Here is a 56,272-nt window from a genome sequence, read left to right as displayed (position 1 = left end):
ACCGGTGATCTGGCCCAGCGCAAGATCCTGCCGGCGCTGTTCCGCAGATTTTGCGCCGGGCAATGGGTGGACGGGGCCCAAATCATAGGTGCTGCGCGCACGGGATATGACAGCAACGGGTTCCGCGATGTGGTGCGCGAATCGCTCAAGACTCACGCGGCGAAGCAATGTCAGGACGTCTCGGCGCTCGAGTCGTTTTTGCGGCGGCTGGACTATGTGGCGCTGGATGGGGTCTCGGATGAAGGGTGGGGGCATTTGGCCCGCCGGCTAAAGCCCGGTCGGGTGCGGGCCTTTTACTTTTCGGTTGGGCCGCGCCTGTTTGGTCCGCTGGCCGAACGGATTGAGGCGCACGGGCTGATCACACCCCTGACGCGGATCGTGGTCGAAAAACCTTTTGGCCATGACCTGGACAGCGCGCAGGCTTTGAACGCTACTCTGGCCGCGCATTTCACCGAGAACCAGATTTACCGGATTGACCATTATCTGGGCAAGGAGACGGTCCAGAACCTTATGGCCGTCCGTTTCGGGAATATGCTGTTCGAACCGCTCTGGAACAGCCAATACGTCGATCACATCCAGATCACGGTGGCCGAATCCGTTGGGATTGATGGGCGGGAAGAGTATTATGACCGCGCAGGCGCCATGCGTGACATGATGCAGAACCACCTGATGCAGCTTTTGTGCCTGATCGCGATGGAGCCTCCAGCGAAGTTCGACCCAGACGCGGTGCGGGACGAAAAGCTGAAGGTCATCCGCGCTCTGGACCCGGTCGAGCCGCATCACATTGTGCGCGGCCAGTTCGAGGGTGAGGGCTCGGGCTATCGCCAGGTCGTGGGCAACGAACGCTCGACCACGGAAAGCTATGTGGCGTTGAAGGCGCATGTTAGCAATTGGCGGTGGGCGGGCACACCTTTCTATCTGCGCACGGGGAAGCGGCTGGTGGCGCGCTCCTCGGTGATCAACGTGATGTTCAAGGACGCGCCGCACTCGATATTCGGTGCTGATGCGGGGCGTCATGCGAATGTGCTGTCGATCCGGTTGCAGCCGAATGAGGGCATCACGCTGAAAGTGACAATCAAGGAGCCGGGCCCGGGCGGCATGCGTCTGGTCGATGTGCCACTAGATATGAGCTTTGCCGAGGCGCTGGGGCCGGAAAATCAGGACCCGCCCGATGCCTATGAGCGGCTGGTTATGGACGTGATCCGGGGTAACCAGACCTTGTTCATGCGTGGGGATGAAGTCGAGGCCGCATGGGCCTGGACCGATCCCATCATCGCCGGATGGCAGGCACGTGGTGATGTGCCGAAACCTTATGATAGTGGCAGCACAGGACCGGGCGACGCCGAGCTGCTGATGAAACGGGACGGTCGCCGCTGGCAAGGAATAAACCCATGAATATACAGGAATACCCCGACAGGGACATGCTGGCCATCGACGTTGCCAATGCGTTGGCCGGAGATCTTGAGGCCGCCTTGCTGCACCACGATATGGTCTCACTTGCGGTTCCCGGCGGCACCACGCCCGGGCCGGTCTTTGACGGGTTATGCGCGGCCGATCTGGATTGGGACCGCGTGCGTGTCCTGCCCACCGATGAACGCTGTGTGCCCGGTGACAGCGACCGTTCAAACGAACGACTTATCCGCGAACGTTTGCTGACCAACCGCGCCTCGGTCGCGCAATACGTGCCGCTGTTCGTGGAAGGAAAAGACCCAGAGGCAGTGCTGCCCGAGATCGAAAGCCTGATCACGCCAGTTCTGCCCCTGTCCGTATTGGTGCTGGGCATGGGTGAGGATATGCACACGGCGTCTTTGTTTCCGGGGATGGCGGGGTTGGCGACTGCCTTGGACAGCCACGCGCCGCCCCTGACCATCGCTCGTACCGAAACGCAGCCCGAGGCGCGTATCTCGCTGACGGCCCCCGTACTGGACGGTGCCTTGTCCAAGCATCTTGTCATTTTCGGCACCGCTAAGCGCGAGGCGTTGAACAAAGCCATGGCGTTGCCACCGGAAGAGGCCCCGATTGCCGCCGTTCTCAGCGGCATGACAGTCCATTGGGCGGAGTGATGCGATGAAACTAGACGACCTCAAGACCCTTGCGACCAGCACAAAAACCATTCTGGATCTGTTCGAACAGAACCCGAACCGGGCGCAGGAGTTCTCGGCCTCGACCGGGGATATGCTGTTTGACTATTCCAAGACCCAGATTGACGGCGATATCCGCGCGGCGCTGATCAAGCTCTGCGACGACGCCGGTCTGGCGGATCGGCGCGAGGCGATGTTCTCAGGCGCCAAGATCAACGAAACCGAAGGGCGCGCGGTGTTGCACACGGCGCTGCGCAACCTTGATGGCGGCCCGGTCGAGGTCGACGGGCTGGACGTGATGCCCGATGTTCTGGACACGCTGCACCAGATGCGGATCTTCGCCGAAGAGGTGCGCGGCGGCACTTACGACGGGGTTGGGGGCAGTTTTACCGATGTGGTGAATATCGGCATTGGCGGGTCCGATCTGGGGCCCGTGATGGCGACGCACGCCCTGTCGCCCTATCATGACGGTCCCCGGCTGCACTATGTGTCCAATGTGGACGGGGCGCATATCGCGGATACTCTGCGCCAGTTGGATCCGACGCGAACGTTGGTGATCGTCGCGTCGAAAACCTTCACCACGATCGAGACGATGACCAACGCCCGCACTGCACGGGCGTGGATGTCCGAAGGTGGCGGCGATCCGGCGCGTCAATTCGCAGCCGTCTCAAGCGCTTTGGACAATACACAGGCTTTTGGCATCCCAGCTGAGCGCGTGTTCGGGTTCGCCGATTGGGTCGGTGGGCGGTATTCGGTCTGGGGTCCCGTGGGTCTGCCAGTGATGATCGCTGTGGGGTCGAACGCGTTTGACGCGTTCCTGCGCGGTGGCCAGTCCATGGACGTGCATTTCCGCGCTGCGGAATGGGCCGAGAACTTGCCGGTGATGCTGGCCCTGGTCGGTATCTGGCATCGGCAGGTTTTGGGCCATGCCAGCCGCGCGGTTCTGCCCTATGACCAGCGATTGCTGCGCCTGCCTGCATATTTCCAACAGCTTGAGATGGAATCGAACGGTAAATCCGTCGCGATGGACGGCACAGCGTTAGAGGTTGCGTCCGGCCCCGTGGTCTGGGGCGAGCCCGGTACCAATGGCCAGCACGCCTTTTACCAGTTGATCCATCAGGGCACAGATGTGATACCGTGCGAATTCATGGTCGCCGCCGAAGGGCACGAGCCCGAGCTGGCCCATCATCACCGTCTGCTATTGGCAAATTGTCTGGCTCAGTCCGAGGCGCTGATGCGCGGTCGGTCTCTGGACGAGGCCCGCGACCGAATGGCCGCCAAAGGTCTGGAAGGGGCTGAACTGGACCGTCAGGCCCGGCACCGCGTCTTTCCGGGCAATCGCCCGTCGACAACACTGATCTATCCGCAGCTTACGCCGTTTGTTCTGGGCCAGATCATTGCGCTCTATGAACATCGCGTCTTTGTTGAGGGCATATTGCTGGGCATCAACTCGTTCGATCAATGGGGGGTCGAGCTGGGGAAAGAGCTTGCGACCTCACTGGGTCCGATCGTGGATGGCGAAGAGGACACCGCAGGCAAAGACGGGTCGACCGCCGCGTTGGTGGCCTATGCGTTGCGTCAGCGGGGTGAGTAAAATCGGCTTGCCGTAGCGGCAGGCTGCATTCTTTTATTGTCAGACAATTAAATGATTGGCAGGATTTGTCCTGACCGTCCCGACGCTAACGTCGGGCCAGAACAAGGGGCCGCCGAACAGAAGCGGCCACCACCAAGGGAGGATGTCCATGCTGGGACAAATGATGACGCAGCCGTTGCTGATCTCGTCGCTGATCAAGCACGCTGATTGCTACCATGGTCAGACCGAGATTGTTTCCGTCGAAACGGACGGAACGGTGACGGAAACCAACTGGTCCGAAGTTTCGACCAATGCACGGAAACTGGCCTCTGCGCTGACGGCATTGGGGCTTGAACCCCAAGCACGGATCGGGACGCTGGCCTGGAACAACCGGCGCCATCTTGAGATCTACTATGGCACCTCAGGCGCCGGGTTCGTGTGCCACACGATCAATCCCCGTCTGTTCCCTGAGCAGCTGACCTATATCATCAACCACGCGCAGGACCGGGTGCTGTTCTTTGATGCAACGTTTATCCCTCTGGTCGCCGCGCTGCATTCGCATCTGACCGAAGTGCAGCATTTCGTGCTGATGGGCCAGCGCAAAGAGGATGCGATCGCGCAGGTGCCGGGTGTTCAGTTCTATGATGAGTTTATCGAGACCGGGGATGCCGGGTTTGATTGGCCCAGCTTTGATGAAAATACCGCGTCCAGCCTGTGTTATACCTCGGGCACGACCGGGAACCCTAAGGGTGTTCTGTATTCTCATCGTTCGACAGTGCTGCATAGCTTTGGCTCGAACACGCGCGATGTTATCGGGTTTTCGGCTATGGATGTCGTGTTGCCGGTGGTGCCGATGTTTCATGTGAACGCCTGGGGTTCGCCCTATGCCTGCGCGATGTCCGGGTCGCGAATGGTTTTGCCGGGGCCAGACTTGCACGGCGAAGCTCTGGTCAAGCTGATCGACACATATGGTGTGACGCTCGCCATGGGTGTGCCAACGATCTGGCAGGGGCTGCTGGCTTACGCGCAGGAATCGGGCAGCAAACTGGAAACTCTGGAACGCACGGTCATTGGCGGGGCCGCGTGCCCACCGTCGATGATCGAGACCTTCCGCGAGGTCTACGGCGTGGACACCATCCACGCCTGGGGCATGAGCGAAATGAGCCCACTTGGTACTGCCAACCATCCGCTGTCGAAACATGCGAAACTGCCGATCGAAGCGCAGCACAAACTGCGCGAAAGCCAGGGGCGCCCTTGCTATGGGGTCGAGTTGAAGATCGTGGACGATGACGGCAATGAATTGCCGCGCGATGGCGTAACGCAGGGCGATCTGATGGTGCGCGGGCCGTGGGTGTTGGACAGCTATTTCCAGATGCAGGATCAGGATCTGTTGCAGGATGGCTGGTTTGCCACGGGCGATGTGGCGACGCTGGATGCGGATGGCTATATGACGATCCGGGACCGGTCCAAAGACATCATCAAATCGGGCGGTGAATGGATCAGCTCGGTCGAGCTGGAAAACATCGCCGTTGCCCATCCCAAGCTGGCAACAGCGGCCGTCATCGGCGTGCCGCATCCGAAATGGGACGAACGCCCCCTATTGGTGGCGGTGAAAGCCGACGGCGCAGAGCCGAGCGAGGAAGAACTGCTGGCCTTTTTCGACGGCAAGATCGCCAAATGGCAAGTGCCGGATAAGGTTGTCTTTGTTGATGCTTTGCCACTGAACGCAACGGGCAAGGTTCTGAAACGCAACCTGCGCGTGGATTTCGAAGACGCACTGAAGGGTTGAGGTCTGCGCTTGGGAAGAATGGCTCCGGCGGTAGGGATCGAACCTACGACCAATTGATTAACAGTCAACTGCTCTACCGCTGAGCTACGCCGGAACGGTTCGCGCCGTATAGCAATCACAATCTCTGTCGTCCAGAGGGGATGGTGAAGTTTTTTCGACGAAAAAATTTGGCCCGCGTGAAGGCAAATGTTTCGCGCCAAATCTGTGTGTTTTGAAGGAGGATTTGGCTCCGGCGGTAGGGATCGAACCTACGACCAATTGATTAACAGTCAACTGCTCTACCGCTGAGCTACGCCGGAACTGAGGGCCGTATAACAACACCGAAATTTGCCGTCCAGAGGGGATCGGCATCAAATGACGAAAAAGTTTACGCCTTATGGTAATCGGGTGAACTCGGCCTCGACGGACAGCACACCTTTGGGCGAAGCCATTGATCTGACGGTTAAATCGACCAGATGAGCAAATACGTTGCGCGTCGCGGCCGGAAGCAGTGCGGCGGGGGTTTCGGTGTAGATCCTCTCTGCCAGCTGGCGGGCTGTGCCGGGTCGATCCTCTAATGCGGACAGAATCTGGGCCTCACGCGCTGTGCGGTGTTGGATCAGCCAGTCCAACCGGGCGGCAGGGTCGGTGATCGGCGCGCCGTGCCCGGCGTGAAACACCGACCAGTCGCCGGCGCGCAGACGGTGACAGGCTTGCATGAAATCCGTCAGGTCGCCATCCGGTGGCGAAACCAGGGAACTCGCCCACCCCATGACATGATCTGCGGTGAAACAGGTCTGCCCCCAACCCAGCGCAATATGATTGCCAAGGTGGCCTGGTGTGTGAATGACCTCTAGCTGCCAGTCATCGCCCGTGATGACCTGCCCATCGGTTAGTTCGATATCAGGGCGGAAGGCCGTGTCGATGCCCTCTCCGCCGCCGGTCAGCCCTTTTTGGGCGAGCTCTTGCATCACAGCGCTGCGCCCGGCCTCGGGGCCGCCAAAGGCCAGAACCGGCGCGCCGGTCCGCAGGGCCAGAGGGGCGGCAAGCGGAGAGTGATCCAGATGCGTATGCGTGACGATGATATGGCTGATGCGCTGGCTGGGGGTCAGGGCGGACAGAATCGCCTCGAGATGCACATCGCTGAGGGGGCCTGGGTCGATAACGGCACAGTCCCGCGTGCCCAGCAGATAGGTGTTCGTGCCTCGATAGGTCATAGGCGACGGATTCGGGGCCAGAATGCGCCTGAGGCCGGACTGCAATTCGAAAGCCTGACCGGCGGGTGGATTGAAATCGTCGGGGGCCTGCATTCTGTGCTCTTTCTCTTGTCCGATCAGCCCGTTAGGTTTAGCGCATGTCGAGTGCCTGGCTCAAATCCTATATGCCGCGCAGCCTGTACGCGCGGGCGGCCATCATCCTGGTGTTGCCGGTTGTAGTTTTGTTGCTGGTGGTCGGTATCGCCTTTCTGCAAAAACACCTTGAGGATGTGACGGCACAGATGACCACCTCCTCGGCGCGCGAAGTCACGCTGATTCTGGAAACGATGGAGGGGGCTGAGACGCAGTTTCAGGCGCTTGCCGCCATACGGCAGGACCTTGTTGCCCTGGATATGAAAGCGCGGTTTCTGGGTATTGATGAACGTCCTGCGGTCGGAATGCGGCGCTGGTATGATTTTATCGCGCCGCAAGTTGCAGCGGAATTACACGCCAAGCTGCCACAACTGACGGCAGTGGCTTTGCCCAGCGGTGACGAGGCGCGCCTGTATCTTCAAACCGATCTGGGCCCGTTCGAACTGGTGCTAGATCGCCGCCGCCTGTCCCCGGCCGCACCACATCAGTTGATCGTGACGATGGTATTTTTCGCAGTCGTCATGACGACGATCTCGTTTCTATACATGCGCAACCAACTTCGGCCCATCACCCGCCTGGCGGATGCGGCCCAAGCATTTGGGCGCGGGCGGGTGGTACCGTATTCGCCAGGTGGCGCGATTGAGGTACGCGCCGCGGGGAGCGCGTTTTTGGACATGCGCGCCCGGATCGAGCGGCAAATCGAACAGCGCACCCTGATGTTGTCCGGTGTAAGCCACGATCTGCGTACACCTCTGACCCGGCTCAAGCTGGGATTGTCGATGCTGCCCGAAGATGAAGCCGCACCTCTGCAAAAGGATGTAGACGAGATGCAGTTGCTGCTGGATGCGTTCCTCGAATTCTCGCGCGGAGCAGCCGAGGGTGCTCCGGAACAGGTTGATCCGCGCCATTTGCTGCAAGTGATTGTTGATGACGCACAGCGCGCGGGTTACGACGCGCGTTTGGTTGCAACCGATGGGGAAGGGCAGGCCATGCTGCGTCCGACCGCGATCCGGCGGGCAGTCGAAAACCTGATTGGCAATGCTGTGCGCTATGGCAACAAGGCCGAATTGAGCCTCTCGTTGACCGCCAAAACTCTGCGAATCCGAGTCGAGGATGATGGTCCCGGCATCGCGCCTGAAGATCGGACCGAAGCGGTGAAGCCGTTTTCGCGGCTTGATCCGGCACGCAACCAGAACAAGGGCAGCGGCGTGGGTCTAGGGCTGGCGATCGTCGCTGATATCGCCCGCGCGCATGGTGGTGTATTGCGGCTGGGAAAGAGTGAAAGGCTTGGCGGGCTGAGCGCGGATATCATCATCGCGCGCTAGAAGTTCCAATAGCGTTTGGCGCGACGGAATCGGGTCATTTGGCCCCAACTAGAGACTGAGAATTCAAGCCATCTTATTCGATTCCAAGAACAAAGTAGCCAAAACCTGTCAAATTGTGTATATATTAACGCAAAATGAACGCGCTATGGGGAATTCCGTTAGAGACGGTGGGACTCTGAGTGTATTAAAGTTCAGTTAATATTTGAGGTTGTGGGTGTCGGGTATCGCTTTTCAAAGCGAGGTGGTTGTTGTGAATTGGTTTTTTGTTGTTGGTATTGGCGCTGTGGTTGGCGCTGTGGCCATGGGCTGGTTTGAACCCTGCGACTCGTTTTACGAAGTCTGTGAGTTTTTACACTATCGCGCTCTGAACTATTGAAACCCAGAGGCAAGGCCTGGTGTTTGTGGTCAGGAAGTATGCATGACCGCTCGGCTTCGTATCCAGTTATGGCAGATTTTGGTAGGCCCGGCAGGACTTGAACCCGCAACCAAAGCGTTATGAGCGCTCTGCTCTAACCAATTGAGCTACAGGCCCGCCTGAGCGCTTTGAGTATCACGGTGAACGCCCGCGTCAAGCCTGACCGTTGCAACATCTTCCACAATCGACTAACCCGCGCGGGAACCATTCATGAGGGGTTGGCCATGACAGCGGGCAAGAACGGAATCACCTATGCGGACGCGGGTGTTGATATTGATGCAGGCAACGCTCTAGTTGACCGGATCAAGCCTGCGGCCAAGCGGACCAACCGTTCCGGTGTGATGAGCGGGTTGGGCGGATTTGGTGCTCTGTTCGATCTCAAGGATGCGGGCTACACCGACCCGATTCTAGTCGGCGCGACCGATGGCGTGGGCACCAAGCTGCGCATCGCCATTGATACCGGCGTGGTTGACGGTGTGGGCATTGATCTGGTGGCCATGTGCGTCAACGACCTGATTTGTCAGGGCGCTGAACCGCTGTTTTTCCTCGACTATTTCGCCACTGGCAAGCTGGACACCGACACGGCCGCTCGGATCATCGAAGGCATTGCTGAAGGTTGCGTGCAGTCTGGCTGCGCCCTGATCGGTGGTGAGACGGCAGAAATGCCCGGCATGTACCCTGATGGCGATTTCGATCTGGCCGGATTCTCGGTCGGCGCGATGGAGCGTGGCGCGCATCTGCCCGCAGGTGTGCAGCAGGGGGATGTGCTGCTGGGGCTGGCCTCGAACGGGGTGCATTCCAACGGCTACTCTTTGGTGCGCAAACTGGTCGAGATTTCTGGGCTGGGATGGGACGCCGAGTCGCCGTTTAGCGACGGTACGCTGGGCGAGGCACTGCTGACGCCCACGCGTCTTTATGTCAAACAGGCGCTGCAAGCGATCCGGGCAGGGGGCGTTCACGCGCTGGCCCATATTACCGGTGGAGGCCTGACCGAAAACCTGCCGCGTGTCCTGCCCGAGGGGTTAGGCGCGCAGATCGACTTGAACGCTTGGGATTTGCCGCCCGTCTTCCGTTGGATGGCCGAGACCGGCGGGATTGCCGAAGCCGAGATGCTCAAAACCTTTAACTGTGGCATTGGCATGATCGTCGTCTGTGCCGAAGACCGCGCCGATGATCTGGCTGCTCTGCTGGTCGAAGCCGGCGAAACTGTCTCGCGTATTGGCACTGTCACTGACGCGCCCGGCGTGGCTTACTCTGGCAAACTGCTGTGAGTCACAAGCGCGTCGCCATCCTGATCTCGGGCGGGGGGTCCAACATGGTGTCGCTGGTTGATTCCATGGCCGGAGATCATCCCGCGCGACCCTGCCTGGTTCTGGCCAACGATCCGGAAGCGGGCGGTTTGAAAAAGGCCGCCGAGCGGGGCATTCCAACTGCGGCAATAGATCATCGCCCGTTCAAAGGTGACCGCGCTGCGTTCGAGGCGGATCTGCTGAAACCGCTCGAAGCCGTACAACCCGATATTATCTGTTTGGCGGGATTCATGCGTGTTCTGACCGGTGATTTCGTATCGCGGTTTCAGGGCCGGATGCTGAACATCCACCCTTCACTGTTGCCGAAATACAAGGGTCTAAACACTCATGCCCGCGCGATCGAGGCAGGCGATGCCGAACACGGATGCTCGGTGCATGAGGTGACGGCGGCACTGGATGACGGCCCGATCCTGGGTCAGGCCCGTGTGCAGATTGACGCTAACGATACGCCCGAAGCTTTGGCCGCGCGTGTGCTGGTTTGCGAACACAAGCTCTATCCCGCTGTGCTTCGACGTTATGCGAGCGGTGATCGGACACCCGTGTTGCTGCCGTGATCTATGCAGGGTGATTTACACGCCCGTGTTATTCGGCCTATGGTCTGCACAAGCGCTCGGATCGGTATGAAAGCGACGGGCAGTCACCAAGAAGAACAAGAGCAAGAACACGACCGCGCATGAAGACCCTGACAACGACGCAAGAGCTGGCCGATTTCTGCGAGGCCGCCGCAAGCCATGACTATGTGACAATAGACACCGAATTCCTGCGCGAGCGCACGTACTATTCGAAACTCTGTCTGGTTCAACTTGCCGTCCCATCCTCGGGTGAAGACAGCGCGGTGCTGGTCGACCCTCTGGCCGATGGTCTGTCGTTGGAACCACTATATGACCTGTTCAGAAACGAGGATGTGGTCAAGGTCTTTCACGCCGCCCGTCAGGATCTTGAGATTTTCTGGGTCGAAGCAAGTGTCTTTCCGACGCCGTTGTTTGACACACAGGTTGCCGCGATGGTCTGCGGGTTCGGTGAGCAGGTCGGGTATGAAACCTTGGTGCGCAAGATCTGTAAGCAGGGGCTGGACAAAACCTCGCGCTTTACCGACTGGTCGCGTCGTCCGCTGTCTGATGCGCAAAAGACCTATGCTTTGGCTGATGTGACTCACCTGCGGCAAATCTACGAATATCTCGCCAAAGAGCTTAAAAAGACCCAGCGCAGCCATTGGGTGGCCGAGGAACTGCGCAATCTAACCCATTCGGATACCTATGACATTCGACCGGAAGACGCGTGGAAGCGGGTCAAGACCCGCACGAACTCGGCCAAGTTTCTGGCAGTCGTCCGGGAACTGGCGCATTTCCGCGAGGCCTATGCGCAGCAAAACAATGTCCCGCGCAGCCGGGTGTTCAAGGATGACGCGCTGATCGAGCTGGCCTCGACCAAGCCCAAGTCGCCTTCTGATCTGGGCGGATCGCGCCTGCTGCTGCGCGAAGCGCGCAAGGGCGCGATTGCCGAAGGTATTCTGGCGGCTGTCAAAAAGGGTGTGAACTGCCCCCCCGAACAGATGCCGCGCGTGGATAACAGCCGCGACAAACTAAAGGTTAATCCAGCCCTCGCCGATCTGCTGCGCGTGTTGCTAAAATCCAAGACTGAAAGCTCGGGCGTGGCGGCCAAGCTGATCGCAACCAGCTCAGAACTGGATCAGATAGCCTCGGGCGAGCGGGATTTGCCAGCGATGTCGGGTTGGCGTTTCGAAGTGTTCGGCGAAGATGCCCTGAAGCTGTGCGAGGGTGAGATTGCCCTGGCTGCACAAGGCCAGACTGTCAAAGTCGTGGCTTTGTAAGAGGCTTATCGACGCCGCGATTCCAGCGCGTTTTGCTGACCTATGACCCGCACCAGCCGGATATTAGCCAGATCATCCTGTGTCACGTTGGTGGCGTCCGTCACTTTGCGCGAACGATCTGTCCCCTGATTGGTCGCATAGCTTGGGTAGCTGACGCGGAACGTGTACTCCAAAACGCCGTTCTTCGCGTTTTCTTCGCTCTCAACAGGGACAAGCTGGGCTCCAAACGCGCCTTGCCGCGCGGCCGTGCCGGATACGAAGATGATCGCGCCGCCGGGTGTGGGATCAATGCGCAACTGGTCAATGCGCGCGATGGGTACACTGTTGTCCTCGGGTTCCGGGCGTCCAAACAGCCTTACGCGCTCGCGCTGTTGGGGCACCAGCGCATTTGGGTCGTAGGCCGCTGTTTCGGTCGGTGCAGGCGTCGATGTGCTGGACCCAAACCAGTTGCTTGGATTCGCGCGCGAGTCGCGCCACCCGCTGCAAGCCGACAAGGTAAGTGTAGCGACCAGAAGAACAGACAGTGTTTTTTGCATGGATCCAAAGCTCTGAGCGGTATTTCCCGCACTGGCCTAACGCAAATTCCTTGCTTTGAAAACCCAAACCGGGTCTGGACAGGCCGGGGTCGGCGGCATAGGTCACGAATGTGAATGCAATGAAAGGACCGTCGCACTATGGCAACGCCTGCCTTTGAAGAAATCGTCGAGGATTTCGAGTTTCTGGAGGACTGGGAAGACCGGTACCGCCATGTGATTGAGCAGGGCAAGGCAATGGAGCCGCTGGAAGATGCCCTGAAAGTGCCTGCCACAAAGGTGCATGGCTGCGCCAGCCAAGTCTGGCTGCACCCAGTGATCGAAGGTGGCGTTTTTCACTTCGATGGGGATAGCGATGCACTGATCGTGCGGGGCCTGATTGCGGTGTTGCGGTCTTTGTACAACGGTCTGCCCGTCGCTGATGTGCCCAAAGTAGACGCAGGCGGAGAGCTGGCGCGACTGGGCTTGAACGATCACCTGTCAGCACAACGTTCCAACGGTTTGCGTGCTATGATCGAGCGCATCCGCGAGGTGGCGCAGGAAAACGCCTGACAGGCCTCAGCCGCGCTTGGCCCAATCCGCCAATGTCGTCTCCAGATCTCCATAGCCGGTAAAGCGCCGCTCGAACGTCAGCCCCATGCGGTCGGCGCAGTCCTTGGCGCGCGCGGTCAGGGCTGGGTCGTCGGTCTGGGCCTGATAGACCAGCTTGGTGTAATTGCCGAAATACATATCCCGCAGCTCGGGGTGGCGATCCAGACCCAGCGGTTTCCAGACAAAGGCATCGAATTGCCGGGCCAGGAAATCGGTCAGGTAAAAGGCGGTCGTTTCATCCTCGCCCCGTGCATCAAAGATATCATTGCCTTCGAAAAAAGAATAGCAATGCGGGCCTTTGATCATTTCGACGCCTAACTCGGCGCAGGCTTTCTGCAGCAGACCACCGGTGCCGCAATCGGCATAGACCACATAGACCGCGTCATATTGATCGCGGTGCTTGGCCACCGCTTCTTGCACGGCCTGTGTGATCCGTTCGGGGTGGACGTGCAGGATGGCGGGCAGGCAGGTCAGGGCCATGTGATCCCAGCCGTTGCGCTTCTTGAGGTCCAGAATCTCGCGGGCCAGTGCGCCGCAAGCCAGCAACAGGATGCGCCCCTGTTCCGGGTGGCTTTGATAGCCTTCCGTGGTCAGGCTGCTGTCATCGGGAACCCGTTCCTGTGTCATGTCACCCCCCATGGGCCTTGGGTGTTGAATAAAAAAAGCCGCCCGGTTGCCGGACGGCCTTGAATTCGGAGTGTAGGTCCGATCAACCCGCCAGCTGGTTATGCTTGCGCGAGACGAAGTCCTTTGCCATTTCCACGGCGACGGCTGCGTCACGGCAATAGCCGTCGGCGCCGATCGCTTTGCCGAACTCTTCGTTCAGGGGCGCGCCGCCGACCAGAACGATGTATTCTTCGCGCAGGCCTTGCTCGACCATCGTGTCGATCACAACCTTCATGTAGGGCATGGTCGTGGTCAGCAGGGCCGACATGCCCAGAATATCGGGCTTTTCGGTTTCCAGTGCTTCCAGATAGTTCTCGACCGGGTTGTTGATGCCGATATCGACCACCTCGAAGCCGGCGCCTTCCATCATCATGGACACCAGGTTCTTGCCGATGTCGTGGATGTCGCCCTTCACGGTTCCGATCACCATTTTGCCGACGCGGGGTGCGCCGGTTTCGGCCAGCAGCGGCTTCAGGATGGCCATGCCGCCCTTCATCGCATTTGCGGCCAGCAGAACTTCGGGAACAAACAGGATGCCGTCGCGGAAGTCGTGGCCCACGATGGTCATACCGCCAACCAGCGCCTTGGTCAGGATGTCGTAAGGGGTCCATCCGCGCTCCAGCAGGATGTTCACACCTTCTTCAATCTCTTCTTTCAGACCGTCGTACAGGTCGTCGAACATCTGTTCGACAAGTTCGTCGTCGTTCAGTTCGGACAGGACGATGTCTTCTTCATCGGACATGGGGCGTTTCCCTAGGGCTGTGCGGGCATAGCGCCCGTTGGTGGCATTTTTTCCGTTTTGGCCAAAACGTCGCATCCAGACTGTGACGATTGCGACCTTGGCGGTTCCGAGACCGACCTATACGGCAAAATCTCAATCAACTCGACGTCATTTCCCGCAAGATCATCCTGAATTGGTTTCAGGTTTCAGTCAAATCGTGGGCGGTGCAAAGGTTTGAAAACTCTTGCGGGATGGTAACCAGGCCTTGCGATTCCGGCGGTTCGAGCCTAATTTGAGAATGAGAACAAAAGGGAAACAAAATATGTCGCGACCGCATGTCCGAGCCCGCGGTGTCGCAACCAACGCAGCAGGCCGGTTCGAACAATTCGAGACCGAGACCTGCACGGATGGGTGGGAGCTTGAGGAAGATCTGCCGCCTCTGCGCACCGAAGTGCGAACAGAAGTCGCGCGCAGTCTGATCACCTATAACCTGTCGCCCGATCTGCCGTTTGATCGCTCGATCAACCCGTATCGGGGGTGTGAGCACGGCTGCGTCTACTGCTTTGCCCGCCCGTCTCATGCCTATCTCGGGCTGTCTCCGGGGTTGGATTTTGAAACCCGCCTGATCGCGCGGCCTAATGCGGCTGCTGTCTTGCGTAAAGAGCTTTCATCGCCGCGTTACAAGGTGGCAACCATTGCGCTGGGGACAAATACGGACCCGTATCAACCGATTGAGCGGGATTTGAGGATCACGCGGGAATGTCTGTCCGTATTGCGGGACTTCCGGCATCCTATTGGGATCGTTACCAAAGGCGCCCTGATCGAACGCGATCTGGATATCCTGGCAGAGATGGCGCAGGACGGATTGGTGCGGGTTGGAATTTCGCTGACCACTCTGGACGCCGATCTGTCCCGCCGGATGGAGCCACGCGCGCCGTCACCGAACCGCCGTCTGGTGGCCATTCGCCGGTTGACTGGGGCAGGGGTGCCAGTGCGGGTCATGACCTCACCCCTGGTTCCGGGCCTGACCGACCATGAATTGGAGGCGCTGCTGGAGGCTGGCCGGGACGCAGGTGCGGATGCGGCAAGCTGGATCATGCTGCGTCTTCCGCGGGAGGTGTCCACCTTGTGGCAAGAGTGGTTGCACGACCACGAACCCGCACGCGCGGAAAAGGTCATGTCCAAACTGCGTGAAATGCATGGCGGTCGAGACTACGACCCGCGCTGGGGCCATCGGATGCGCGGTGAGGGCGAGTATGCCGCGCTGATAGCAAAGCGGTTTGCTTTGGCTGTCAAACGGCTTGGGCTTGCGACGCGCATGCCGCCTCTGCGAAGCGATCTGTTTGCCAGACCAGCGCAACCGGGGGATCAGCTCGCTCTGTTTTGAACCCAAAAGGTCGTGGTTTTTCTGCGGCTAAACATTGGCTTTTAGGCGTCTGTTTTTACGGGAGTATTAAGTTTTGGCCATGCGATGAAACACATCTGGATATCTCGTGGCTGCCCCTATATCTCCCGAAGCTGAGGTTACTATTGAGGAGGAAAAGATGGGTACCCCCAAGGAAATCGAAGCAGCCGCGAAGAAGATGCAGGCCGCAACGGCGGTCTATCATAAATCACAACAAGAATTGGATAAGGCCAACAAAGACCTGTCGAAATACAATGACATCATCAAGGGCGGCAATGTCTCGGCGATGGGCCCGGCGACGATAGAGCTGTCCAAAGTTGCGGCCAAAATCGGCACGCTACACAAAAAGGTCGGTGATGCGAAAAAGAAAATGGACGACGCGATCAAAGCGCTGAGAAAGGTCATGCCGAAATAGGCGGAAACGTCCCGATTTCGCCCACTGAGCGGGTGCTGTCAAAATAAAAAACCCCGCCAGGTAGCGGGGTTTTACTTTGTCGATAGGGTATATCAGCGGTTTTCGATATCGACGTAGTCGCGGGTGGTCTCGCCCAGATACAGCTGACGCGGACGACCGATCTTGTTTTGCGGATCGGCGATCATCTCTTTCCACTGGCTGACCCAGCCCACGGTGCGCGACAGGGCAAAGATCGGCGTGAACATCGAGGTCGGGAAGCCCATCGCCTCGAGGATGATGCCCGAATAGAAGTCCACGTTCGGGAACAGCTTTTTCTCGGCAAAATACGGATCTTCCAGAGCCTGCTTTTCTAACGCCTTGGCAACCTGCAGCTTCGGGTTGTCTTCGATACCCAGCAGATCCAGCACTTCGTCGGCGGACTGTTTCATCACCTTGGCGCGCGGGTCAAAGTTCTTGTACACGCGGTGGCCAAAACCCATCAGACGGAACGGATCGTTCTTGTCCTTGGCGCGGGCGATGTATTCGGGAATGTTTTCGACCGAGCCGATCTCTTCCAGCATCTCAAGACATGCCTGGTTCGCGCCACCATGGGCAGGGCCCCACAGACAGGCGATGCCAGCCGCAATACAGGCAAACGGGTTGGCACCCGAGCTTGAGGCCAGACGCACGGTCGAGGTCGAGGCGTTCTGCTCGTGATCGGCGTGGAGAGTAAAGATGCGGTCCATCGCGCGGCTGAGGATCGGGTTGACCTCATATTCTTCGGCCGGGACGCTGAAGCACATGCGCAGGAAGTTCGACGCATAGTCCAGATCGTTGCGCGGATACACGAAGGGCTGGCCGGTGTGGTACTTGTAAGCCCAGGCCGCGATGGTCGGCATCTTGGCGATCAGGCGATGCGAGGCAACCTCGCGCTGATGCGGGTCCGAGATATCGGTTGAATCGTGATAGAAGGCCGACATTGCGCCGACGACACCAACCATGATCGCCATCGGGTGCGCATCGCGACGGAATCCACGGTAGAAATACTGCATCTGCTCGTGCAGCATGGTGTGACGCGTGATGGTGGATTCGAATTTTTCCAGAACGGGCGCTGTCGGCAGCTCTCCGTAAAGCAGCAGGTAGCAGACCTCGAGGAAGTGGGATTTGCCTGCCAGCTGGTCAATCGGATAGCCACGGTGCAGCAGTTCACCTTTTTCGCCATCAATATAAGTGATTGTGCTGTCACAGCTGGCGGTCGAGGTGAAGCCGGGGTCATAGGTGAACACACCCGCAGTGCCGTACAGCTTGCGGATATCGATTACATCAGGCCCGGCAGTCGGCGAATGAATCGGCAGCTCATATGTTTCGCCATGCACGGTAAGAGTGGCTGATTTGTTGCTGTCGGTCATATTTTCCCTTCCTCAATCTTGCGCAAAATGGAACGCTGTCCGATCCTGCGGGCAACGGATGCGCGCACGCGCGCAGTCCGGGTGTTAGCGGAGCAGCGTTACCCAAATGTGAAGATCGGGTTTAGTTCGCTGCATCAGATAGCCGCGCCAGAGTTTCCTCCTGGCCCAGCACAAGCATCATGTCAAAAACCGAAGGAGTTACAGCCCGACCCGCCAAGACGGCGCGCAACGGCCCCGCCAGCTTGCCGAACTTGAGGCCCTTGGCTTCCGCAAAGGAATTCAAGGCCTCCTCCAGTTCGCTCCGCGACCAGCTAACATTTTGCAACTGCGGCGTCAATTCATTCAGTATACCATCGGATACTGATGCCAGCGCCTTGGCCGCTTTCTCATCTGGTTGGATGGGGCGGGAAGTCAGGGCAAAATGGGCCTTTTCAAGCAGTTCCGGGAAGGTGCGGGCCCGATCCTTGAGGCAATACATCGCACGTTCCAGATCACTCGATTGTGTATCGGTTAGCGCTGGCAATTGGGCCGCATCAAGGTAAGCTTCGATTTCCTGCCGCAGTGCAGCATCGTCCGAGATAGCGATATGTTGCCCGCACAGATTTTCTAGCTTTTTCAGATCGAACCGGGCCGGGCTTTTGCCGATCCCGTCCAGATCGAACCATTCCTTCGCCTGTGCGTCGGTGAAAAACTCGTCATCGCCGTGACTCCAGCCCAGACGCGCCAGATAGTTGCGCATGCCGGCCGCAGGATAGCCCATGGCCTGATACTCCTGAGCGCCCAACGCGCCGTGGCGTTTCGACAGTTTCTTGCCGTCGGGCCCATGGATAAGCGGGATATGGGCCCAGACCGGAACGTCCCAGCCCATGGCCTGATAGATCATCATCTGACGCGCTGCGTTGTTCAGGTGGTCGTCGCCCCGGATCACGTGGGTCACACCCATATCGTGATCGTCCACCACCACGGCCAGCATATAAACCGGTGTCCTGTCCGAGCGCAGCAGGATCATGTCATCCAACTGATCATTGCGGATGGTCACGTCCCCCTGAACCTGATCGCGGATCACGGTCGCGCCGTCCTGCGGGGCCTTGATGCGGACCACAAAAGGTGCGTCTGGATGGGTCGCGGCGTCGGCGTCGCGCCAGGGGCTGCGGTACAGGGTCGATTTGCCCTCGGCCTTCGCTTGTTCGCGGAAGGCGGCGATTTCATCTTGGGTGGCAAAGCATTTATACGCCTTGCCCTCGGCCAGCAGCTGGTTGGCCACTTCGGCATGACGCGCCGCGCCCTCGAACTGGCTGATTACATCGCCATCATGGTCCAGACCCAGCCACGCCATACCTTGCAGGATGGCTGCCGTCGCCTCGGGGGTCGAGCGCTCGCGGTCGGTGTCCTCGATCCGCAGCAGGAACTTGCCACCGCGGCCACGGGCATAAAGCCAATTAAACAGCGCGGTGCGCGCGCCGCCGATATGTAGAAAACCGGTGGGCGAGGGGGCGAAACGGGTGACGACCTGATCGGACATTGTGTGGATTAACCTTTTGGTAACCGTGTCGGGCATAGTTTGGCGCCTGTCTAACGAGGCTGAGGGACGGGGGCAACCATGCGTGTTCTGGCCCGGGTCGAAGCCGCATTGCTGAACCAGACCGGGTACCTGTTTCCATGGTCTCCTGTGTGTCTGGCGATGGGGATCGGTCTGTATTTCTCGCTCCGGTTCGAACCGGCTTGGCAAGTCTACGTCTGTCTCGGCGCGGTCGTTCTTGCGGCTTGGGGGTTAGCCCGCAAGGTACGGTCCGGCTGGGCCTCGTTGGCAATCGGGGGGGCGCTGATCGCGGTCGGGTTCATACTGGCCGGTATCCGCGCCCATACGGTAGCAGAGCCGGTTTTGTCGTGGCGATACTATGGCCCGGTCGAGGGGCGGGTCGTCGCCATTGACCGCTCTGCGTCGGATGCGCTGCGGGTGACATTGGATCGGGTGCGGATAGGGGATGTGCCCAAGGATCGTCGGCCGCAGCGTGTCCGGCTCTCGCTACATGGCCCAGTGGCGCAGATCGAACCGGGGCAGCGCATCATGACCACAGGGCATCTGTCGCCACCGCAAGGTCCGGTGGAGCCCGGTGGTTTCGACTTTCGCCGCCATGCATGGTTTCAAAGCCTCGGCGCGGTGGGATATACACGCGTACCGGTCCTGACGATTGCCGCAGCAAATCCCGAAGGGGTGCAGATCACAGCGTGGCGTATGGCGATATCCGGGCATGTCCGATCCATCCTGCCTGGTGAGGTTGGAGGTTTCGCCGCAGCCGTCACCACCGGAGATCGCAGCGGTATGGGTCAGAGCACGTTGGAGTCCCTGCGTGCATCCAACCTGGCGCATCTTCTGGCCATTTCGGGCCTGCATATGGGGCTGTTGACGGGCTTTGTGTATCTTGCGCTCCGTATCGGCCTGTCAGCAGTGCCCGTCTTGGCGCTCAGATGGCCTGTGCGCAAACTGGCCGCGATCGGGGCGCTGATCGCGGCGACGGTCTATCTGATGCTGTCAGGCGGTAGCGTTGCGACCGAGCGTGCCTTTGTCATGGCCAGCGTCATGCTAGGGGCGGTACTCATCGACCGCCGGGCCATTTCGTTGCGCGCGGTGGCCGTTGCCGCGCTGATCGTATTGATTCTGCAGCCGGAATCGCTGTTGAGCCCCGGTTTTCAGATGTCCTTTGCTGCCACCACCGCTTTGGTGGCCGTCTTCGGCCAATTGCGCGATGTCGGCCCGCTACCCGGACCTAAATGGTTGAAACCAGTAGCTGGGCTGTTCCTGTCCTCTGCCATTGCCGGGCTGGCGACGGCGCCGATCGGTGCTGCGCATTTCAACACGATGTCGCACTATGGGCTGGTGGCAAACATGCTGTCCGTGCCGGTTATGGGCATGGTTGTGGTGCCAGCCGCGGTGGTTGCGGCCTTGCTGGCCCCCTTCGGGCTGGACTCACTGGCGCTGGGGGTGATGGGGCTGGGGCTGGAGTGGATATTGCTGGTGTCCGAACGGGTCTCGGGGTTGGAGGGCGCCGTTGGACATGTCGCAAGCCCGCCCGGTTACGTGCTGCCTCTCTGTGCATGTGGAGCGTTGTGGATTGCCCTTTGGCAAGGGCGTTCAAGATGGCTGGGGGTCAGCGCCGTGGCGGCTGCCTTTTTGCTGTGGGGGCAAGGCCAACGCCCCGAGGTTCTGATTGCTGATTCAGGCGGGCTGGTGGGCGTCATGACCGATCAAGGCCGCGCGCTGAGCAAGGAAAAAGGCAGCGGATTTATTGCGACGGTCTGGCTGGAAAACGATGGGGACGGGGTGGCGCAGCCCAATGCCGCGGCGCGTTGGCCTGAACCGAGTGCGATCCAGCGGTATTCATGGCGCGGGAAAGAGCTGATTCACCTGACGGGAAAACGAGCAGCCTCGGGTTTTGGGGACTGCACGTCGAACCAGATCGTGATTGCTGCCGTAGAGGTTGATCTGAAGGGGGACTGTGATCTCTATGATCCTGCGCGGCTGTTACAAACCGGCAGTCTTGCCCTGTCTGGAAGTAAGGTCATGACCAGCCGAAAGATTGTCGGAGACCGGCTGTGGTCTCCGAAAACACGCGGCGACAAACGGGCTCAGTAGCTTCGGATCAGGCCGACCAACCGGCCTTGTACCTTGACCTTGTCCTCGGGCAGCACTCGGGTTTCGTAGGCGGGGTTCGCGGCCTCAAGCGCAATCGCATGCCCACGCCGGAAAAACCGCTTTAGCGTGGCTTCCTGATCTTCGACCAGCGCCACGACGATATCGCCATTATCCGCGACCGAGGTTTCTCGGATCACCACGACGTCCCCGTCATTGATTCCGGCGTCGATCATGGAATCACCCCGCACCTCAAGCGCGTAATGCTCACCCTTGCCAGAGACCATTGTGCCCGGCACTGCAACACGGTGCGAGACATGGCTGATCGCCTCAATCGGGACACCGGCGGCGATGCGACCCATGACGGGCAATTCCATTGCGTCAACGGTCACGGGGTCAAAATTGGCTGGGCGCGGGCCATCGGGCCTGTCGCCTTCGATCACACGCGGCTTGAATGCGGCCGTAGGCTCACCCCCAAGGCTTTCGGGCAGTTTCACAATCTCAATCGCACGGGCGCGGTGGGCGAGGCGACGAATAAAGCCGCGTTCCTCGAGCGCGGTGATCAATCTGTGAATGCCGGACTTGGACCGCAGGTCCAGCGCTGCCTTCATCTCGTCAAAACTGGGGGGAACACCATCCGCTTGAACGCGTTTGTGGATGAATTCCAACAAATCCAACTGCTTCTTGGTCAGCATTGCTCACACCTCGTCGGTCATGCGTTTTCTTTTGTTCTACGCATGTTCACGTTTTGTGTCAACGGTTTTGACGGATCAGATCGGCAGGTACTGAACCTCGTCCCCGGCCGAGCGCGCAGGGTCATGGGGCTGGCGCACTAACAGAGCGTTGGCTTGCGCTAAAACGCTGAGCAGGGAACTGTCCTGATCATCGCAGGCGCGGATTCCGTCATGGTCCAAAACGGCGCGCATGTAGTGTTCACGCGGCCCGTTCTGGCTGATATCAGCTGCCAATTTTGCAGTGCGGAAGGGTTGAAGAACCTCTTCAATTCCCAACATCCGGCGGATCATCGGAACAAGGAAGAGATAGCCGCAAACCATTGCACTCACAGGATTCCCCGGCAGCCCAATCATCGCGCTTTGCCCTAGTCGCCCGGCCATTAGAGGCTTGCCGGGACGCATCCGGATTTTGTAGAAGGCGCGCTCCATCCCCAAATTGCTTGAGACATCAGAGACCAAGTCGTAATCACCGACCGATGCGCCACCGATCGTCACGACCAGATCGGCCCCTTCAGCCAAACCAAACGCGATTTCCAGAGACGATTGCGTGTCGCGCGCTATCGGCAGGACTCGCACATGTGCTCCGGTCTTCTCCAGCAACGCCTTGAGGCCGAAAGTGTTGGACGCGATGATCTGGTCAGGGCCGGGTGTCTCTCCGGGCATGACCAATTCGTCTCCGGTCGAGATCAGCGCGACAACCGGCTTTCGGGTAACGGGTACTTCCGCAATGTTCATTGCGGCCATCAGCGCAACATCTTCGGGTCGTAACTGTCTGGGCGCGCGTATTTTTGTGCCGCTTTTGAAGTCGACCCCGGCAGGGCGAATGTTCGTCTTCTCCCCTGGCTCGTCGGCAATGGTCAACAGATCGCCGCGCCGGTTGGTGTCCTCTTGGATCACGACGAAATCGGCCCCGTCAGGAACGGGCGCGCCGGTAAAGATGCGCACGGCTTGTCCCGGACCCACTTTGCTTTGAAACCGCCGCCCGGCTGCTGCTTCGCCGACGACCTTGAACATGGCGTGCAGTTCGACCTCTGCGGCTTTGACCGCGTAACCATCCATCGACGAGGCCGCAAAGGGTGGTTGATCCCTTGTGGCAACGACGTCAGCGGCCAGGTACCGGCCTGCAGAGTCGGCCAAGGAAACGGTTTCGGACGGCAGGGGCGAAACCAGCTTGAACATCAGCGCGCGGGCGTTTTCGACTGAGATCATAACGCCTCGTATCGCCCTGATTTACCGCCATCTTTCAGCAATACGCGAATGCCACCGATCTCCATCGCCTTGTCCACGGCCTTGGTCATGTCATAGACGGTCAAGGCAGCGGTCGAGGCGGCGGTCAACGCTTCCATCTCGACGCCCGTCTGGCCCGAGGTCTTGACGGTCGCCTCAATCTGCACTCCGGGTAATTCTGGATCCAAAGTCAGTTCAACCGCGACCTTGGTGACAGGCAGCGGGTGACATAGTGGGATAAGGTCCGGCGTTTTCTTGGCGCCCATGATTCCGGCCAGTCGGGCCACGCCCAGAACATCGCCCTTCTTTGCCCGGCCTTCTGATATCAAATCAAAGGTTTCCTGCGCCATTTTAATGTGTCCGGCAGCAACGGCGACCCGATCTGTGACCGCCTTTTCAGACACGTCAACCATATGCGCCTGACCCTGTGCATCGAAATGAGTTAGGGGCATCACATCACTCCGGGGATGAGCGGATTGGCCAGCAGGTGGCGCGTAGCCGAGGCGACGTCGCCTTGCCGCATCAGGCTTTCGCCTATCAGGAAACTGCGCGCACCATAGCGGGCCATATCTGCAAGGTCGTCGGGGGTGCTTAGACCGCTTTCGCAGACAATAGTGCGATCGCCGGGCACCAGTTTTGACAGGCGACGGGTGGTATCAAGAGTTGTCTCGAACGTCTTGAGATTGCGGTTGTTTATCCCGATCAGAGGGCTTTTGAGGCCTGTCGCACGCTCAAGCTCTTTCTCGTCATGCACCTCGATCAGAACGTCCATGCCCCAGTCGAAAGCGGTCTGCTCCAACTCTGCGGCCTGAGCGTCCTCGACCGAGGCCATGATGATAAGGATACAATCTGCCCCCAGCGCACGCGCTTCGACCACCTGATAGGGGTCATACATGAAATCCTTGCGCAGTGCAGGCAGCGAACAGGCGGCACGCGCAGCGGTTAGGAACGGTTTGTCGCCCTGAAAGCTGGGTGTGTCGGTCAATACGGACAGACAAGTGGCCCCGCCCTCCGCATAGGCTTTGGCCAAGGCGGGTGGGTCAAAATCGGGGCGGATCAGGCCCTTGGATGGGCTGGCTTTCTTGATCTCGGCGATCAGGCCATATCCTGTGCGAGCAGCGGTTTGAATGGCTGCTGCAAACCCGCGTGTCTCACCGGCTTCTCGCGCTTCTTCTTCGAGCGTTTCCAGCGATTTATACGTCTTGTCTGATGCAACTTCCTCAAGCTTGTAGGCTTTGATCTTGTCCAGTACCGTCCCGGTCATGCGGCCTCCTGAGTAATACGGGCCACAATGGCTATTTTGTCTTTTGCGTTTCCGCTGTCGATGCTCTCGGCTGCCTTGGCAACCCCGTCCTTGAGGTCCGAGGCCGCATCCGCAACCACCAGCGCGGCTGCGGCATTCAGCAAAACCGCATCCCGATAGGCCGAGGGCTGGCCGTCCAGCAATGCCCGGAACGCAACCGCGTTTTCTTCGGGCGTGCCGCCTAGGATCTCCTCGAAAGGGTGAACCGGCAGGCCAGCGTCCTCGGGGTGCAATTCGACCTCTTTGACGCGTCCATCCTCTAGCGCGGCAACCCAGCTTACGCCTGTGATGGTCAACTCATCCGTTCCGTCGGACCCGTGCACCAACCACGCACGGTCGGCGCCCAGCAGACCCAAAGTCTCAGCCATCGGGCGGATCAGATCGCGGCTAAACGCGCCGGTCAGTTGCCGTTTGACGCCTGCGGGGTTGGTCAGCGGGCCAAGAATATTGAAGATCGTGCGAGTACCAAGCTCTTGCCGTGTGGGCATGACATGGGCAATCGCAGGGTGGTGCATCGGGGCCATCATGAATCCGATCCCGGCCTCTTGCAGCGCCTTTTCAACAGTTTCCGGGCCGACCATAACGTTAATGCCCAACTGTCCCAGCGCATCAGCGGCCCCGGATTTCGAGCTGAGGTTGCGGTTTCCGTGCTTAGCTACTGTCACCCCGGCGCCAGCAACCACAAAAGCTGTTGCGGTCGAGATATTCAGTGTGCCTTTACCATCCCCGCCTGTTCCCACGATGTCCATCGCGCCCACGGGCGCTTGGACGGCATTGCACTTGGCGCGCATGACTGCGGCGGCGGCGGCGTATTCCTCGACTGTTTCGCCTCGGGTGCGCATGGCCATCAGCAGCCCACCGATCTGGCTGGGCGTGGCGGCACCGTCAAACAGAATGCCAAAGGCCTGTTCAGCCTCGGCGCGGGTCAGGGGCCGGTCGGCGGCGGCCCCGATCAGCGGTTTCAGAGCGTCGCTCATGCGGGAACTTTCATCTCGGACAGGAAATTCTTGAGCAGGGCGTGGCCGTGCTCGGATGCGATGGATTCTGGGTGGAACTGAACGCCATGAATAGGCAATTCTTTATGTTGCAGACCCATGATGGTACCGTCCTCCAATTCTGCCGTGATTTCAAGGCAGTCGGGCAGGGTGTTACGGTCCACAACCAGCGAGTGATAGCGCGTCGCCTCAAACGGCGATGGCAGCCCTGCGAACAGACCTTTGCTTGTATGGTGCATGGTGCCCATCTTGCCGTGGACGATCTCGTGACAGCGGATGACGTCGCCACCAAAAGCCTGACCGATGGTCTGATGTCCAAGGCACACACCCATCAGCGGTGTCTGCGTTTCTGCCGCGGCCTTGGTCAGAGCCAGGCAGATGCCGGCCTGATCAGGATCACAGGGGCCAGGGCTGAGCAAGATGCCTGTCGGGTTCATGGCCATCGCTTCTTGCACATCCAAAGCGTCGTTGCGCCGGATCACCATTTCGGCCCCAAGTTCGCCTAAATAGTGGACGAGGTTGTAGGTAAACGAGTCGTAGTTGTCGATCAGCAGCAGCATGTGAACACTTGTCTTAGATTAGGCATTTCGGACTGGCGATGCAGCCCCGAGCCGCGATATAATGTCGGGACATACATGCTCAGGCTTGCGGGGCAGCGTCAAGAGGACATCCGACCTGACGCGCCTGCAAGGTGAGTGTCGCAGAAGACGGCACATTGACAGTCGACGCAGGAATTGGACGAGAGGCAATTATTATGGGCGGATTTGTGGGTGGAATGATCGCAGGTGCGGTCGTTGTATTGCTGCTGGGCGCGGCGTTGTCGCTGAATACCCCCCTGACGCGAAAACCGGAGGTGGTTGAAAAAGCCCCTGAACCGGCCGAAATCGAAGCCCCGCAAGTGACCGAGGCCGAGGTAGGTACGATCGCCGATGCCGATGTTTTGACGCTGCCTGCCCCTGATCCGGCTCCGGCGGATGCGCCCGACACTGTGGCGGGGCTGTCCGAAGTTGAAAACGCGCCGAACACTGTCCCCGAAGTGAATGAGACCGCCGTTCAGGTGGACAGCGCCGAGCAGGTTGAAACCAACGACGTGGCCATTGCAACTGAAGCTCCTGTTGCCCCACAGGCTCCGACCTCTCCTCAAGTTCCTGAAGCACTGGCCGAGGCTCCGCTGGCCGAAGACGTGCCTGCTGTGATTGAGGAGGCTCCGACACCTCCGGCCCCCGTCGAAGAGGTGGTTGTGGAAGAGGTTGCGCCAGCGGAAGACACTCCTGCTTCCGAGCCGCTGCCCGAGGTGGCCGCCGTTGAGCCGGAACCGGAAACGCAAGACCCCGTTGCGGTTGAGCCGAAGGATGAAGAACCGACCCGTACCCTGCCGCGTATTGCCGCTGTGCCCCAGATCGGGGCCGATCAGGCCACCGAGGGTACTCAGGGCGTCGGCCGGCGCGTTGTTCCCCTGACCGAGCGAGACGGCGGTGAACCCGTTGTTGAAACCGCCGACGCGGCCCCAGTTTCTGACAAGCCGATCGAGGCTTATGCCGCCGAATTCGACCAACCCGGCTCGGTGCCACTGATGTCGATCATTCTGATCGACGACGAAGGCGCGTATGGGGCCGAAGCGTTGCAGGACTTCCCTTATCCGATCAGCTTTGCCATCAGCCCGTCCGACCCCGAAGCTGCGGAAAAGATGGCCCGTTACCGCGCGGCAGGATTTGAGGTTCTGGCGATGGCGGACCTGCCCAAAGAAGCCAGCGCGCAGGATGCCGAGGTCTCGCTGTCTGTATGGCTGGATATGCTACCTGAAACGGTTGGCATCCTTGAAGGGGTCGATACGGGGATTCAGGGCAACCGCAAGCTGGCTGATCAAGTTGCGGCTATCGCAGGCGGCACTGGTCGCGGGTTGATCACTCAAGACAATGGGTTGAACACGGTTCAGAAACTGGCCGCGCGGAATGGCATTCCGTCCAGCGTAATCTTCCGTGATATCGACGGTGCGCGGCAGGAACCGAAAGTGATGCGTCGCTTTCTGGATCAGGCGGCCTTCCGCGCCGGGCAAGAAGGTTCGGTCGTGATGTTGGGTCGTTTGCGCCCCGACACGATCTCGGCATTGTTGGTTTGGGGATTGGAGGATCGTGGCGGCCGCGTGACGATGGCACCGATCTCGGCCGTGATGAAGCGACAGGTTCAATAGGCGCGGTAACTGCGCCTATTTTCAGCTATTGCCCGAACCGGTGAAGCGCGCCGCATCCTCAGCAGCGCGGCGGATGGCGTTGGATTTATGGACTGTTTCCATGAACTCGGCCTCAGGGTCGCTGTCATAGACCACACCGCCCCCGGCTTGGATGTAAAGCTTTTGATCCTTCACGATGGCTGTGCGCAGAGCGATACACATATCCATGTCGCCCCCCGCGCTGAAATAGCCGACACCGCCGCCATAGATACCGCGCTTTTCGGGTTCCAGCTCATCAATGATTTCCATCGCCCGCACTTTCGGTGCGCCTGAGACGGTCCCGGCGGGCATACCGGCAAAGAAGGCGTCCAGCGCGTCTTTGTCGTCGGCCAGCTCTCCGACCACGTTCGAGACGATGTGCATCACGTGGCTGTAGCGTTCGATGATGAACTCTTCGGTCGGGCGGACAGTGCCAATCTTGGACACGCGCCCCGTATCGTTGCGGCCCAGATCCAGCAGCATCAGATGCTCGGCCAGTTCTTTCTTGTCGGCCAGCAGGTCAACCTCATTCGCCTTGTCCTCTTCAGGCGTCGCACCCCTAGGGCGGGTGCCTGCAATGGGACGGATCGTGACCTCATTGCCGAAGACGCGCACCAGAATTTCTGGGCTGGCGCCGACGACCTGAAATCCGCCGAAGTTGAAATAAAACATGAAGGGCGACGGGTTGGTCCGACGCAACGAACGGTAGAGCGCAAAGGGCGGCTGGGGGAAATCCTGCGTCCAGCGCTGCGCCGGGACGACCTGAAAGATATCGCCCGCGCGGATGTATTCCTTGGCTTTTTCAACAGCTTCCATGTAGCCGGACTTGGTGAAGTTCGACTGCGGAGTCGCGACTTCCGATGCATCGCCAAGATCGCGCGATTCAGCAGGCATGGCGCGTTCCAGATCCCGCACGGCGTCCATGACACGCTCGGCGGCCTGTGCATAGGCCGCTTTGGCCGATTGCCCTTCGCTGACCCAGGCGGGCGAAACAACCGTAACCTCACCCTTGACGCCGTCCAGCACAGCTACGACGGACGGGCGCAGCATCACCGCATCAGGCAGCCCAAGCGGATCAGGGTTCACATTGGGCAGGTATTCCACCAGCCGCACCATGTCATAGCCCAGATATCCAAACAGCCCGGCAGCGGCCTGCGGCAGATCATCGGGCAGGTCGATCCGGCTTTCGGCCAGCAATGCCCGCAGGTTGTCCATGGGATTGCCGGTTTGCGGATCGAAAGCTTCGGGGTCGAAGCGGGCGGAACGGTTCAGTTCAGACGCTTCCCCCCGGCAACGCCAGATCAGATCGGGCTTCATTCCGATGATCGAGTACCGGCCGCGCACCTCGCCTCCTGTCACTGATTCCAGCATGAACGCGTCTTTCTGCGCGCCCGTCAGCTTGAGCATCAGCGACACCGGCGTATCCAGATCAGCGGCCAATCGGGTGTAAACGACCTGGTTCTCGCCTGCCTCATAGGCGCGGGCGAAGCTGTCGTATTCAGGTGTCAGGGCCATAGGGGTCTCTTAGTAGCTCGCTTGGACAGCGTTCAGGGCCTGTTGATCCACGACGGGACGGGCGCGAACCTGTGCGTCACGGACAAAGGCGTCGAAAATATTCTGAGCCAGAGCTTGGTTCAACTGCGCCGCAAGGGCTTCGCGTGCCTGACGCAACTCGTCTGTCTCATCAGGCGGCAAAAGCTCTTCGAGCCGCACAACAAAGGCAGTACCAGTGCCAGGGATCACGCGCAGCTCATCCAGTTCCATGTCAAACACGTCCGACATGAAGGTTGCGGGAACGTCATCCAGAAAAGCGGTCCGGGTCAGGGCGTTTTCCACGCGGAAGGGCAGGCCGGTTTCAGTGAAATCGCCATTGCTCTCAAGCTGTGCAAGAACGGTTTTGGCCTGCTCTTCCAGCGCCTTGTCCGTCTCTGCCTGCACCCATGCGGCAATCACGCGCTCCCGGGCGCTGTCCAGGGGTTCCGGGCGGCGGGGCAGAACTTCGTCCAGTCGCAGGGCAAAGATTGAGCCGTCCTCAAGGAACGCAACTTCGGGGAAATCGCCTTCGTTCACGTCCTGTGCGGCAACGCGGAACCCGTCATAAGCGGCCACGCCATCTTCGCTTTGCCGAGTCCAGTCGATCTGGCCCAGTTCCATCTCAGTCTCGCCCACCAGCTCTTCCAAGGTGGCACCACCCGCCAGCAGGTCGTTGATGTCTTCGGCTTGCGCCTCGATCTGGCGGCGGGCACGGTCAGCGGCCAGTTCTTCACGCAAAATTGGAGCGGCGTCTTCGAACGCAATGATGTTTTCCGCCAGCGTGCCGTTGATGCGGAACAGTGCCGGGCCCAGAGGCGACGGAAGGGGGCCAACAACATCGTCCAGTTCGGCGGCAAATACGCCGTCGGCCGCGTCGCCAAGATCGTCCCGGGTCACGTCACCCAGATCGACATCGCTGAGTTCAAGATCGCGGTCGCGCACCAGTGTTTCGAACGTTGTGCCGCCGACAGCGATTTGCGCCATGGCGGTCTCGGCAGCGGCCTCGTCCGAAAATGGCAGACGTTCGACCAAACGTCGCGCGGGCTGTTGGAATTCCTCCGAGCGCTGATCATAGAGGCGGCGCACCGCGTCCTCATCCACCTCAACGCTGTCCAGCAGCATGTCGGGTGACAGTATTGCATAGGTCAGCCGCTTGGTGCGGGGCAGGGTGAAAAGGTCGGCATTGTCGTCGTAAAAAGTTTGAACCTGCGCATCGGTGGGCTGTCCGATTGGCTCAGACAGGGCGTCCGGGCTGACGGTCGCAACAGTAAAGCTGCGTCGCGCGCCGACGAAATTGGTCATCACATCTGTCAGGGTCTGGGGCATCTCGACGCCGCCCATGATCGCGCCCTGCACGATGGTGCGTGCAGATTCCTTGCGCAGATCGGATTCGAATTCGCTGTCGGTCAGGCCAACCTGATCAAGCTGAAACTCATACGAGTCGCGGTCGAAACTTCCATCCACCCCCTGAAAGGCCGGGATGGCCAGAATTTCCTTCTGCAGGTTCTCATCCCCGATCGAAAGGCCCAGCAGACCGACCTCATTATCCAGCGCGGCAAGCGCGGTCAGGCGCGAGAGGGCAAGCTGGTCCAGCCCGAACTCATGCGCCTGCGAGATTTGCATCGGTTGCCCGGTCTGACTTTCGACGGCGCGGATTTCGCGTTGAAGCTCACGCACATAATCGTTGATCGAGATATCTTCGTTGCCTACCTGCGCGACACTGCGCGCGGTTCCGGTCAGGCTTGTGGCCCCGAACCCGGCAAGGCCCAGCATCAAAAGACCCATCAGGATCCAGACAAAGGTCTTTGAAAGGTTTTTCATGCCTGCGGCCATGGTGCCCTCATTTGTGGTTTTGTGGCAGATTGCTGCCCTGTCGGTTGCGGCCTTGAATACGACGCGGACCGGCGGGGGGCAAGCTCAGAAGGTAGCGTCGGTCAGCCGATCGAACAATTGGCGCAAGCCTTTGCGGTCTAGATTGGCAAAGGCGATGCGGACCTGCCGCTTGCCGGCTGGATCGTCCTGCGGCATGAACATGGTGCCGGGCAAAAGCAGGATGCCGGTTTCGGCCACCATGCGTTTGGCCAACTCGTCCGAGGGCAAGTCGAACGGGTGTTCGAAATAGGCGAAATAAGCGCCTAGCCCCAGAAGTTTCCACCCCTTTTCCGCAAGATCGGGCAACATGTCCTGAATGGCGGCGCGTCTGTCGAGAATCTCATCCCGTTCTCCGGCGACCCATTGCGACAGGTTCTGCATTCCCCAAAGGGCCGCGAATTGACCCATCTGACCGGGGCAGATGGCGACGGTGTCGAGGAATTTTTCGATCTCGGCCAGAAGGTTTGGGCTGGTCGCGATTGCGCCGACCCTGTGGCCGGTCAGACGGTAGGATTTCGAAAAGGAATAGAGATGCACCAGCGTCTCGTCCCAACCGGGTTGTTGGAACAAGTCGTGGGGCGGGCCGCTGCGGCTGTCGAAATCACGGTAGGTTTCATCGACCAGCAGGCGAATTCCGGCCTCTTGCGCCAGATCGTAAAAGGCGCGGACCAGTTCCGCCGGGTATTCGACGCCACCCGGATTGTTCGGCGTCACCAGAGCAATCGCACGTGTTTTATTAGTAATCAGCGCGCGCGCAGCCTCGGGGTCGGGGAGCAAATCGTCCCCGGTTTGCAACGCGATGCTGCGTACCCCTGCCATGTCTAGCCACATTTTATGGTTGAAGTACCATGGGGTTGGCAGAATGACCTCATCCCCCTCATCGGTGACGGCCGAGATAGTGGCGGCGAAAGCCTGATTGCAACCCGAAGTGATGGCGACCTGAACTTGCGAAAGGTCCGCGCCGTAATGGGTGCCGATTTGTTGGGCAAGTTCGGCCCGGAGTTCAGGGTTTCCCAGCACGGGGCCGTAGAGATGCGCGCTGTCTTCACTGACGGCAAACTCGGCCATGGCCTGACGCAAGGCAAGCGGCGGCGGATCGACCGGAGCTGCTTGGCTGACATTGATCAGAGGGCGGTCTTGGGTGAAGTCCACGCCTTCAAGCCAGCGGCGCGCCTCCATCACCGGAGGGGGGAAGGTGGCGCGGGTACGAGTTTGGGACATGGCGGATCATTTTTTGCGAGGCTCTGCCTCGCGCTCCGAGGTATTTTTGAACAGAAGAAAGATCAGTCGGTGCCCCGGTAGGGTTCGACATATTGCAGGGCCATATCCCATGGGAAGAATATCCATGTGTCCTGGCTGACTTCGGTGATGAAAGTATCAACCATCGGGCGGCCTTTGGGTTTGGCATAGACAGTGGCGAAATGCGCCTTGGGGTACATGTCGCGGACCAGTTCCAGGGTTTTGCCACTGTCGACCAGGTCATCGATGATCAGTACGCCGGTGCCGTCGCCCATCAGGCCGGCGTCCGGGGCCTTCAGAACTTCGGCTTCGCCTTGTTCCTGATGGTGGTAAGAGCGGACGCTGATCGTGTCGACGGTGCGGATGTCCAACTCACGGCTGACAATCATCGCCGGGGCCATGCCGCCGCGCGTGATGGCGACAACGGCGCGCCAGGCACCATCTTCGGGGCCTTGCCCGTCCAGACGCCAGGCCAGAGCGCGCGAGTCGCGGTGAATCTGATCCCAACTGATGTGAAAGCCTTTTTCGTGGGGCAGGCGGTCCTTGGCGCTCATGGATATTAACCTTTTTCAACGTCTGGTGCGTCAACGGCCTTCATGCCGACGATGTGATAACCTGAATCCACGTGCAGATTCTCACCGGTTACGCCTCCGCTGAGGTCAGACAGCAGATAGAGGGCTGAGTTGCCGACGTCATCAATGGTAACGTTGCGGCGCAGGGGCGAGTTATATTCGTTCCATTTCATGATATAGCGGAAATCACCGATCCCGCTGGCTGCCAGCGTCTTGATCGGGCCGGCCGAGATCGCGTTCACGCGAATGCCGTCTTTGCCAAGATCTTCGGCCAGGTATTTGACCGAGGCCTCAAGCGCCGCCTTGGCCACACCCATGACGTTGTAGTGGGGCATGACTTGTTCTGCGCCGTAGTAGGTCAGCGTGACCGCGCTGCCGCCATTGGTCATCATCTTCTCGGCCCGCTGCATTACGGCGGTGAAGGAATAGACCGAGACATCCATGGTCAGTTTGAAATTGGCGCGCGAAGTATCAACATAGCGGCCGCGCAACTCGTTTTTGTCGGAAAAGCCGATGGCGTGGACGACAAAATCCAAATGTCCCCATTTCTGCGAAAGCGAGTTGAATAGTTCGTCAATCGACTCTTCGTCGCTGACGTCGCAGGGCAGGACGATTTCACTGCCCAATTGAGCGGCCAGCGGGTCCACCCGCTTTTTCAGCGCATCGCCTTGATACGAGAACGCAAGTTCGGCCCCTGCGTCAGACAATGCGCGGGCAATCCCCCATGCGATTGATTTGTCATTCGCCAGTCCCATGATGAGGCCGCGCTTGCCGGCCATCAACTGATTTGACATGTTCGGTTCTCCGCCTGTCCTTCGCATTATGTTGGGATGGTTTATGCCATTGGATGGCCTGCATCAAGGCCGTGTGCTCTTGCCCGTGGCGGGTTCTCGCCCTAGGGTGAACATTAAGAGTTTCCAGGGGATGGAAATGAGCGAACGAGACGGCATTTTCGCCGGTACCGATCCGTTTGAAATAGCGGCGCGGTGGCTGGACGACGCCAGGGACAGTGAACCGAACGATCCGAACGCGATTGCCCTGGCAACCGTGGACGCGACTGGTATGCCAAACGTGCGGATGGTCCTGCTGAAAGAGATCGAGGCTCAGGCCTTTGTGTTCTACACGAATTACGAAAGTACCAAGGCGGCCGAGTTGGACAGTGCCGGGAAAGCTGCTTTTGTGATGCATTGGAAATCTTTGCGGCGTCAAATCCGAGTTCGTGGTACAATAACTCGGGAAAACGGACCACAAGCGGATGAATATTATGCGTCCCGATCCCTAAAAAGCCGGTTGGGTGCATGGGCGTCGAAACAGTCACAGCCGCTCAGCAGCCGGACGGCTCTGATGGCCGAGGTTGCAAAGGTGACCGCAAAGCTGGGGCCGAATCCACCGCGTCCACCGTTTTGGGGTGGATACCGGTTGGAGCCGACAGAGATCGAATTCTGGGCTGACGGAGCCTTCCGTTTGCATGATCGGTTCCAGTGGCGGCGTGAAAACGCAGATACTGAGTGGCAGATACAGAGGCTGAATCCATGACATTCACGTGCCGCGAAATGCAACACTCGGAGTTTAAAGGGTTTTTTCAGCTTGAAATCGTGGGGCAATCCCATACACATCAAAACCTTAACGAATTATTAAAACGCGCGATAGGAACACTGTGCCAGACGACCTGAACAACATGTACCGCGTACGTGGACACGTGAAATGGTTCGACCCTGCCAAGGGGTATGGCTTTGTTGTGTCCGATGAGGGTGGCCCGGATATTCTGTTGCATGTAAATGTCTTGCGGAATTTTGGCCAAAGCTCGGTCGCGGATGGTGCCGGCATTGAGATCATGACGCACCGCACCGATCGCGGTGTTCAAGCGGTCGAGGTGATCAGTGTAGATCCTCCGGCGCGCGCCGACTCTATGATGCTTGCCGATTTCGCCGAGCTGGACCCGGTGGCCATAGCTGAAGCCCCATTGGAAGCTGCGCGCGTAAAATGGTTCGACAAGGGCAAGGGATTTGGATTCGCCAATGTGTTCGGTCGGGACGAAGACGTGTTTCTTCATATTGAGGTTTTGCGCCGGTCTGGTCTGGCCGATTTGCAGCCGGGCGAGGCTTTGGCGATGCGGGTGATCGATGGCAAACGGGGACGTATGGCCGCGCAGGTTCTGGCCTGGGAAGCCGCGCTTGATAGCTAGAGCAAGATGATCAGAGTTCTTTCGGTTGCTGCGACGATACTTTCGGTTTGGACCGGAACGACCTTTGCGGCCTGTAGCGCGGATCGCGTGAACCTGAAAAATGAAAAGTCCCAGATCAGCTTCGATATCGAACTTGCCGTGACACCGCAGGAACGTGCGCGCGGTCTGATGTTTCGGGAATCGATGCCGCAACGGGCGGGGATGCTGTTCATCTTCGATCCGCCGCAGCGGGTCGCGTTCTGGATGAAGAACACACTGATTCCCCTGGATATGATTTTTGTGAATCGGGCAGGTGAGGTCGTGAATGTGCATAGTGATGCCATCCCCGGCGATTTATCGCTGATTGAGGGCGGTGATTCGGTCTATGCCGTGTTGGAGATCAACGCAGGGCTGGCGCGGCGTTACCTTATTGAACCGGGCACGCAGATGCAGCACGAAGTTTTTTCGCAAGGTCCTGCAATTTGGCCTTGTTAGGGCTTTTCAAATCAGAACGGCCCCGTTAGGAAGGCGCACGGTCCGGGGCGTGGCGCAGTCTGGTAGCGCACCTGTTTTGGGTACAGGGGGTCGTAGGTTCGAATCCTGCCGCCCCGACCATTTCCTTTCAAGATGGAGCACCGCCCATCGCGCGATAAAGCGCGGTAAGGGCCTTGTCCAATTGTTCGCTTTCGACGGGCACCTGAATGTCGGGCGCATTCTGGCGCGGTACGTTGAAATAGAGTTCAGCGTCGACGCGGTATCCGCCGGAGTTTTTGGTCGAGGTTAGGCGCATCACGCTTTTGGGCAGATCCTGCGGGTAACCATCATAGTTGAGAATCAGAAAGGCCGTCGTTTCGGGGGGCAGCAACTCGGTGCATTCGAACAGGCGATTCCCGACACGCCTGAAATCTTCTCCAGGGCCATCACAGCCGACTTCGAACGTATCGAACAGCCGCGTGGGATAGGTTTCAAACTGCGCGCTGCGGGATGGAGGGGGCACATCTTGTGGTGTGCAGGCCACGATCAGCCCCATCAGGGGAAGGATTCCAATCTTCGACATCTCTGCTCGTACCTTTACTTCGTGCTGCGTTGGTCGGAGAAGCTGTTTTCGCGCCGAACAAACGCAGGGATGATTCTATTCGAGTTTAGATATCTTAACTTCGGTTTATCAAATGCCGATAACTGTGCCGGAAATCACGGTTAATTGTTCTGCAGAATTTTGCGCCGGTCCATTTGAACCCGTGGATGAACCTGTGGAGGAATCAGCCCACCCCGTTCAGCGCCGTTTGAGAGATCTTGGGTCAATATAAAAGATTCCAAAAATGACGGAAAAATGACGTTGACGATCTATGGCCGAATACGCCAGATTGTATGGGCCGAATATGATGCCACTAAATCTGGTAGGAAATCCGGAGCGCGGCATAGGGCGAGGGTCGGAAAGCACAACATAGAGACGTGCAACCGTTGAAACGGAATTTCGTTGTCATTGGCAGCGACCGGTTCCTTGCGCCCAATTTTCTGGCACGGCCAAAGGTTCGCTTTCTCGAACTTGAGGCGACAAGGACAAGTGATTGAATCTAGGGCGGCGGACATGAAGATTGACAGAAAATTCACCAAATCAGGACAAGACGCTTATGCGGAGCTGGACTTTGTTTCGGCAACGTCAGAAATACGTAACCCTGATGGTACGATTGTTTTCCGTCTGGATGATATCGAAGTGCCCTCCAGCTGGAGCCAGGTGGCAAGTGATGTCATCGCCCAGAAGTATTTCCGCAAGGCTGGTGTTCCGTCCAAGCTGAAGAAGGTCAAAGAAAAGGATGTACCTGAATTCCTGTGGCGTTCGGTCCCTGCGGATGGCGCGGAATTCGAAGGTGAGACTTCGTCTAAACAGGTGTTCGACCGACTGGCGGGTGCATGGGCCTATTGGGGGTGGAAGGGCGGCTATTTCTCGACCGAGGAAGACGCGCGCGCCTACTTTGACGAGATGCGCTACATGCTGGCCACCCAGCGTGCCGCGCCGAACTCGCCGCAGTGGTTCAACACTGGCTTGCATTGGGCCTATGGAATCGATGGCCCGGCGCAGGGGCACCACTATGTCGACTATAAAACCGGCAAGCTGACCAAGTCGAAATCTGCCTATGAGCATCCGCAGCCGCATGCGTGCTTCATCCAGTCCGTCGATGATGATCTGGTGAACGAAGGCGGCATCATGGATCTTTGGGTGCGCGAGGCGCGCCTGTTCAAATACGGCTCGGGCACCGGGACCAACTTCAGCCATCTGCGTGCTGAGGGCGAAGCGTTGTCGGGTGGCGGCAAGTCTTCGGGCCTGATGGGCTTTCTCAAGATCGGCGACCGCGCCGCTGGCGCGATCAAATCAGGCGGTACAACCCGTCGAGCAGCAAAGATGGTAATCGTCGATGCAGATCACCCCGATATCGAGCAATTCATCGAATGGAAGGTGATCGAAGAGCAGAAGGTGGCCTCGATCGTTGCCGGATCGAAGATGCACGAGAAGATGCTGAACGGCATTTTCGAGGCCATCCGCAGCTGGGACGGTGCCGCTGATGATGCTTATGATCCGAACAAGAATGACGGCCTGAAAACGGCTGTGCGCGAGGCCAAAAAGGTCGCAATCCCCGAGACTTACATCAAGCGCGTGCTGGATTACGCAAAGCAGGGTCACGACAGCATCGAATTCCCGACCTATGATACGGACTGGGATTCGGAAGCTTACAGCTCGGTCTCGGGTCAGAACTCTAATAACTCGATCCGTGTGACCAACGCGTTCCTGACCGCCGTTGAGAAAGACGCCGATTGGGAATTGATCAACCGGACCGATGGCAAGGTCGCCAAGACCGTTAAGGCGCGCGATCTGTGGGAGAAAGTCGGCCATGCCGCATGGGCCTGTGCCGATCCGGGCATCCAATTCCACGACACGGTCAACGAATGGCACACATGCCCCGAAGATGGTGAGATTCGCGGCTCGAACCCGTGTTCCGAGTATATGTTCCTTGATGACACGGCCTGTAACTTGGCGTCGATGAACCTGCTGACCTTCCTCAAGGAGGGTGAGTTCCAGGCGGCGGATTACATGCACGCCTCACGCCTGTGGACCCTTACACTGGAAATCTCGGTGACCATGGCGCAGTTCCCGTCGAAGGAAATCGCGCAACTGTCTTATGACTTCCGCACCTTGGGTCTGGGCTATGCAAATATCGGCGGTCTGCTGATGAACATGGGCTACAGCTACGACTCGGATGAGGGGCGGGCAATCTGTGGCGCGTTGACCGCGATCATGACAGGTGTGGCCTATGCGACTTCGGCAGAAATTGCCGGTGAACTGGGTGCTTTCAAAGGCTATGAGCGCAATGCCGACCACATGCTGCGCGTCATCCGCAACCACCGCCGCGCGGCGCAGGGTGTCGTGACCGGCTATGAGAAGCTGGCCGTGAAGCCGGTGCCTCTGGACCACGGCAACTGCCCGGACAAACGTTTGATCGACTTGGCCATGTCGGCCTGGGATGAGGCACTGAGCCTTGGCGAAAAGAACGGCTATCGCAACGCGCAGGCCACTGTGATCGCGCCGACCGGCACCATCGGTCTGGTGATGGATTGTGACACCACGGGGATTGAGCCGGACTTTGCTCTGGTCAAGTTCAAGAAGCTGGCCGGTGGTGGTTACTTCAAGATCATCAACCGTTCGGTGCCTTCGGCGCTGGAGAAGCTGGGCTATTCCTCGTCTCAGATCGAAGAGATCGTGGGCTACGCGGTCGGCCACGGTACCATCGGGAACGCGCCGGGGATCAATCACACCTCTTTGACCGGCCACGGCTTCGGTCCGAACGAACTGGCGAAAGTGGATGCTGCGCTAGAAAGCGCCTTCGACATCCGGTTTGTCTTCAACCAGTGGACGCTGGGCGAGGATTTCTGCACCGGCGTTCTGGGCATCCCGGCCACCAAGCTGAATGACCCGACCTTCGACCTGCTGCGTCACTTGGGTTTCACCCGCGCAGATATCGAAGCGGCGAATGATCACGTCTGCGGAACCATGACACTGGAAGGCGCGCCGCACCTGAAAGAGGAACACTATTCCATCTTCGATTGTGCCAACCCGTGCGGCAAGAAAGGTAAGCGTTTCCTCGGGGTTGACAGCCACATCACCATGATGGCGGCGGCGCAGAGCTTCATCTCGGGTGCGATCTCGAAGACGATCAACATGCCGAACGACGCGACCATCGAAGACTGCCAGAAGGCATATGAGTTGTCGTGGTCGCTGGGTGTGAAAGCGAACGCGCTGTACCGCGACGGCTCGAAACTGTCTCAGCCTCTGGCCGCTGCATTGGTTGAGGATGATGATGAGGCCGCCGAGGTTCTGGAAAGCGGCACACCGGCCGAAAAAGCTGCCGTGCTGGCCGAGAAGGTCATCGAGAAGGTCGTCGTCAAGGAAATCGTCCGCTCGCACCGCGAGAAGATGCCCGAGCGTCGGAAAGGCTACACTCAGAAAGCCATCGTGGGCGGCCATAAGGTCTATCTGCGGACGGGTGAGTATTCGGACGGCTCGTTGGGCGAGATTTTCATCGACATGCACAAGGAAGGCGCTGGCTTCCGGGCGATGATGAATAACTTTGCCATCGCGGTCTCGGTCGGTCTGCAATACGGCGTGCCGCTGGAAGAGTTCGTGGACGCCTTTACCTTCACCAAGTTCGAACCGGCGGGGATGGTGCAGGGCAACGACTCGATCAAGAACGCGACGTCCATCCTAGACTACATCTTCCGCGAGCTTGCTGTCAGCTATCTGGACCGCACCGATCTGGCCCATGTGAAGCCCGAAGGTGCGACCTTTGACGATATCGGCCGGGGCGAGGAAGAAGGTGTCTCGAACGTCTCGGAAATCAGTGAAACAGCGGCCTCCAAGTCATTGGAAGTATTGAAACAAATCAGCTCGACTGGGTATCTGCGCAAGCGGTTGCCGCAGGATCTGGCCGTGTTCACGCCGCAAGCAGATGCAACGGGAATGGCGGAACCTGCCGCCGTCTTTGATGCCCCTGCTGAAACCGCAGTGGCGACCGGTATAGACGCCCGTACCAAAGCCAAGATGCAAGGGTACGAGGGCGATCCCTGCGGTGAATGCGGAAACTACACGCTGGTGCGCAACGGCACCTGCATGAAATGCAACACCTGCGGTGCGACCAGCGGGTGTAGCTAAGGCAAACGCCCCGTCAGGCGGGGTGTAGGGACCTGGGCTTTCCCCCGAATGCCCGGTCCCGACGAAAACGGAAGAAGGCGCCGAGACTTACCGACGATGCCTTTTTCCACTCGGCCGACATGCCCGTGTCGGCCGGGAACAGGGTGGGGCGGAATATTGCTCTTTCCCACTCTCTCACGGGACGGGTGCGCTCGTCCCATGCGCAGTCCAGGCCGCAGGCAAAAAAACACCGGGCGGTCAACGAGATGAGCCTGGATGGCGAAACTTAAAGGGGGCCTCGGCCCCCTTTTTTTCAAGCACTTACGTTGGCAAATGAATGTTAAATTTCTCGCGAAGCGCCGCGTCCAGCATGGGATCGAACCGTGCGGGTGACGGTGCGGACAGGATTTCCTCTTTCCGGGCCGTGGCCTTGGCGATCAGGTCAGGCTTGTCCAATTCGGCCCATTCTTTGGGTGACGTTCGGTCGCCATAGGTCGGATACACGTAATCGGCTTGCATCCGGCTGAGCGTTGCTTCGGTGCCCAGATAGTGACCGGGGCCGCCCATGCAGACCTCGGCCATCTGATCAAGGGCAAGGGTCTCATCCGTCACCTCGATACCGCGCACGCAGCGCTGCGCTTGACCAATAAGATCGTCCCCCAAGATCAGGCTTTCAAAGCAAAATCCAAGAAGAGAGGCGTGCATACCAGCGGCCTCATAGACCATGTTCACCCCGGACAGGCCGGCAATAACGTTCGAGCACATCTGCTCCCATCCGGCCTGCATGTCGGGCAATTTTGAATCTGACGCACCAGCGGCGGCACCGCCCGGCAGATCGTAGAAATGATGCATCTGGGCGCAGCCTGCGGTCAGCAGCGCTTGTTCGCCCGACCCGATGGACATCGCGCCTGTGCGCAGGTCCAAGCCAAATGGCCATGTTCCAAAAACCGCAGGGGCCCCAGGACTTACGGCATTTACGTAAACCAACCCTGCAAGACATTCCGCCGTCGCCTGAGCGATTGCTCCCGCGATAGTCGACGGTGCGGTCGCCCCCGCCATTCCGGCCGAGAGCAGCAGAACCGGCATTCCAGCTTTGATACATTCCTCCATCACTTCGCAGCTTTCGGTGGCGAATTTCATCGGAGGCACTACGAAACAGTTCGAATTCGACACGAAAGGCCGCTCACGCCATTTGTCCTCGCCGCCAGCAATCATGTGCAGCATTTCCACTGCGGGGGCTACATGGCTAGGTTCGGTGAACGAGGTGCCGATATGTTTGAAGGTGCCGGAGCAAGCGGCATAGACCGTGTTCAGATCCATTTCCAGATTGTCGGTGATGTCACGACACACCATAGGGCGTTGAACAAAATGGATATTGTCCAGTTGCTGGCAGATGCGTGCGGCGTCGTGCAGGTCTTGCACGGTCGAATCGCGGTACTCTCGCCCCTCCACATCGACCATGCTGACAGCGGCGCCTGCAGTACCATAGTGGACGCGGGTACCAGACAGCTCCAATTCAGTTTGTCCATCGCGGCTGTGCAGGGTTACCGAGCGGTTCGCCTTGGCGATCGTATCCTCGACCAGTGCACGCGGAAACCGGATGCGTCCGTCCTCGCCCAAGGTACAGCCAGCGCCCACCAGATAGTCGATTCCGCTTTGCGGTGCATCGGCAAGTCCGATGGTTTCCAGCGCTGTCAGCGCCGCTTGGTGTATTTGCTCAACCTGTTGAGCCGTCAGAGGTTTATACGTACCGCCCTCAAGGCCGGGGCGCACTGGGCGCAGGTGATCGGGTAGGGCCGTGGCGCGGGCGGCCCGACGCGCGGCGCGTCCGCCGCTGCGCGAGGATGTACGGGATTGGTCGTTCATTTCAGGATCCGATAGATGAAAAGCGTACAGGGTGGCGTCAATTAGTGCCCGAATGGACGCCCCCGCGCCGCGCGACCGCGATCCGCCCCGATCGTACGGCTGATCAACCGGATTTTCCAAACGTCGCTTTGCATGCGGTTCCTCGCTTCGTGACGTTCAGTCTTTCAATCCGAAACGTCGCAATCTGTTCTGTTTGCGACCTGATAGGTCAAAAGCGAAACAATCCGTGTCGTCAGATCGCTTAGGTGACGTAAAGTAAAGAAAAGACCCCATTTTGCGGGAAATCTGTTATACTTCGGTCACTTGTTTAACAGCTTTTCGTGATCTCAATTGAATTTTAACCATTTGCATACAGTTCTGTGCCAGTCTCTGAAGAATACTAAAATTTTTTTATGAAAGGCTTTCGCAAAGCGATGAAACTGTTCCGCGCAATCCTTGCCTCCATTTTGGTGGCCCTCGCAGCCCCCGCTGCGGCTGAGGATTGGAGCGGTGCCTATGCTGGTTTCAGCTTTGGCTATGCGGATGCGGATGGGCCCAACGGGTCAAGCGGAAGCGATGCCAGCTTTGGCCCGCATGTCGGATATGATTTCGATTTCGGCAATTTCGTTCTGGGCGGAGAGCTTGAATATAACCGACTGTCCCTTGGGTTAAGCCAAAATGAAGGCAGTCTGGACAGCACGACCCGGCTGAAGCTGCGCGGAGGGTACGATTTCGGCTCCGCTTTGGGATATGTCGTAGTTGGCGCTGCGCGGGCCGAGACCTCGGCGGATGATGACACCGCTGCGGTTTATGGCATTGGAGTTGCTTACCCGATCAACGATCGGTTCGTCATCAGTGGTGAGGCGTTGCGGCAGGAATTTGACGACGCCACCCAATCCGAAGGTGGGCTGGATTCCAACGTGTTCAACCTGCGCACCACGTTCCGGTTCTGATTCAACTATCGCCCTGAACTCAGCTCCGCTGCAAAGCAGCATATGGTCCGCAAAGCGGCGGCAAAATGATCGTCGTCTATGGTCATGGCAACGCGGATATGTCCTGCGGCGGCTTGGCCGAAACTTTCGCCCGGCATGACGGCAATCGCGTGCGTATCCAGCAGGGCATTGGCAAATCCCTCGCCATTCAGGCCGGTGGGGCGAATGTCCAGCATCAGATACATCGCGCCCTGGGCTGGAATCAACCCGACCGTGTTTTGCGCGGCCAGAATATCCATCGCCAGCTTGCGACGTCTGCGGAAAGGGGCGGCGATGCGGTTCTCAAGCTCGGGGCCTGCGTTCAACGCGAAAACCGCAGCGTCCTGAATGAAACCAGGAACGCCATATGTCGTGTGCGTGGCCAGATTGATCATGTGTTCGATCACATCCGGAGGTCCGGCAACCCACCCGCACCGAGATCCGGTCATGGCGTGGGATTTCGACATCGAGCCGATTACCAGCGTGCGGGCGAGCATATCTGGCAGTGCACGGGGCGAGATATGCGTGCCGTCCCACACTTGAGTGTCATAGACCTCGTCCGAGATCAGCCAAAGGTCGCGCCTGCGGCAGACTTCCGCAACGGCTTCCAAAGTTTGGCGCGAATAAACGACGCCAGTGGGATTGTTGGGCGAGTTGATCAGAAGTGAGACAGCGCCCTCCGACGCCGCGTCGATCCTGTCTGCCCGTGGTTGGAACGCGTCTTCTGCCGTCGTTTGAACCACACGCGCAACCGCTCCGGCCCCTCGGATCGTGCCGGGATAGGTGGCATAGTAAGGGTCGAGATACAGGCCCACATCACCGGGGTCACAGACGGCTACATGCGCGGCGAACAGGGCCGACTGACCTCCGGGCGTGATCAGAATATTGTCTCGGGTTGTTTTGACTCCGGTGCGGGTCTGAATGCGGGCGGCCACCGTCTCGCGCAGCAGTTCGGTGCCGGGCACCATGGCGTAGCCCGTATGGCCTTGGCGTGCAGACTGTTCCATCTCGGCCAAGATCGACGGATCGGTGCGAATGTCATGTTCACCAATGGTCAGTTCGGTAACCGCTTGTCCCTCACTTATCATCCGGCGGGCGCGATAGAACACACCCCACCCGTCGCTACCGCCATGGGTAAGCTGCGTGATCCGCTGCGACAGTTTCATGGCCGGTCTCCGTCTCGGTCTTACGCGAGTTGGGCCAGAGAGACTTGCGATTGTCAATCGGATCAGAGCCGGAAATCAGGGGCTTGGCGTGGTGGCGCGCGCGTGATACTCACATCCTATGAACCCGATGAACTGCATCATTATCTGCTGCATTTCCTGCTGATTTATCACGCGGGCCGGTTTCTTTCGTTTTCATCCCTGAGACAAGTTGCTAAGCCCGCGCCAACGCGAGACGCCACGTTGTTCCTAGGAGCTGACCGATGACCACGATCAAACTGCACAACACACGGACGCGGACGAAAGAGGATTTCGTGCCGATCAGTGCTGATAATGTGCGGATGTATGTCTGTGGCCCGACGGTCTATGACCGCGCCCATCTTGGCAATGCGCGGCCCGTGGTGGTGTTTGACGTGCTGTACCGGTTACTGCGTCACACCTATGGGGCGGATCACGTGAATTATGTGCGTAACTTTACCGACGTGGATGACAAGATCAACGCGACCGCCCTGGCGCGTCAAAAGGCCGGCGCACCGGGCACGTTGGAGCAATTGGTGCAGGAACGCTCGGATGAGACGATCGGCTGGTATCTGCATGATATGGGGGCGTTGGGCGCACTAGAGCCGAACCAGATGCCGCGTGCGACTGAATATATTCCGCAGATGATCGCGATGATTGAAGGGCTGATCGACAAAGGCCACGCCTATGCTGCAGACGGGCATGTGCTGTTCGCCGTAGACAGCTGGAAAGAGCGTTATGGCGCTCTTTCGGGGCGGTCGGTTGATGACATGATTGCAGGGGCGCGGGTCGAGGTTGCGCCCTACAAGAAGAATCCTATGGATTTTGTCCTTTGGAAACCCTCGAGCGATGAGCTTCCCGGCTGGGACAGCCCGTGGGGACGGGGGCGTCCGGGGTGGCATATCGAATGCTCAGCCATGAGCTTTGAGCTGTTGGGTGAGAGTTTTGACATTCACGGCGGCGGTAATGACCTGATGTTCCCGCATCATGAAAACGAGATCGCGCAAAGCTGCTGCGCCCATCCCGAGGGCGAGTTCGCGAGGGTTTGGCTGCATAATGAGATGCTGCAGGTTGAAGGCAAGAAGATGTCCAAGTCTTTGGGCAATTTCTTCACTGTGCATGATCTACTGGATCAGGGTGTTCCGGGTGAGGTGATCCGGTTTGTGTTCCTACAAACGCATTACCGCAAGCCGATGGATTGGACCGAGAAGAAGGCCCGCGAGGCCGAGGCGACGCTGCGCAAGTGGCGGGCGCTGACAGCGGGCATCGAGCCCGCCGCCAGCGCGGCCCCCTCGGTGATCGCCGCGCTGAGTGATGACCTGAACACGGCGGGGGCTGTCGCGGAACTCCACCGTCTGGCGGCAGAGGGTGACGCAGCGGGCCTGTTGGCCAGTGCGCAGGTTCTGGGGGTGTTGGAGCCTGAAATGGGCGCTTGGGCCGATACGGGCTCAGCGGATCTTTCTGGCCATGCGGCGCGTCTGGCCGAGGCGCGGGCCCAGGCGATGCAAAGCAAGGACTTCTCGGAAGTTGACCGGCTGAAGGCGGCCTATGTCGCGGCGGGGCTGGAAGTGCGGATGAGCAAGGACGGTGTGGAGCTTGTGCCAGGTGCCGGGTTTGACGCTGCCAAGCTGGAGGGCGTGTAATGTCGAAGGAACGGCTTTATCTTTACGACACCACTCTGCGCGATGGGCAGCAGACTCAGGGGGTGCAGTTCTCGACCGCTGAAAAGGTGCAGATCGCCAAGGCTCTGGATGAGTTGGGCGTGGACTATATCGAGGGCGGCTGGCCGGGTGCGAACCCCACCGACAGCGCGTTTTTCGAGGTTGCACCAAAGACCTCGGCCCGGTTGACGGCCTTTGGTATGACCAAACGGTCGGGGCGTTCGGCTGAGAATGACGATGTTTTGGCCGCTGTTATGAACGCGAGGACGCAGGCCGTCTGTCTCGTGGGAAAATCGCATGATTACCACGTGACCCACGCGTTGGGGACCACGCTGGAGGAGAATGTTGAGAATGTCCGCGCCTCGGTCGCGCATATCGTGGCGCAGGGGCGCGAGGCGCTGTTTGACGCCGAGCATTTCTTTGACGGCTACAAGGACAATCCCGCCTATGCGGTCGAAGTCTGCCGGGCTGCGTTGGAAACGGGCGCGCGTTGGGTCGTGCTGTGTGACACGAATGGTGGCGCACTGCCCGCCGAGGTGTCGCGCATCGTGTCTGAGGTGATTGCCGCAGGGCTGCCTGGCGATCGGTTGGGCATTCATTCGCATAACGATACCGAAAACGCGGTGGCCTGTTCACTGGCCGCTGTCGACGCAGGCGCGCGGCAGATACAAGGCACGCTGAACGGGCTGGGTGAACGGTGTGGGAATGCGAACCTGACTGCTCTGATCCCGACCTTGTTGCTGAAAGAACCCTATGCCTCGCAGTTTGACATCGGCGTCAGCACGCAGGCGCTGGCTGGGCTGACGCGGATCAGCCGGATGCTGGATGATATCTTGAACCGGGTGCCCAGCAAACAGTCGGCCTATGTGGGGGCCTCGGCCTTTGCCCACAAGGCGGGGTTGCACGCCAGTGCGATCCTCAAGGATCCCTCGACCTATGAGCATATCGACCCCGGTGCGGTCGGCAATGCGCGGATCATCCCGATGTCGAACCAGGCGGGCCAGTCGAACCTGCGCAAGCGTCTGACCGAGGCGGGGCTGTCGGTGGAAAAAGCCGACCCGGCGCTGGGGCGTATCCTTGACAGGATTAAGCAGCGCGAGGCCGAAGGCTATTCCTATGACACCGCGCAGGCCAGTTTCGAACTGTTGGCGCGGGATGAGCTGGGTCAACTGCCGGAGTTCTTCGAGGTCAAGCGCTATAAGGTCACGGTCGAGCGGCGCAAGAACAAGTATAACAAGATGGTTAGCCTGTCGGAAGCTGTGGTCGTGGTGAAGGTCGACGGCGAAAAGAAGCTGTCGGTCAGCGAGTCTCTGGATGAGGATGGCAGCGACCGAGGCCCGGTGAACGCGCTTGCCAAGGCGCTGGCGAAAGATCTGGGGCAATATTCACAGGTGCTGTCCGATATGCGGCTGGTGGATTTCAAGGTGCGCATCACCCAAGGCGGGACCGAGGCTGTCACTCGCGTCATCATCGACAGCGAAGACGGGCAGGGGCGGCGCTGGTCCACAGTTGGCGTCAGCGCGAACATAGTCGATGCCTCGTTCGAGGCGCTGCTGGATGCGATCCAGTGGAAGCTGGTGCGTGATTGCGAAACACAGACTGCGGTGGCCGAGTGAGCGTCGCCTTTGACGATGACGTAAAGGCCTGTGCCGCGCTGGTGCATCGCGCCGATCCGGATCGGTTCATGGCAGCGATGGCCGCTCCGGTTGCCGCGCGGGTTGTTCTGTTCCCGATCTATGCACTGAATGTCGAGGTCGCGCGCGCGCCCTGGGTCACGCAGGAAACCATGATTGCCGAGATGCGTCTGCAATGGTGGCGGGATGCGTTGCAGGAGATTGCCGAAGGCAACACGGTGCGCAGGCATGAGGTCGTCACACCCTTGTCCCGCGTTCTATCACCACATCTGGCTTTCGCATTGGATGAATATGTGGCCGTAAGGCGCTGGGATATCTACCGCGACCCGTTCGAGGATCAGGCGCATTTCGATAATTATCTGTATCAAAGCGCAGGGTCGCTGATGGTCGCTTCGGCGCAAGCCTTGGGTGAAGCCGACGAGCAAGTGCTGCGCGATTTTGGTTATGCTGTAGGCGTTGCCAACTGGTTGCGGGCGATCCCAGAACTTGAAGCACGCGGTCGTATCCCATTGTTGGACGGGACACCTGCAGGGGTGCAGGCGCTGGCGGGATCGGCGTTGGAGCGTTTAGAATCCGCACGAGCGAACAGATCGCGTGTTTCGCGCGAGGCATGCCCTGCGATGCACGTAGGTTGGCAGACCGATTGGGTGTTGCGCAAAGCGATTGCAGAGCCCGAGCGCGTTGCGGCCGGTGCGTTGGCGCAAGGCGAAATTCGTCGGCGGGCGTCACTGATGTGGAATGTTGCCCGAGGACGCTGGTAGGTTTCAGGCCGTTTCCGGCTCGGCCGGGCGCAGGACTAGCCACAGCAGCGCGCCTCCGGCCAGTGTCAGCAGCGGGATCATGGCAAGGTTCACGGCTGTCCACCCTTCAACCGGGGATCCGCCCGAACAGTTCATCAACCCGCCCGAGGACAATGAGGCCAGTGTCACGCCTCCGAACACCAACAAGTCGTTGAGGCCCTGCATCCGCCCGCGCTCGCTTACGTCATGCGAGGCGGCTAGCATCGTGGTAGCGCCAATAAAGCCAAAGTTCCAACCAATGCCCAGCAGGATCAGGGCAATGAAAAAGTTCTCTAGCTCAACACCTTGCAGCGCGACGACACCGGCGCCTGCCAGAATGGCAAGGCCAAGGGCGACGATTTTTTCCACCCCGAAGCGCGCGATCAACTGACCGGTAAAGAAACTGGGGATATACATGGCCAGCACATGGCCGGTCACCACATCCGCCGCATCATTGGCCGAGAAGCCGCATCCCACAACAGCCAGCGGGGTCGAGGTCATCACTAGGTTCATCAGCGCATAGGACACCATTGCGCAAATGATGGCCACGGCGATGCGCGGGGTTTTCAGCATCTCAAGGCGCGTACGACCTGTAGATGCGCCTTCTTCTGCTTTCGGTGGCGTTGGAATATCCAGAAAGAAGAACAGGGCCGATCCGATGATGTTCAGCGCGATGATCGCCAGATAGGTGCCAAGGAACGGAATCACATAGGCGGTCGAAGTCAGTTTGACGATCTGTGGGCCAATAATGGCGGCCGCCAGTCCGCCAGCCATGACATATGAAATCGCCTTGGGCCGGAATGCCTCGGACGCGGTATCGGCAGCAGCAAAGCGATAGAACCCGTGCGCGCTCATGTAGACACCGGTCAACAGACTGCCCAGCAAGAACACCGGAAACGACCCGAGGTAGAGGCCATAGGCCCCAACCAGCCCGCCAAACGCGCCCGCCGTGGCGCCCACCAGAAACCCGGTCCGTCGTCCCCAGCGTTGCATGATGGCCGAAATCGGTGTCGCCGCCAGCATCGAGCCCAGAACGATCAGTGAGATTGGCAGCGTTGCCAAACAGGCATTGGTAGCCAGCGATTGACCGGCCAACCCGCCGACGATGAATACCATTGGCATCTGCGCACCCAGCATGGCTTGGGCTGCGACCAGCACCGCCACGTTACGTTTGGCTTGGCTGTCATTGGGGGCGGTGTCGGTCATCGTCATGCGCTCATGGGTATCCGCGAAAACCGCCTTGTACAAGCGGGTTGCATATGCGGCAAAGCAGCCTAACGTGTGCGCAATCAAACAGGTTGGGGCCCGCATGTCCGTCGGACGTATCATCGAAACCAATGACTGCGTGCGGGAAGGGGCCGAGTGGCTGGGCGATGCCTGCCCGCGCATGGCTTACGCAATGGAGCAGGTGGGGCCGTTGCCCCTGCGTCGCAAGCCTGATGGGTTCGCGCAGCTGCTTAGCGCGATTGTCAGTCAGCAGGTCAGTGTGGCCTCGGCGAATGCGATCTGGAAGCGCTTGCAAGAGGCGAAACTGACCGGTCCGCGTAAGATCATGTGGGCCACGGATGATGACCTGCGCGGCGTAGGGTTGAGCCGTCAGAAAATCCGTTATGCTCGTGCACTGGCCGGCGCACGCATTGATTACAAGGCGTTACGCGACATTCCCGATGCAGATGTGGTCGCTACTTTAACCGAGGTTCCCGGCATCGGGGTCTGGACAGCCGAGATTTATGCCATGTTCTCGCTGGGCCGAGCCGATGTGATTGCACCCGGCGACCTGGCGCTGCAAGAGGCCGCGCGTATTCTCTACGATTTGCCCAAGCGACCGACCGACAAAGAACTGCGACAGATGGCCGAGGCGTGGTCGCCCTGGCGCTCGGTTGCTGCGCGGGTGCTGTGGGCCTATTACCGGGTGGCCAAGGAACGAGAAGGGATCAGATGACTAGAGTATTGAATGCGCTCCGAAAAGAGCCGGTTTCGGGCGACACACGCTCGGTCGTGGTGTTTGTGCATGGCTATGGCGCTAACGGGGCCGACCTGCTGGGTCTGGCCGATCCGCTTGGTGAACACCTGCCGGACACGCTGTTTGTTTCGCCTGATGCGCCAGAGCAAATCCCCGGTATGCCCAACGGATTTCAATGGTTCCCGATCCCGTGGATCGATGGCTCCTCCGAAGAAGAGGCGCGCCGTGGCATGGAGATGGCGGTCGAAGATTTCAACGCCTTCCTTGACGCGCTGATGGTCGACGAGGACGTTTTACCTGAACAGGTGGTTCTGTTCGGGTTTTCACAGGGCACGATGATGAGCCTGTATGTCGCCCCGCGTCGCGAGGATCCGGTCGCCGGGATCGTGGCCTTCTCGGGCCGGTTGCTGGAGCCCGATCTTCTGCCCGATGAAACCGTCAGTCGGATGCCGGTCCTTCTGGTGCATGGTGACGCGGATGACGTGGTTCCGCCTCAGTCTCTGCCCGAAGCCGCCGAAGCTCTGCAAGCTGCTGATTTCAAAGAGGTCTACGCCCATGTCATGAAGGGCACCGGCCATGGGATCGCGCCCGATGGCCTCAGCGTTGCACTGGCCTTCATGCGCGATAAGCTGAGCCTTTGAACCCTATGTGGGTCTGAACGAGTTTAAACCAGAAAGGATTGGCAATGCTGGTGGTCACAGGAGTGGTTGAGGTCGCGCCAGAAGGTGTTGAAAAGGCTGCAAAAGCAGCGCAGGAAGTGGTGTCGGAAACGGTGCAGGAAATGGGCTGTATCGTTTATGAATTCAGCCAGATTCTGGGGCATCCCAACCTGTTTCGTGTCTACGAAGAATGGGAAAGCCAAGCCGCGCTAGAGGCGCATTTCGCCACTACGCATATGGCTGCGTTTCGGGCCGCTCTGGCCGAGGTTGGCGTGATCTCGAACAGCGTGTGCCGGATTGTGGGTGGTGAGAAACAGCCACTGAGCTAGGGTCAGCCCCACAGGTGGGGTTCTGCGAACTCCACCGAATTACCCGCTGGGTCGCGCACATAGATCGAACGCGCGCCGTTAGGCCAGTCGAACTCCGCATCAATTGGCACGTTCCAGTCCAACAGATGTTTGCGCATCGCTTCGATCTGCGAGCGCGGCATGGACAGGCACACATGGCCCGGTCCACGCGTGCCGTGCGGCGGCACGGGCAAGTCTGGGTTCTGGGGCGGTTTCTCGGTCTCGTCCGCGTTGAACACCAGCAGAACCGAAGCGCCGACCCGATAGAATACATGCCGGTCGGCAATGCGCTGGATTTTCTCTAACTCCAGAATCTCACCATAGAACCGTTCAGCGGCGTCCAGATCATCGACATAGATCGCAGCCTCGAGAATACCGTTGGGGGTCGGGATATCTGGTGTGATCTTCATGGCGTAAGCCTATCACAAATCGCGGTTTTTGTCACCGGCGCGGGCGACGGTCGCGTTTACGTTGTGGGGCCACGTTGAACGCAGGTTCGGGCAGGCTGTCCCATTGGCCGGGCTGCAACCCGTCCAGCGTCCAGTCGCCGATACGAGCGCGAATCAAGCGCAGGGTCGGGTGCCCAACAGCCGCCGTCATACGACGAACCTGCCGGTTCTTACCCTCGCGCAGGGTCAATTCGATCCAGCAATCCGGCACCGTCTGACGTACCCGGATTGGAGGGGTGCGTGGCCATAGTCCTTCGGGTTCGTGCATCAGACGAGCCTTGGCGGGGCGCGTTACGCCGTCTTTCAACTCAACCCCGTCGCGCAGTGCCTTCAGGGCGGCGGAGTCGGGCTGCCCTTCGACCTGAACCCAATAGGTTTTGGCCATCTTGTGTTTGGGATCCGAGATATGGGCCTGCAGACGGCCATTGTCTGTCAAAAGCATCAAGCCTTCGCTGTCCTTATCCAACCGCCCGGCCGGGTAGACACCGGGTAGGTCGATGAAATCCGACAGGGTTCTGCGCGGCGAGCCTTCATTGGCGCGGTCGGTGAACTGCGGCAGCACGTCAAAAGGTTTGTTGAATCGGATAAACCAGGCCATGGGCCCGCCTTAGCGTGCAGGACACAGCGGCGCAAGCTGTGGATAACCGTCACGTCTCTGTTACGGATTCGGAATAACCAATCCCGAGATATTGTGGAAACTCGGGGCTTGTCAGAGTTTTAACACGATATATAGTTAAGTTAAGGCCGGGGCGGGTGTTCCCCGCTCTGATGTCAAACGGGCAGAGCAGAGCGAGGAGCGATTCTGATATGGACGCAGACTTCAGGACCGAATTTGTCAGGGAACCCGGTGCGCTGAGGCATCATCCGGCATTGGTTTTGAACGCCGATTATCGCCCCTTGTCCTACTACCCTCTGTCGTTGTGGCCCTGGCAAGAAGCGATCAAGGCGGCCTGGCTGGATCGGGTGGATATCGTGGCCGAATATGACGAGGTCGTTCGAAGCCCCAGCACCCAAATCCGAATACCGTCGGTTGTTGTGCTGAAAGATTACGTAAAACCCAGAAAGCGCGTGGCCTTCACGCGCTTTAATTTATTTCTGAGGGATGAATTCCGCTGTCAGTATTGTGGCAGCCGGGGTGATCTGACCTTTGACCATGTGGTGCCGCGCGCCGCAGGTGGCGTGACCAGTTGGCAGAATGTTGTGGCGGCGTGCAGCCCCTGCAACCTGCGAAAGGGGTCGAAATCCTTGCGGCAGGCGGGGATGAGCTTGCGTAAACCTCCGCGTCAGCCCGATGCCGAAGCGTTGCGCAATATCGGGCGGAAATTCCCGCCCAATCACCTGCATGACAGTTGGATCGACTTCCTTTACTGGGATGCGGAACTGGACGAGTTCTGACGCCACGCCGCCAGCCAGATCAGCACCAACCCGGCCGAGATCACGGCGTTCCATCCGGCCATCGACAGACCCAGCATTTGCCACGGGATATCGTCGCAGCGCACTAGCGGTGCGGTCATGATCTGATCGAACAAGTCATTGGTCGACATCCCACCGATATCGCCCGACGTGCAGCTTGTCGGACCTTCCCACCAGCCTTGCTCGACCCCCGCATGAAAGACGCCAATGGCCGAGGTGGCCAGTGCGGCGAGCGCGCCCAGCAGCGGCAGCAGTCCAAAGCGCGGCAGCGCCAAGGCCAAAGCGCCGATCACGACAGCGACCCCATGTGGGTAGCGCTGCCAGATGCACATTTTGCACGGTGCCAGACCGCCCAGATGCTGAAAGCCCCACGCCCCCAGCAACAGTGCAGCCGACCCGCCGGCCGCACAGAAAATCAACATAGTACGTCGTGTCATAGGTATTTCACCACCAGAAAGCCGCCAAAGAGCAAAATGATGAACAGGGTGAACATAAGACCAAGGCGCTTTTCGATGAAACCTCGGATGGGCTCGCCAAAGCCCCACAGCAGACCCGCCACCAGGAAAAACCGTAGCGCGCGGGCCAAGATCGAGGTTGCAATGAACGTGCCCAGCGGCATCCCTGTCCAACCCGACATGATGGTGATCACCTTGTATGGGAAGGGGGTCACACCTGCAGCCAGCACGGCCCAGAAGCCGAAATCGTTGAAGCGGGTGTTGAACTCCTCCATCGCGTGGCCCTTGCCCATGGATTCAAGGATGGGTGCACCGATACTTTCGTAAAAGAATGCCCCGATGGCATAGCCCAACATTCCCCCCAGAACCGAGGCGACCAAGGCGACACTGGCAATCAGCCACGCGCGAGACGGGCGGGCGATGATCATGGGAATCATCAACACGTCCGGGGGGATCGGAAAGAACGAGCTTTCGATGAACGCCACAATGGCAAGCGCCCACAGCGCGTGCGGATGTTCGGCCAGACGAAGGGTCCAGTCGTAAAGAGATCGCAGCATCAGACGCTCAAATCCTGTTTCTTTCCCCGCCAGCCAAATCATGCGCTTTGTAGGGCGTCAACCTTGCAGGTGAAACAAACCTTTCGCGCGGTGTTTTTTGCCTCTGGACCTTCTGGGCCATGGGCGCTAATCCAGTGTTCGTTGCCCAAGTGGCGGAATGGTAGACGCAGGGGATTCAAAATCCCCCGATGGTAACATCGTGAGAGTTCGAGTCTCTCCTTGGGCACCACCTCCGCAAATTGTTCCGATACCTTACCCGAACAGGGGTCATTTCTTGGGTCGAAGCACGAGCCAGATCAGAAACCCCATATAGGCAAAGACGTTCACGTTCAGAACGGTATCGATCAGGGCTTGGCTCATGAACGGGCCTCTTGCGATAGGGATTTGAACAGGCAGATCACCAGAACTGGAACGATGAAGACAAATGCGATGGCCGACAGCGCGATGATAGAGCGGACAAGTCCGATATCCCCGACCAGAATCATCGCAAGCCCCAACGCTCCGAGAATGGCACCCCAGACAGTTCGAATACGCGGCGAGGGATTCTGATCGCCGCCGGTTCCGATCATGGCAAGAGTGAAGCCGGCGCTGACGACACTAGTGACGACAAACAGGAACGCCGCCAACACGGTCGCGGCCCGCGTGATGGCATCCAAGGGGAACCGTTCCAGCAGGGCAAACGTGGTTGCGTCCAAATTCTGGGCGTTGATAACCGATAGCGCTCCGTCCTGACGCAGGGCGTCATAGAAGCCAAGGCCGCCAAAAATACCGAACCAAAGTATCGAAAACAGGGTGGGTGCTATGATCACGCCGACAAGAAATTCTCGGATCGTTCTCCCGCGCGAGATCCGGGCGATGAAGATGCCGACAAAAGGCGACCACGCCAGCCACCAGATCATGTAGTTCAGTGTCCAGCTTTGGAACCAGTTTACGATGGTTTCGTCAAAAAATTCGGCCGTCGAGAATCCAGCGGGTAAAACTTCGAACAGGTAGCGGCCAAATCCGGCGACAATGTCATTCATCAAAAATGAGGTCGGGCCCAGAATCAAAAGATAAATCATCATGGCCACGGCAATCAGCATCGCCGCGTTCGACAGTTTCGCCATTCCATCTCCAAGCTCTTTTCGTAGCGGGATGATGAACGCGATACAAAGCGCAATGAACACCGGGTAGGTCAGGACCTCGGGCGTATCTATTCCGATCAGGCCAGCCACGCCGGTTTGTATCTGGAATACACCCATTGCCATTGACCCGGCCAGGCCGACCGCGATGGCGACGATGGACAGGAGGTCAAAGATCCATCCCATCGCACGAGTCCAGCGTACATCGCCCAACGCCTCGACGACGGGTGCGCTTAGCAACATTGACCCACCCCGACGATAGGCGAAATAGGCAATGACAAGCGCTACAATTCCGTAGATCGCCCAGGCGTGAAAGCCCCAGTTTAGGTAGGTCACGAACATCGCATAGCTGGCGGCTTCGGCATCGTTATTGTACTGTTTGAGAACCTCGAAATGAGTCAAAGGTTCGGCTGCGCCGTAAAACAACAGCCCAACACCCATTCCGGCCGCAAACAGCATCGCGATCCAGGCGGGTGTCGAGAACTCGGGCTCGGTCGCGTCGCTTCCCAGACGGATATCGCCAAAGCGGGACAGGGCAAGGAAAATAGCCACGAAAAGAAGACCGCTGACCTCAAGCATGATGAACCAGCCGCGGCTGTTGAACTGAGTGGCCACCGCAGTTTCAGCCAATCTGCCCAACCCTTGAGGGTCAGCGAGACCCCAACCGGCAATCGCGGCACTGAGGAGCAACGCAGTAATCAAAAGCGGGCTTGGGCCGTTGTTTTCCAAGTTTTTTCACCTTCTGGTCTGTTAGGCTTAGTTAATCCCATCCCCGGCTTGAAATAAAGCATTGGACATACTGTGTCGCGCTGCGTAGCGGCCGAAAGGGGGTCGACCGTTCTACTGAGGGGAATTTTCGTCATCGGCCCTCAGATATGCGGTGCCAGGACGTTGCGCTGCGGGCGGGGGTTGACAAGCCGGGTCTCTGAATGAAACGTCGAAGCAGTTGGGAGACGTAGAAAATTCAGATGTTTGACCCTGTTGCCAGGTTGAACGGTGCAAAGCTTGTGCATGTGCCCGGCCAAGGCGCTCTGAAAATTCTCTCAAACACAATAAAAACATGGGAGTTATTCAAATGAAACACAGCAGAAAACTGGCCCTTGGCTCTGTCGTTGCCGCATTTTTGTCGCCTGCGGCTTATGCTGAGGAGTTTATCACGATTGGCACGGGTGGTGTAACGGGCGTTTATTATCCGACGGGTGGCG

51 protein-coding genes and 5 tRNA genes (1 of these 56 cut by a window edge) are annotated in these 56,272 nt (G+C 59.0%); 27 read left to right on the top strand and 29 right to left on the bottom strand.

Features of this window, described 5'->3' with window-relative positions; translation table 11 throughout:
* From zwf to ACR0DB_RS00265, 4 genes are all read left to right on the top strand, one after another.
* Positions 1 to 1,395 carry the 3' portion of a glucose-6-phosphate dehydrogenase gene (gene zwf, locus ACR0DB_RS00280; protein WP_480548104.1) on the top strand. Its footprint begins 54 nt before the window's first position, so only the last 1,395 of its 1,449 coding nucleotides appear in the window; the start codon falls outside the window, past its left edge; its stop codon occupies positions 1,393 to 1,395.
* Positions 1,392 to 2,063, top strand: coding sequence for a 6-phosphogluconolactonase (gene pgl / locus ACR0DB_RS00275; RefSeq protein WP_480548102.1), 672 nt, complete (start codon positions 1,392 to 1,394; stop codon positions 2,061 to 2,063). The genes zwf and pgl overlap by 4 nt, the downstream gene beginning before the upstream one ends.
* Positions 2,064 to 2,067: 4 nt before the next feature.
* Positions 2,068 to 3,675, top strand: coding sequence for a glucose-6-phosphate isomerase (gene pgi, locus ACR0DB_RS00270; RefSeq protein WP_480548100.1), 1,608 nt, complete (start codon positions 2,068 to 2,070; stop codon positions 3,673 to 3,675).
* A gap of 148 nt (positions 3,676 to 3,823) precedes the next feature.
* Complete coding sequence (locus ACR0DB_RS00265; protein ID WP_480548098.1) at positions 3,824 to 5,443, top strand: long-chain-fatty-acid--CoA ligase; 1,620 nt, start codon at positions 3,824 to 3,826, stop codon at positions 5,441 to 5,443.
* A gap of 19 nt (positions 5,444 to 5,462) precedes the next feature.
* Here ACR0DB_RS00265 and ACR0DB_RS00260 read toward each other — a convergent pair.
* The 3 genes from ACR0DB_RS00260 to ACR0DB_RS00250 form a co-directional block, all read right to left on the bottom strand.
* A tRNA-Asn gene (locus ACR0DB_RS00260) sits at positions 5,463 to 5,537 on the bottom strand.
* A gap of 130 nt (positions 5,538 to 5,667) precedes the next feature.
* Positions 5,668 to 5,742 (bottom strand) — tRNA-Asn (locus tag ACR0DB_RS00255).
* 75 nt (positions 5,743 to 5,817) lie between these two features.
* The gene (locus tag ACR0DB_RS00250) at positions 5,818 to 6,732 is read right to left on the bottom strand and encodes an MBL fold metallo-hydrolase (protein WP_480548096.1); all 915 of its coding nucleotides are present in this window, start codon (positions 6,730 to 6,732) and stop codon (positions 5,818 to 5,820) included.
* A gap of 44 nt (positions 6,733 to 6,776) precedes the next feature.
* Between ACR0DB_RS00250 and ACR0DB_RS00245 the strand changes: the two genes are divergently transcribed.
* Complete coding sequence (locus ACR0DB_RS00245; RefSeq protein ID WP_480548094.1) at positions 6,777 to 8,096, top strand: ATP-binding protein; 1,320 nt, start codon at positions 6,777 to 6,779, stop codon at positions 8,094 to 8,096.
* A 455-nt stretch (positions 8,097 to 8,551) separates the two neighbouring features.
* Here the strand turns inward: ACR0DB_RS00245 and ACR0DB_RS00240 are convergent.
* Positions 8,552 to 8,628 (bottom strand) — tRNA-Ile (locus ACR0DB_RS00240).
* A gap of 107 nt (positions 8,629 to 8,735) precedes the next feature.
* On the opposite strand from ACR0DB_RS00240, the gene purM reads away from it, so the two are divergent.
* The 3 genes from purM (at position 8,736) to rnd (ending at position 11,652) form a co-directional block, all read left to right on the top strand.
* A complete protein-coding gene (gene purM / locus ACR0DB_RS00235; RefSeq protein WP_170782471.1) occupies positions 8,736 to 9,782 on the top strand; it encodes a phosphoribosylformylglycinamidine cyclo-ligase in 1,047 nt (348 codons plus the stop codon).
* Positions 9,779 to 10,375 (top strand): phosphoribosylglycinamide formyltransferase, encoded by a 597-nt coding sequence (purN, locus tag ACR0DB_RS00230; protein ID WP_480548092.1) that lies wholly within the window; start codon positions 9,779 to 9,781, stop codon positions 10,373 to 10,375. The genes purM and purN overlap by 4 nt, the downstream gene beginning before the upstream one ends.
* 119 nt (positions 10,376 to 10,494) lie before the next feature.
* On the top strand, positions 10,495 to 11,652 hold the full coding sequence (gene rnd / locus ACR0DB_RS00225) for a ribonuclease D (RefSeq protein ID WP_480548090.1): 1,158 nt from the start codon (positions 10,495 to 10,497) through the stop codon (positions 11,650 to 11,652).
* 5 nt (positions 11,653 to 11,657) lie between these two features.
* Here rnd and ACR0DB_RS00220 read toward each other — a convergent pair whose 3' ends face one another.
* Positions 11,658 to 12,188 carry a hypothetical protein gene (locus ACR0DB_RS00220; protein WP_170774245.1) on the bottom strand — a complete coding sequence of 177 codons (531 nt, stop codon included), beginning with the start codon at positions 12,186 to 12,188 and terminating at the stop codon, positions 11,658 to 11,660.
* Between the two features lie 138 nt (positions 12,189 to 12,326).
* On the opposite strand from ACR0DB_RS00220, the gene ACR0DB_RS00215 reads away from it, so the two are divergent.
* Complete coding sequence (locus ACR0DB_RS00215; RefSeq protein WP_170788651.1) at positions 12,327 to 12,737, top strand: SufE family protein; 411 nt, start codon at positions 12,327 to 12,329, stop codon at positions 12,735 to 12,737.
* Between the two features lie 6 nt (positions 12,738 to 12,743).
* On the opposite strand, the gene ACR0DB_RS00210 is transcribed toward ACR0DB_RS00215, so the two are convergent.
* Together ACR0DB_RS00210 and ACR0DB_RS00205 are read right to left on the bottom strand one after the other, a co-directional pair.
* A complete protein-coding gene (locus ACR0DB_RS00210; RefSeq protein WP_480548088.1) occupies positions 12,744 to 13,403 on the bottom strand; it encodes a DUF1638 domain-containing protein in 660 nt (219 codons plus the stop codon).
* An 82-nt stretch (positions 13,404 to 13,485) separates the two neighbouring features.
* Positions 13,486 to 14,184 (bottom strand): corrinoid protein, encoded by a 699-nt coding sequence (locus ACR0DB_RS00205; RefSeq protein ID WP_170774239.1) that lies wholly within the window; start codon positions 14,182 to 14,184, stop codon positions 13,486 to 13,488.
* A gap of 301 nt (positions 14,185 to 14,485) precedes the next feature.
* Here ACR0DB_RS00205 and ACR0DB_RS00200 point away from each other — a divergent pair, with 301 nt between their 5' ends.
* Both ACR0DB_RS00200 and ACR0DB_RS00195 read left to right on the top strand, forming a co-directional pair.
* Positions 14,486 to 15,550 (top strand): PA0069 family radical SAM protein, encoded by a 1,065-nt coding sequence (locus tag ACR0DB_RS00200; RefSeq protein WP_480548086.1) that lies wholly within the window; start codon positions 14,486 to 14,488, stop codon positions 15,548 to 15,550.
* Positions 15,551 to 15,707: 157 nt separating this feature from the next.
* Positions 15,708 to 15,983 (top strand): hypothetical protein, encoded by a 276-nt coding sequence (locus tag ACR0DB_RS00195; RefSeq protein ID WP_170782465.1) that lies wholly within the window; start codon positions 15,708 to 15,710, stop codon positions 15,981 to 15,983.
* A 92-nt stretch (positions 15,984 to 16,075) separates the two neighbouring features.
* Here the strand turns inward: ACR0DB_RS00195 and gltA are convergent, their stop codons facing one another.
* Complete coding sequence (gene gltA / locus ACR0DB_RS00190; protein WP_170774233.1) at positions 16,076 to 17,371, bottom strand: citrate synthase; 1,296 nt, start codon at positions 17,369 to 17,371, stop codon at positions 16,076 to 16,078.
* A gap of 121 nt (positions 17,372 to 17,492) precedes the next feature.
* Positions 17,493 to 18,893 (bottom strand): glutamate--tRNA ligase, encoded by a 1,401-nt coding sequence (gene gltX / locus ACR0DB_RS00185; protein ID WP_170782975.1) that lies wholly within the window; start codon positions 18,891 to 18,893, stop codon positions 17,493 to 17,495.
* A 78-nt stretch (positions 18,894 to 18,971) separates the two neighbouring features.
* On the opposite strand from gltX, the gene ACR0DB_RS00180 reads away from it, so the two are divergent.
* The gene (locus ACR0DB_RS00180; RefSeq protein WP_480548084.1) at positions 18,972 to 21,005 is read left to right on the top strand and encodes a ComEC/Rec2 family competence protein; all 2,034 of its coding nucleotides are present in this window, start codon (positions 18,972 to 18,974) and stop codon (positions 21,003 to 21,005) included.
* On the opposite strand, the gene lexA is transcribed toward ACR0DB_RS00180, so the two are convergent.
* From lexA to ACR0DB_RS00150, 6 genes are all read right to left on the bottom strand, one after another.
* Positions 20,999 to 21,697, bottom strand: coding sequence for a transcriptional repressor LexA (lexA, locus tag ACR0DB_RS00175; protein WP_170782463.1), 699 nt, complete (start codon positions 21,695 to 21,697; stop codon positions 20,999 to 21,001). The genes ACR0DB_RS00180 and lexA overlap by 7 nt on opposite strands.
* A gap of 75 nt (positions 21,698 to 21,772) precedes the next feature.
* Positions 21,773 to 22,945 (bottom strand): molybdopterin molybdotransferase MoeA, encoded by a 1,173-nt coding sequence (locus ACR0DB_RS00170; RefSeq protein WP_480548082.1) that lies wholly within the window; start codon positions 22,943 to 22,945, stop codon positions 21,773 to 21,775.
* Positions 22,942 to 23,415, bottom strand: coding sequence for a cyclic pyranopterin monophosphate synthase MoaC (gene moaC / locus ACR0DB_RS00165; protein WP_480548080.1), 474 nt, complete (start codon positions 23,413 to 23,415; stop codon positions 22,942 to 22,944). Before moaC ends, ACR0DB_RS00170 begins: the two co-directional genes overlap by 4 nt.
* Positions 23,415 to 24,227, bottom strand: coding sequence for an indole-3-glycerol phosphate synthase TrpC (gene trpC / locus ACR0DB_RS00160; protein WP_480548078.1), 813 nt, complete (start codon positions 24,225 to 24,227; stop codon positions 23,415 to 23,417). The genes moaC and trpC overlap by 1 nt, the downstream gene beginning before the upstream one ends.
* On the bottom strand, positions 24,224 to 25,243 hold the full coding sequence (trpD, locus tag ACR0DB_RS00155) for an anthranilate phosphoribosyltransferase (RefSeq protein WP_480548076.1): 1,020 nt from the start codon (positions 25,241 to 25,243) through the stop codon (positions 24,224 to 24,226). The genes trpC and trpD overlap by 4 nt, the downstream gene beginning before the upstream one ends.
* Positions 25,240 to 25,821: an anthranilate synthase component II gene (locus ACR0DB_RS00150; protein WP_480548074.1), complete on the bottom strand. Its 582-nt coding sequence runs from the start codon at positions 25,819 to 25,821 to the stop codon at positions 25,240 to 25,242. The genes trpD and ACR0DB_RS00150 overlap by 4 nt, the downstream gene beginning before the upstream one ends.
* A gap of 155 nt (positions 25,822 to 25,976) precedes the next feature.
* Between ACR0DB_RS00150 and ACR0DB_RS00145 the strand changes: the two genes are divergently transcribed.
* A complete protein-coding gene (locus ACR0DB_RS00145) occupies positions 25,977 to 27,452 on the top strand; it encodes a divergent polysaccharide deacetylase family protein (protein ID WP_480548072.1) in 1,476 nt (491 codons plus the stop codon).
* 21 nt (positions 27,453 to 27,473) lie between these two features.
* Here the strand turns inward: ACR0DB_RS00145 and trpE are convergent, their stop codons facing one another.
* The 5 genes from trpE to fabI all read right to left on the bottom strand — a co-directional run bounded on the left by trpE (position 27,474) and on the right by fabI (position 33,480).
* Complete coding sequence (gene trpE, locus ACR0DB_RS00140) at positions 27,474 to 28,985, bottom strand: anthranilate synthase component I (protein WP_170782456.1); 1,512 nt, start codon at positions 28,983 to 28,985, stop codon at positions 27,474 to 27,476.
* Between the two features lie 9 nt (positions 28,986 to 28,994).
* On the bottom strand, positions 28,995 to 30,836 hold the full coding sequence (locus tag ACR0DB_RS00135) for a peptidyl-prolyl cis-trans isomerase (RefSeq protein WP_480548070.1): 1,842 nt from the start codon (positions 30,834 to 30,836) through the stop codon (positions 28,995 to 28,997).
* 84 nt (positions 30,837 to 30,920) lie between these two features.
* Positions 30,921 to 32,096 (bottom strand): aminotransferase, encoded by a 1,176-nt coding sequence (locus ACR0DB_RS00130; protein ID WP_480548068.1) that lies wholly within the window; start codon positions 32,094 to 32,096, stop codon positions 30,921 to 30,923.
* A gap of 62 nt (positions 32,097 to 32,158) precedes the next feature.
* Positions 32,159 to 32,668, bottom strand: coding sequence for a xanthine phosphoribosyltransferase (gene gpt, locus ACR0DB_RS00125; protein WP_170774211.1), 510 nt, complete (start codon positions 32,666 to 32,668; stop codon positions 32,159 to 32,161).
* A 5-nt stretch (positions 32,669 to 32,673) separates the two neighbouring features.
* On the bottom strand, positions 32,674 to 33,480 hold the full coding sequence (fabI, locus tag ACR0DB_RS00120; protein WP_170774209.1) for an enoyl-ACP reductase FabI: 807 nt from the start codon (positions 33,478 to 33,480) through the stop codon (positions 32,674 to 32,676).
* Positions 33,481 to 33,616: 136 nt separating this feature from the next.
* Here fabI and pdxH point away from each other — a divergent pair, with 136 nt between their 5' ends.
* The 4 genes from pdxH (at position 33,617) to ACR0DB_RS00100 (ending at position 35,465) form a co-directional block, all read left to right on the top strand.
* Positions 33,617 to 34,222 (top strand): pyridoxamine 5'-phosphate oxidase, encoded by a 606-nt coding sequence (pdxH, locus tag ACR0DB_RS00115; protein ID WP_170782455.1) that lies wholly within the window; start codon positions 33,617 to 33,619, stop codon positions 34,220 to 34,222.
* Between the two features lie 142 nt (positions 34,223 to 34,364).
* Positions 34,365 to 34,871 carry a cold-shock protein gene (locus tag ACR0DB_RS00110; protein WP_214647936.1) on the top strand — a complete coding sequence of 169 codons (507 nt, stop codon included), beginning with the start codon at positions 34,365 to 34,367 and terminating at the stop codon, positions 34,869 to 34,871.
* A 6-nt stretch (positions 34,872 to 34,877) separates the two neighbouring features.
* The gene (locus tag ACR0DB_RS00105) at positions 34,878 to 35,345 is read left to right on the top strand and encodes a DUF192 domain-containing protein (RefSeq protein WP_480548065.1); all 468 of its coding nucleotides are present in this window, start codon (positions 34,878 to 34,880) and stop codon (positions 35,343 to 35,345) included.
* Positions 35,346 to 35,388: 43 nt separating this feature from the next.
* Positions 35,389 to 35,465: transfer RNA gene (locus tag ACR0DB_RS00100), tRNA-Pro, on the top strand.
* Positions 35,466 to 35,472: 7 nt separating this feature from the next.
* Here the strand turns inward: ACR0DB_RS00100 and ACR0DB_RS00095 are convergent.
* Positions 35,473 to 35,907: a hypothetical protein gene (locus ACR0DB_RS00095; protein ID WP_170782452.1), complete on the bottom strand. Its 435-nt coding sequence runs from the start codon at positions 35,905 to 35,907 to the stop codon at positions 35,473 to 35,475.
* Between the two features lie 531 nt (positions 35,908 to 36,438).
* Between ACR0DB_RS00095 and ACR0DB_RS00090 the strand changes: the two genes are divergently transcribed.
* Entirely contained in the window at positions 36,439 to 40,053 is a 3,615-nt protein-coding gene (locus ACR0DB_RS00090) for a vitamin B12-dependent ribonucleotide reductase (protein ID WP_480548063.1), read from the top strand.
* Between the two features lie 300 nt (positions 40,054 to 40,353).
* On the opposite strand, the gene ACR0DB_RS00085 is transcribed toward ACR0DB_RS00090, so the two are convergent.
* Positions 40,354 to 41,898 (bottom strand): trimethylamine methyltransferase family protein, encoded by a 1,545-nt coding sequence (locus ACR0DB_RS00085; RefSeq protein WP_480548061.1) that lies wholly within the window; start codon positions 41,896 to 41,898, stop codon positions 40,354 to 40,356.
* Positions 41,899 to 42,290: 392 nt separating this feature from the next.
* On the opposite strand from ACR0DB_RS00085, the gene ACR0DB_RS00080 reads away from it, so the two are divergent.
* Positions 42,291 to 42,830 carry an outer membrane protein gene (locus ACR0DB_RS00080; RefSeq protein WP_480548059.1) on the top strand — a complete coding sequence of 180 codons (540 nt, stop codon included), beginning with the start codon at positions 42,291 to 42,293 and terminating at the stop codon, positions 42,828 to 42,830.
* Between the two features lie 5 nt (positions 42,831 to 42,835).
* Here ACR0DB_RS00080 and ACR0DB_RS00075 read toward each other — a convergent pair whose 3' ends face one another.
* Positions 42,836 to 44,014 (bottom strand): pyridoxal phosphate-dependent aminotransferase, encoded by a 1,179-nt coding sequence (locus tag ACR0DB_RS00075; protein ID WP_480548057.1) that lies wholly within the window; start codon positions 44,012 to 44,014, stop codon positions 42,836 to 42,838.
* 260 nt (positions 44,015 to 44,274) lie between these two features.
* Here ACR0DB_RS00075 and cysS point away from each other — a divergent pair, with 260 nt between their 5' ends.
* Genes cysS through ACR0DB_RS00060 form a run of 3 tightly spaced genes read left to right on the top strand, consistent with a single transcriptional unit; the run spans position 44,275 to position 48,085 of the window.
* Positions 44,275 to 45,672 carry a cysteine--tRNA ligase gene (cysS, locus tag ACR0DB_RS00070; RefSeq protein ID WP_480548055.1) on the top strand — a complete coding sequence of 466 codons (1,398 nt, stop codon included), beginning with the start codon at positions 44,275 to 44,277 and terminating at the stop codon, positions 45,670 to 45,672.
* Positions 45,672 to 47,306 (top strand): citramalate synthase, encoded by a 1,635-nt coding sequence (gene cimA, locus ACR0DB_RS00065; RefSeq protein ID WP_480548053.1) that lies wholly within the window; start codon positions 45,672 to 45,674, stop codon positions 47,304 to 47,306. Before cysS ends, cimA begins: the two co-directional genes overlap by 1 nt.
* Entirely contained in the window at positions 47,303 to 48,085 is a 783-nt protein-coding gene (locus ACR0DB_RS00060; protein ID WP_480548051.1) for a squalene/phytoene synthase family protein, read from the top strand. Before cimA ends, ACR0DB_RS00060 begins: the two co-directional genes overlap by 4 nt.
* A 3-nt stretch (positions 48,086 to 48,088) precedes the next feature.
* Here ACR0DB_RS00060 and ACR0DB_RS00055 read toward each other — a convergent pair whose 3' ends face one another.
* Positions 48,089 to 49,315: an MFS transporter gene (locus ACR0DB_RS00055; RefSeq protein ID WP_480548049.1), complete on the bottom strand. Its 1,227-nt coding sequence runs from the start codon at positions 49,313 to 49,315 to the stop codon at positions 48,089 to 48,091.
* A gap of 97 nt (positions 49,316 to 49,412) precedes the next feature.
* Here ACR0DB_RS00055 and ACR0DB_RS00050 point away from each other — a divergent pair, with 97 nt between their 5' ends.
* From ACR0DB_RS00050 to ACR0DB_RS00040, 3 genes are read left to right on the top strand one after another with little or no spacing between them, the layout of a single operon-like run.
* Positions 49,413 to 50,045 carry a DNA-3-methyladenine glycosylase family protein gene (locus ACR0DB_RS00050; RefSeq protein WP_480548047.1) on the top strand — a complete coding sequence of 211 codons (633 nt, stop codon included), beginning with the start codon at positions 49,413 to 49,415 and terminating at the stop codon, positions 50,043 to 50,045.
* Entirely contained in the window at positions 50,042 to 50,707 is a 666-nt protein-coding gene (locus ACR0DB_RS00045; protein ID WP_480548045.1) for an alpha/beta hydrolase, read from the top strand. Before ACR0DB_RS00050 ends, ACR0DB_RS00045 begins: the two co-directional genes overlap by 4 nt.
* Before the next feature lie 44 nt (positions 50,708 to 50,751).
* A complete protein-coding gene (locus tag ACR0DB_RS00040) occupies positions 50,752 to 51,054 on the top strand; it encodes a putative quinol monooxygenase (RefSeq protein ID WP_480548043.1) in 303 nt (100 codons plus the stop codon).
* Between the two features lie 2 nt (positions 51,055 to 51,056).
* On the opposite strand, the gene ACR0DB_RS00035 is transcribed toward ACR0DB_RS00040, so the two are convergent.
* Both ACR0DB_RS00035 and ACR0DB_RS00030 read right to left on the bottom strand, forming a co-directional pair.
* Entirely contained in the window at positions 51,057 to 51,482 is a 426-nt protein-coding gene (locus ACR0DB_RS00035) for a VOC family protein (protein ID WP_480548041.1), read from the bottom strand.
* A 31-nt stretch (positions 51,483 to 51,513) separates the two neighbouring features.
* A complete protein-coding gene (locus ACR0DB_RS00030) occupies positions 51,514 to 52,119 on the bottom strand; it encodes a pseudouridine synthase (protein WP_480548039.1) in 606 nt (201 codons plus the stop codon).
* Between the two features lie 209 nt (positions 52,120 to 52,328).
* Between ACR0DB_RS00030 and ACR0DB_RS00025 the strand changes: the two genes are divergently transcribed.
* Positions 52,329 to 52,916, top strand: a complete 588-nt coding sequence (locus tag ACR0DB_RS00025) for an HNH endonuclease (RefSeq protein ID WP_170774178.1) — start codon at positions 52,329 to 52,331, stop codon at positions 52,914 to 52,916.
* Here ACR0DB_RS00025 and ACR0DB_RS00020 read toward each other — a convergent pair.
* The gene (locus ACR0DB_RS00020) at positions 52,886 to 53,371 is read right to left on the bottom strand and encodes a disulfide bond formation protein B (RefSeq protein ID WP_480548037.1); all 486 of its coding nucleotides are present in this window, start codon (positions 53,369 to 53,371) and stop codon (positions 52,886 to 52,888) included. The genes ACR0DB_RS00025 and ACR0DB_RS00020 overlap by 31 nt on opposite strands.
* Positions 53,368 to 53,946: a YqaA family protein gene (locus ACR0DB_RS00015; RefSeq protein WP_480548035.1), complete on the bottom strand. Its 579-nt coding sequence runs from the start codon at positions 53,944 to 53,946 to the stop codon at positions 53,368 to 53,370. Before ACR0DB_RS00015 ends, ACR0DB_RS00020 begins: the two co-directional genes overlap by 4 nt.
* A gap of 143 nt (positions 53,947 to 54,089) precedes the next feature.
* Here ACR0DB_RS00015 and ACR0DB_RS00010 point away from each other — a divergent pair.
* Positions 54,090 to 54,175: transfer RNA gene (locus ACR0DB_RS00010), tRNA-Leu, on the top strand.
* A 127-nt stretch (positions 54,176 to 54,302) separates the two neighbouring features.
* On the opposite strand, the gene ACR0DB_RS00005 is transcribed toward ACR0DB_RS00010, so the two are convergent.
* The gene (locus ACR0DB_RS00005; protein WP_480548033.1) at positions 54,303 to 55,796 is read right to left on the bottom strand and encodes a BCCT family transporter; all 1,494 of its coding nucleotides are present in this window, start codon (positions 55,794 to 55,796) and stop codon (positions 54,303 to 54,305) included.
* Positions 55,797 to 56,272 lie beyond the last annotated feature (476 nt).

The organism is Ruegeria sp. AB6, assembly GCF_056542685.1.
The sequence above is the reverse complement of the archived record's forward strand: the minus strand, read 5'-3'. Positions and strand labels throughout refer to the sequence as shown.

Coding starts and splice junctions, on each gene's coding strand:
- pgl (WP_480548102.1), top strand. CDS start 1,392: ATGAATATACAGGAATACCCCGACAGGGACATGCTGGCCATCGACGTT.
- pgi (WP_480548100.1), top strand. CDS start 2,068: ATGAAACTAGACGACCTCAAGACCCTTGCGACCAGCACAAAAACCATT.
- ACR0DB_RS00265 (WP_480548098.1), top strand. CDS start 3,824: ATGCTGGGACAAATGATGACGCAGCCGTTGCTGATCTCGTCGCTGATC.
- ACR0DB_RS00250 (WP_480548096.1), bottom strand. CDS start 6,732: ATGCAGGCCCCCGACGATTTCAATCCACCCGCCGGTCAGGCTTTCGAA.
- ACR0DB_RS00245 (WP_480548094.1), top strand. CDS start 6,777: ATGTCGAGTGCCTGGCTCAAATCCTATATGCCGCGCAGCCTGTACGCG.
- purM (WP_170782471.1), top strand. CDS start 8,736: ATGACAGCGGGCAAGAACGGAATCACCTATGCGGACGCGGGTGTTGAT.
- rnd (WP_480548090.1), top strand. CDS start 10,495: ATGAAGACCCTGACAACGACGCAAGAGCTGGCCGATTTCTGCGAGGCC.
- ACR0DB_RS00220 (WP_170774245.1), bottom strand. CDS start 12,188: ATGCAAAAAACACTGTCTGTTCTTCTGGTCGCTACACTTACCTTGTCG.
- ACR0DB_RS00215 (WP_170788651.1), top strand. CDS start 12,327: ATGGCAACGCCTGCCTTTGAAGAAATCGTCGAGGATTTCGAGTTTCTG.
- ACR0DB_RS00210 (WP_480548088.1), bottom strand. CDS start 13,403: ATGACACAGGAACGGGTTCCCGATGACAGCAGCCTGACCACGGAAGGC.
- ACR0DB_RS00205 (WP_170774239.1), bottom strand. CDS start 14,184: ATGTCCGATGAAGAAGACATCGTCCTGTCCGAACTGAACGACGACGAA.
- ACR0DB_RS00200 (WP_480548086.1), top strand. CDS start 14,486: ATGTCGCGACCGCATGTCCGAGCCCGCGGTGTCGCAACCAACGCAGCA.
- ACR0DB_RS00195 (WP_170782465.1), top strand. CDS start 15,708: ATGGGTACCCCCAAGGAAATCGAAGCAGCCGCGAAGAAGATGCAGGCC.
- gltA (WP_170774233.1), bottom strand. CDS start 17,371: ATGACCGACAGCAACAAATCAGCCACTCTTACCGTGCATGGCGAAACA.
- gltX (WP_170782975.1), bottom strand. CDS start 18,893: ATGTCCGATCAGGTCGTCACCCGTTTCGCCCCCTCGCCCACCGGTTTT.
- ACR0DB_RS00180 (WP_480548084.1), top strand. CDS start 18,972: ATGCGTGTTCTGGCCCGGGTCGAAGCCGCATTGCTGAACCAGACCGGG.
- lexA (WP_170782463.1), bottom strand. CDS start 21,697: ATGCTGACCAAGAAGCAGTTGGATTTGTTGGAATTCATCCACAAACGC.
- ACR0DB_RS00170 (WP_480548082.1), bottom strand. CDS start 22,945: ATGATCTCAGTCGAAAACGCCCGCGCGCTGATGTTCAAGCTGGTTTCG.
- moaC (WP_480548080.1), bottom strand. CDS start 23,415: ATGCCCCTAACTCATTTCGATGCACAGGGTCAGGCGCATATGGTTGAC.
- trpC (WP_480548078.1), bottom strand. CDS start 24,227: ATGACCGGGACGGTACTGGACAAGATCAAAGCCTACAAGCTTGAGGAA.
- trpD (WP_480548076.1), bottom strand. CDS start 25,243: ATGAGCGACGCTCTGAAACCGCTGATCGGGGCCGCCGCCGACCGGCCC.
- ACR0DB_RS00150 (WP_480548074.1), bottom strand. CDS start 25,821: ATGCTGCTGCTGATCGACAACTACGACTCGTTTACCTACAACCTCGTC.
- trpE (WP_170782456.1), bottom strand. CDS start 28,985: ATGGCCCTGACACCTGAATACGACAGCTTCGCCCGCGCCTATGAGGCA.
- ACR0DB_RS00135 (WP_480548070.1), bottom strand. CDS start 30,836: ATGGCCGCAGGCATGAAAAACCTTTCAAAGACCTTTGTCTGGATCCTG.
- ACR0DB_RS00130 (WP_480548068.1), bottom strand. CDS start 32,096: ATGTCCCAAACTCGTACCCGCGCCACCTTCCCCCCTCCGGTGATGGAG.
- gpt (WP_170774211.1), bottom strand. CDS start 32,668: ATGAGCGCCAAGGACCGCCTGCCCCACGAAAAAGGCTTTCACATCAGT.
- fabI (WP_170774209.1), bottom strand. CDS start 33,480: ATGTCAAATCAGTTGATGGCCGGCAAGCGCGGCCTCATCATGGGACTG.
- pdxH (WP_170782455.1), top strand. CDS start 33,617: ATGAGCGAACGAGACGGCATTTTCGCCGGTACCGATCCGTTTGAAATA.
- ACR0DB_RS00110 (WP_214647936.1), top strand. CDS start 34,365: ATGTACCGCGTACGTGGACACGTGAAATGGTTCGACCCTGCCAAGGGG.
- ACR0DB_RS00105 (WP_480548065.1), top strand. CDS start 34,878: ATGATCAGAGTTCTTTCGGTTGCTGCGACGATACTTTCGGTTTGGACC.
- ACR0DB_RS00095 (WP_170782452.1), bottom strand. CDS start 35,907: ATGTCGAAGATTGGAATCCTTCCCCTGATGGGGCTGATCGTGGCCTGC.
- ACR0DB_RS00090 (WP_480548063.1), top strand. CDS start 36,439: ATGAAGATTGACAGAAAATTCACCAAATCAGGACAAGACGCTTATGCG.
- ACR0DB_RS00085 (WP_480548061.1), bottom strand. CDS start 41,898: ATGAACGACCAATCCCGTACATCCTCGCGCAGCGGCGGACGCGCCGCG.
- ACR0DB_RS00080 (WP_480548059.1), top strand. CDS start 42,291: ATGAAAGGCTTTCGCAAAGCGATGAAACTGTTCCGCGCAATCCTTGCC.
- ACR0DB_RS00075 (WP_480548057.1), bottom strand. CDS start 44,014: ATGAAACTGTCGCAGCGGATCACGCAGCTTACCCATGGCGGTAGCGAC.
- cysS (WP_480548055.1), top strand. CDS start 44,275: ATGACCACGATCAAACTGCACAACACACGGACGCGGACGAAAGAGGAT.
- cimA (WP_480548053.1), top strand. CDS start 45,672: ATGTCGAAGGAACGGCTTTATCTTTACGACACCACTCTGCGCGATGGG.
- ACR0DB_RS00055 (WP_480548049.1), bottom strand. CDS start 49,315: ATGACGATGACCGACACCGCCCCCAATGACAGCCAAGCCAAACGTAAC.
- ACR0DB_RS00050 (WP_480548047.1), top strand. CDS start 49,413: ATGTCCGTCGGACGTATCATCGAAACCAATGACTGCGTGCGGGAAGGG.
- ACR0DB_RS00045 (WP_480548045.1), top strand. CDS start 50,042: ATGACTAGAGTATTGAATGCGCTCCGAAAAGAGCCGGTTTCGGGCGAC.
- ACR0DB_RS00040 (WP_480548043.1), top strand. CDS start 50,752: ATGCTGGTGGTCACAGGAGTGGTTGAGGTCGCGCCAGAAGGTGTTGAA.
- ACR0DB_RS00035 (WP_480548041.1), bottom strand. CDS start 51,482: ATGAAGATCACACCAGATATCCCGACCCCCAACGGTATTCTCGAGGCT.
- ACR0DB_RS00030 (WP_480548039.1), bottom strand. CDS start 52,119: ATGGCCTGGTTTATCCGATTCAACAAACCTTTTGACGTGCTGCCGCAG.
- ACR0DB_RS00025 (WP_170774178.1), top strand. CDS start 52,329: ATGGACGCAGACTTCAGGACCGAATTTGTCAGGGAACCCGGTGCGCTG.
- ACR0DB_RS00020 (WP_480548037.1), bottom strand. CDS start 53,371: ATGACACGACGTACTATGTTGATTTTCTGTGCGGCCGGCGGGTCGGCT.
- ACR0DB_RS00015 (WP_480548035.1), bottom strand. CDS start 53,946: ATGCTGCGATCTCTTTACGACTGGACCCTTCGTCTGGCCGAACATCCG.